The sequence below is a fragment of the Bacillus sp. JJ1773 genome (assembly GCF_036962035.1).
Classification (GTDB): Bacteria; Bacillota; Bacilli; order Bacillales; family Cytobacillaceae; genus Cytobacillus.
Genome location: NZ_JBALNX010000039.1, coordinates 1 through 57,671 on the forward strand (window position 1 = coordinate 1; position 57,671 = coordinate 57,671).

51 protein-coding genes and 4 pseudogenes are annotated in these 57,671 nt (G+C 38.4%); 11 read left to right on the forward strand and 44 right to left on the reverse strand.

Features of this window, described 5'->3' with window-relative positions:
- Window positions 1–784: 784 nt before the first annotated feature.
- A pseudogene (locus V7127_RS25865) lies at window positions 785–994 on the forward strand (HAMP domain-containing protein); the annotation flags it as partial.
- A gap of 84 nt (window positions 995–1,078) precedes the next feature.
- Complete coding sequence (locus V7127_RS25870) at window positions 1,079–1,936, forward strand: methyl-accepting chemotaxis protein (protein ID WP_438823995.1); 858 nt, start codon at window positions 1,079–1,081, stop codon at window positions 1,934–1,936.
- A gap of 151 nt (window positions 1,937–2,087) precedes the next feature.
- Here the strand turns inward: V7127_RS25870 and V7127_RS10255 are convergent, their stop codons facing one another.
- The 4 genes from V7127_RS10255 to V7127_RS10270 form a co-directional block, all read right to left on the reverse strand.
- Entirely contained in the window at window positions 2,088–2,729 is a 642-nt protein-coding gene (locus V7127_RS10255) for an NAD(P)-dependent oxidoreductase (protein WP_335485536.1), read from the reverse strand.
- A gap of 138 nt (window positions 2,730–2,867) precedes the next feature.
- On the reverse strand, window positions 2,868–3,296 hold the full coding sequence (locus tag V7127_RS10260) for an Rrf2 family transcriptional regulator (RefSeq protein WP_335485539.1): 429 nt from the start codon (window positions 3,294–3,296) through the stop codon (window positions 2,868–2,870).
- Window positions 3,297–3,381: 85 nt separating this feature from the next.
- Window positions 3,382–5,331: an FUSC family protein gene (locus tag V7127_RS10265; protein ID WP_335485541.1), complete on the reverse strand. Its 1,950-nt coding sequence runs from the start codon at window positions 5,329–5,331 to the stop codon at window positions 3,382–3,384.
- Window positions 5,332–5,512: 181 nt separating this feature from the next.
- Window positions 5,513–6,874 carry an FAD-binding oxidoreductase gene (locus tag V7127_RS10270; RefSeq protein WP_335485544.1) on the reverse strand — a complete coding sequence of 454 codons (1,362 nt, stop codon included), beginning with the start codon at window positions 6,872–6,874 and terminating at the stop codon, window positions 5,513–5,515.
- Window positions 6,875–7,208: 334 nt separating this feature from the next.
- Between V7127_RS10270 and V7127_RS10275 the strand changes: the two genes are divergently transcribed.
- Window positions 7,209–8,849: a M20/M25/M40 family metallo-hydrolase gene (locus tag V7127_RS10275; RefSeq protein WP_335485548.1), complete on the forward strand. Its 1,641-nt coding sequence runs from the start codon at window positions 7,209–7,211 to the stop codon at window positions 8,847–8,849.
- 68 nt (window positions 8,850–8,917) lie between these two features.
- Here the strand turns inward: V7127_RS10275 and V7127_RS10280 are convergent, their stop codons facing one another.
- From V7127_RS10280 to V7127_RS10290, 3 genes are all read right to left on the reverse strand, one after another.
- On the reverse strand, window positions 8,918–10,582 hold the full coding sequence (locus tag V7127_RS10280) for a peptide ABC transporter substrate-binding protein (protein WP_335344944.1): 1,665 nt from the start codon (window positions 10,580–10,582) through the stop codon (window positions 8,918–8,920).
- Between the two features lie 391 nt (window positions 10,583–10,973).
- Window positions 10,974–12,005: a S66 family peptidase gene (locus tag V7127_RS10285; protein WP_335485551.1), complete on the reverse strand. Its 1,032-nt coding sequence runs from the start codon at window positions 12,003–12,005 to the stop codon at window positions 10,974–10,976.
- Between the two features lie 23 nt (window positions 12,006–12,028).
- On the reverse strand, window positions 12,029–12,538 hold the full coding sequence (locus V7127_RS10290) for a DUF1648 domain-containing protein (protein ID WP_335344946.1): 510 nt from the start codon (window positions 12,536–12,538) through the stop codon (window positions 12,029–12,031).
- A gap of 168 nt (window positions 12,539–12,706) precedes the next feature.
- On the opposite strand from V7127_RS10290, the gene guaD reads away from it, so the two are divergent.
- On the forward strand, window positions 12,707–14,077 hold the full coding sequence (gene guaD / locus V7127_RS10295) for a guanine deaminase (RefSeq protein ID WP_335485554.1): 1,371 nt from the start codon (window positions 12,707–12,709) through the stop codon (window positions 14,075–14,077).
- A gap of 131 nt (window positions 14,078–14,208) precedes the next feature.
- On the opposite strand, the gene V7127_RS10300 is transcribed toward guaD, so the two are convergent.
- From V7127_RS10300 to V7127_RS10335, 8 genes are all read right to left on the reverse strand, one after another.
- Window positions 14,209–15,366, reverse strand: a complete 1,158-nt coding sequence (locus V7127_RS10300; protein ID WP_335485557.1) for an FAD-dependent monooxygenase — start codon at window positions 15,364–15,366, stop codon at window positions 14,209–14,211.
- Window positions 15,345–15,566, reverse strand: coding sequence for a hypothetical protein (locus V7127_RS10305; RefSeq protein ID WP_335485560.1), 222 nt, complete (start codon window positions 15,564–15,566; stop codon window positions 15,345–15,347). The genes V7127_RS10300 and V7127_RS10305 overlap by 22 nt, the downstream gene beginning before the upstream one ends.
- A gap of 81 nt (window positions 15,567–15,647) precedes the next feature.
- Window positions 15,648–17,399 carry an ABC transporter ATP-binding protein gene (locus V7127_RS10310; protein ID WP_335485564.1) on the reverse strand — a complete coding sequence of 584 codons (1,752 nt, stop codon included), beginning with the start codon at window positions 17,397–17,399 and terminating at the stop codon, window positions 15,648–15,650.
- Window positions 17,396–19,138: an ABC transporter ATP-binding protein gene (locus V7127_RS10315; protein ID WP_335485568.1), complete on the reverse strand. Its 1,743-nt coding sequence runs from the start codon at window positions 19,136–19,138 to the stop codon at window positions 17,396–17,398. Before V7127_RS10315 ends, V7127_RS10310 begins: the two co-directional genes overlap by 4 nt.
- A 404-nt stretch (window positions 19,139–19,542) precedes the next feature.
- Window positions 19,543–20,883 carry a DUF4179 domain-containing protein gene (locus V7127_RS10320; RefSeq protein ID WP_335485571.1) on the reverse strand — a complete coding sequence of 447 codons (1,341 nt, stop codon included), beginning with the start codon at window positions 20,881–20,883 and terminating at the stop codon, window positions 19,543–19,545.
- Window positions 20,858–21,385 carry a sigma-70 family RNA polymerase sigma factor gene (locus V7127_RS10325; RefSeq protein WP_335344953.1) on the reverse strand — a complete coding sequence of 176 codons (528 nt, stop codon included), beginning with the start codon at window positions 21,383–21,385 and terminating at the stop codon, window positions 20,858–20,860. The genes V7127_RS10320 and V7127_RS10325 overlap by 26 nt, the downstream gene beginning before the upstream one ends.
- Window positions 21,386–21,610: 225 nt before the next feature.
- Window positions 21,611–22,486: a DMT family transporter gene (locus V7127_RS10330; protein WP_335485574.1), complete on the reverse strand. Its 876-nt coding sequence runs from the start codon at window positions 22,484–22,486 to the stop codon at window positions 21,611–21,613.
- Window positions 22,487–22,644: 158 nt separating this feature from the next.
- Window positions 22,645–23,172 carry a CBO0543 family protein gene (locus V7127_RS10335; RefSeq protein WP_335485577.1) on the reverse strand — a complete coding sequence of 176 codons (528 nt, stop codon included), beginning with the start codon at window positions 23,170–23,172 and terminating at the stop codon, window positions 22,645–22,647.
- Window positions 23,173–23,565: 393 nt separating this feature from the next.
- Between V7127_RS10335 and V7127_RS10340 the strand changes: the two genes are divergently transcribed.
- Together V7127_RS10340 and V7127_RS10345 are read left to right on the forward strand one after the other, a co-directional pair.
- A complete protein-coding gene (locus V7127_RS10340) occupies window positions 23,566–25,008 on the forward strand; it encodes a spore germination protein (RefSeq protein ID WP_335485772.1) in 1,443 nt (480 codons plus the stop codon).
- A gap of 81 nt (window positions 25,009–25,089) precedes the next feature.
- Entirely contained in the window at window positions 25,090–26,187 is a 1,098-nt protein-coding gene (locus V7127_RS10345; RefSeq protein ID WP_335485580.1) for a GerAB/ArcD/ProY family transporter, read from the forward strand.
- 78 nt (window positions 26,188–26,265) lie between these two features.
- Here V7127_RS10345 and V7127_RS10350 read toward each other — a convergent pair whose 3' ends face one another.
- On the reverse strand, window positions 26,266–27,360 hold the full coding sequence (locus tag V7127_RS10350; RefSeq protein WP_335485583.1) for a Ger(x)C family spore germination protein: 1,095 nt from the start codon (window positions 27,358–27,360) through the stop codon (window positions 26,266–26,268).
- A gap of 203 nt (window positions 27,361–27,563) precedes the next feature.
- Between V7127_RS10350 and V7127_RS10355 the strand changes: the two genes are divergently transcribed.
- A complete protein-coding gene (locus V7127_RS10355; protein WP_335485586.1) occupies window positions 27,564–28,598 on the forward strand; it encodes a DUF3231 family protein in 1,035 nt (344 codons plus the stop codon).
- A gap of 41 nt (window positions 28,599–28,639) precedes the next feature.
- Here the strand turns inward: V7127_RS10355 and V7127_RS10360 are convergent.
- The 13 genes and pseudogenes from V7127_RS10360 to V7127_RS10420 all read right to left on the reverse strand — a co-directional run.
- Window positions 28,640–28,719 (reverse strand): annotated as a pseudogene (locus tag V7127_RS10360) (MGMT family protein); the annotation flags it as partial.
- 36 nt (window positions 28,720–28,755) lie between these two features.
- Window positions 28,756–29,142: pseudogene (locus tag V7127_RS10365) on the reverse strand (FMN-binding negative transcriptional regulator); the annotation flags it as partial.
- Between the two features lie 16 nt (window positions 29,143–29,158).
- Window positions 29,159–30,880 (reverse strand): assimilatory sulfite reductase (NADPH) hemoprotein subunit, encoded by a 1,722-nt coding sequence (gene cysI / locus V7127_RS10370; protein WP_335485589.1) that lies wholly within the window; start codon window positions 30,878–30,880, stop codon window positions 29,159–29,161.
- A gap of 142 nt (window positions 30,881–31,022) precedes the next feature.
- Window positions 31,023–32,831, reverse strand: coding sequence for an assimilatory sulfite reductase (NADPH) flavoprotein subunit (locus tag V7127_RS10375; RefSeq protein ID WP_335485593.1), 1,809 nt, complete (start codon window positions 32,829–32,831; stop codon window positions 31,023–31,025).
- A 79-nt stretch (window positions 32,832–32,910) separates the two neighbouring features.
- Window positions 32,911–33,654 (reverse strand): sirohydrochlorin chelatase, encoded by a 744-nt coding sequence (locus V7127_RS10380; RefSeq protein WP_335485596.1) that lies wholly within the window; start codon window positions 33,652–33,654, stop codon window positions 32,911–32,913.
- Window positions 33,655–33,669: 15 nt separating this feature from the next.
- A complete protein-coding gene (cobA, locus tag V7127_RS10385; RefSeq protein WP_335485599.1) occupies window positions 33,670–34,446 on the reverse strand; it encodes a uroporphyrinogen-III C-methyltransferase in 777 nt (258 codons plus the stop codon).
- Between the two features lie 50 nt (window positions 34,447–34,496).
- The gene (cysC, locus tag V7127_RS10390) at window positions 34,497–35,096 is read right to left on the reverse strand and encodes an adenylyl-sulfate kinase (RefSeq protein ID WP_335485602.1); all 600 of its coding nucleotides are present in this window, start codon (window positions 35,094–35,096) and stop codon (window positions 34,497–34,499) included.
- A gap of 13 nt (window positions 35,097–35,109) precedes the next feature.
- Complete coding sequence (gene sat / locus V7127_RS10395) at window positions 35,110–36,258, reverse strand: sulfate adenylyltransferase (RefSeq protein WP_335485775.1); 1,149 nt, start codon at window positions 36,256–36,258, stop codon at window positions 35,110–35,112.
- Between the two features lie 64 nt (window positions 36,259–36,322).
- Window positions 36,323–37,384 (reverse strand): inorganic phosphate transporter, encoded by a 1,062-nt coding sequence (locus V7127_RS10400; protein ID WP_335485605.1) that lies wholly within the window; start codon window positions 37,382–37,384, stop codon window positions 36,323–36,325.
- 14 nt (window positions 37,385–37,398) lie between these two features.
- The gene (locus V7127_RS10405; protein ID WP_335485608.1) at window positions 37,399–38,115 is read right to left on the reverse strand and encodes a phosphoadenylyl-sulfate reductase; all 717 of its coding nucleotides are present in this window, start codon (window positions 38,113–38,115) and stop codon (window positions 37,399–37,401) included.
- A gap of 178 nt (window positions 38,116–38,293) precedes the next feature.
- Window positions 38,294–38,410, reverse strand: a complete 117-nt coding sequence (locus tag V7127_RS10410) for a YezD family protein (protein ID WP_335485778.1) — start codon at window positions 38,408–38,410, stop codon at window positions 38,294–38,296.
- A 293-nt stretch (window positions 38,411–38,703) separates the two neighbouring features.
- Window positions 38,704–39,324: an NAD(P)-dependent oxidoreductase gene (locus V7127_RS10415; protein WP_335485611.1), complete on the reverse strand. Its 621-nt coding sequence runs from the start codon at window positions 39,322–39,324 to the stop codon at window positions 38,704–38,706.
- Window positions 39,325–39,519: 195 nt separating this feature from the next.
- Complete coding sequence (locus tag V7127_RS10420; protein ID WP_335485794.1) at window positions 39,520–39,624, reverse strand: FAD-dependent oxidoreductase; 105 nt, start codon at window positions 39,622–39,624, stop codon at window positions 39,520–39,522.
- Between V7127_RS10420 and V7127_RS10425 the strand changes: the two are divergent.
- Window positions 39,620–39,864 (forward strand): annotated as a pseudogene (locus tag V7127_RS10425) (PLP-dependent aminotransferase family protein); the annotation flags it as partial. The gene V7127_RS10420 and the pseudogene V7127_RS10425 sit on opposite strands and share 5 nt — an antisense overlap.
- A 97-nt stretch (window positions 39,865–39,961) precedes the next feature.
- Here V7127_RS10425 and V7127_RS10430 read toward each other — a convergent pair.
- A complete protein-coding gene (locus V7127_RS10430; RefSeq protein WP_335485613.1) occupies window positions 39,962–40,618 on the reverse strand; it encodes a nitroreductase family protein in 657 nt (218 codons plus the stop codon).
- Between the two features lie 182 nt (window positions 40,619–40,800).
- Entirely contained in the window at window positions 40,801–41,010 is a 210-nt protein-coding gene (locus V7127_RS10435; RefSeq protein ID WP_335344959.1) for a hypothetical protein, read from the reverse strand.
- Window positions 41,011–41,302: 292 nt separating this feature from the next.
- Between V7127_RS10435 and V7127_RS10440 the strand changes: the two genes are divergently transcribed.
- Complete coding sequence (locus V7127_RS10440; RefSeq protein ID WP_335485616.1) at window positions 41,303–42,061, forward strand: SDR family NAD(P)-dependent oxidoreductase; 759 nt, start codon at window positions 41,303–41,305, stop codon at window positions 42,059–42,061.
- A gap of 195 nt (window positions 42,062–42,256) precedes the next feature.
- Here V7127_RS10440 and V7127_RS10445 read toward each other — a convergent pair whose 3' ends face one another.
- The 5 genes from V7127_RS10445 to V7127_RS10465 form a co-directional block, all read right to left on the reverse strand.
- A complete protein-coding gene (locus tag V7127_RS10445; RefSeq protein ID WP_335485619.1) occupies window positions 42,257–42,901 on the reverse strand; it encodes a DUF2238 domain-containing protein in 645 nt (214 codons plus the stop codon).
- A 241-nt stretch (window positions 42,902–43,142) separates the two neighbouring features.
- A complete protein-coding gene (locus tag V7127_RS10450; protein WP_335485622.1) occupies window positions 43,143–44,708 on the reverse strand; it encodes a Vga family ABC-F type ribosomal protection protein in 1,566 nt (521 codons plus the stop codon).
- A 503-nt stretch (window positions 44,709–45,211) separates the two neighbouring features.
- Window positions 45,212–45,760 (reverse strand): PadR family transcriptional regulator, encoded by a 549-nt coding sequence (locus V7127_RS10455; RefSeq protein ID WP_335344963.1) that lies wholly within the window; start codon window positions 45,758–45,760, stop codon window positions 45,212–45,214.
- Between the two features lie 88 nt (window positions 45,761–45,848).
- On the reverse strand, window positions 45,849–46,454 hold the full coding sequence (locus tag V7127_RS10460; RefSeq protein ID WP_335344964.1) for an L-2-amino-thiazoline-4-carboxylic acid hydrolase: 606 nt from the start codon (window positions 46,452–46,454) through the stop codon (window positions 45,849–45,851).
- Between the two features lie 86 nt (window positions 46,455–46,540).
- Window positions 46,541–47,407 (reverse strand): LysR family transcriptional regulator, encoded by an 867-nt coding sequence (locus tag V7127_RS10465; RefSeq protein WP_335485625.1) that lies wholly within the window; start codon window positions 47,405–47,407, stop codon window positions 46,541–46,543.
- A gap of 120 nt (window positions 47,408–47,527) precedes the next feature.
- On the opposite strand from V7127_RS10465, the gene V7127_RS10470 reads away from it, so the two are divergent.
- Window positions 47,528–48,409 carry a DMT family transporter gene (locus tag V7127_RS10470; RefSeq protein WP_335485628.1) on the forward strand — a complete coding sequence of 294 codons (882 nt, stop codon included), beginning with the start codon at window positions 47,528–47,530 and terminating at the stop codon, window positions 48,407–48,409.
- Between the two features lie 115 nt (window positions 48,410–48,524).
- On the opposite strand, the gene V7127_RS10475 is transcribed toward V7127_RS10470, so the two are convergent.
- Window positions 48,525–49,730, reverse strand: coding sequence for a DUF418 domain-containing protein (locus V7127_RS10475; protein WP_335485631.1), 1,206 nt, complete (start codon window positions 49,728–49,730; stop codon window positions 48,525–48,527).
- 269 nt (window positions 49,731–49,999) lie between these two features.
- On the opposite strand from V7127_RS10475, the gene V7127_RS10480 reads away from it, so the two are divergent.
- Window positions 50,000–50,125, forward strand: coding sequence for an anti-repressor SinI family protein (locus V7127_RS10480; RefSeq protein WP_335485634.1), 126 nt, complete (start codon window positions 50,000–50,002; stop codon window positions 50,123–50,125).
- A gap of 337 nt (window positions 50,126–50,462) precedes the next feature.
- Here V7127_RS10480 and V7127_RS10485 read toward each other — a convergent pair whose 3' ends face one another.
- From V7127_RS10485 to V7127_RS10515, 7 genes are all read right to left on the reverse strand, one after another.
- Window positions 50,463–51,887: a M20 family metallopeptidase gene (locus tag V7127_RS10485; RefSeq protein ID WP_335485637.1), complete on the reverse strand. Its 1,425-nt coding sequence runs from the start codon at window positions 51,885–51,887 to the stop codon at window positions 50,463–50,465.
- Between the two features lie 28 nt (window positions 51,888–51,915).
- Window positions 51,916–53,145: an MFS transporter gene (locus V7127_RS10490; protein ID WP_335485640.1), complete on the reverse strand. Its 1,230-nt coding sequence runs from the start codon at window positions 53,143–53,145 to the stop codon at window positions 51,916–51,918.
- 202 nt (window positions 53,146–53,347) lie between these two features.
- On the reverse strand, window positions 53,348–54,628 hold the full coding sequence (locus tag V7127_RS10495) for a sensor domain-containing diguanylate cyclase (RefSeq protein WP_335485643.1): 1,281 nt from the start codon (window positions 54,626–54,628) through the stop codon (window positions 53,348–53,350).
- A gap of 106 nt (window positions 54,629–54,734) precedes the next feature.
- Window positions 54,735–55,337, reverse strand: a complete 603-nt coding sequence (locus tag V7127_RS10500; protein WP_335344971.1) for an alpha/beta hydrolase — start codon at window positions 55,335–55,337, stop codon at window positions 54,735–54,737.
- Window positions 55,338–55,351: 14 nt separating this feature from the next.
- Window positions 55,352–55,960 (reverse strand): flavin reductase family protein, encoded by a 609-nt coding sequence (locus tag V7127_RS10505; protein ID WP_335485781.1) that lies wholly within the window; start codon window positions 55,958–55,960, stop codon window positions 55,352–55,354.
- Window positions 55,961–55,981: 21 nt separating this feature from the next.
- Complete coding sequence (locus V7127_RS10510; RefSeq protein ID WP_335485646.1) at window positions 55,982–56,920, reverse strand: ring-cleaving dioxygenase; 939 nt, start codon at window positions 56,918–56,920, stop codon at window positions 55,982–55,984.
- A gap of 85 nt (window positions 56,921–57,005) precedes the next feature.
- Complete coding sequence (locus V7127_RS10515) at window positions 57,006–57,428, reverse strand: MarR family winged helix-turn-helix transcriptional regulator (RefSeq protein ID WP_335485649.1); 423 nt, start codon at window positions 57,426–57,428, stop codon at window positions 57,006–57,008.
- Window positions 57,429–57,671 lie beyond the last annotated feature (243 nt).

Below are 57,671 nucleotides of genomic sequence, written 5' to 3' on the forward strand. Positions count from 1 at the left end.
GACTTTTCAAACCTTTTTCATGGTGAAATGTCCGTCCAGACTCTCTCCTTAATAGATTAATAACAAAACAATCCCCTCCCCCCATTTATATCCTATTTTTGCAAACCACATTTTTCACCAATTCTCCATAATTTGTATTAAAAATCACTGCCGAATTCAGAAAACTTGGTGTAAGATAAAACATGGGTATTTTTTCCTATATGGTCATAAAAAGTTAAATGAAATGGGGAATATTGTGAAAAAATCTATTCTTACAAGATTAATCTCGCTAGTTTCCGTTGTTGTACTTATTAGCCTAGTGATCATTTCCTTTACTACGTATCAAATGACATATTTTAAGGTTAAAGAAGCGGCCGGTATTGAGTTAATTGGTTGTGCTAATATCACAACTGGTCTGCTATCGAATGAGGATATTAATAGTCTGCATGAATTAAGTGATTCCGAGGTGAACGAACTTAATCAGAAAATTAGTTGGACGGTTGCTCATAAGCCAATTTTTCAGAACCAATCACTTCTATCACTTGACGGCACAGTACTTGTTGCTGATCAAAATCTCCAAACTCAAGGTGTTAACGTTGGCGATACAATTCCGATTGATCCCCGTATTCTTACACAATTAAAAGAGAAGGGAGATCCAATCTACTCTGATGTTTATGAATTTGCCGGAATGAAGCGCTTGACTGGATATGCTCCTATTTTTAAAAACCATGACCCTACTAATGAGTTAATTGCCATTAGTGCAATTGACTTTAATGCTGAGATTCTAACAGATAGAACCTGGAGTATGGTGGCAACTACGATTATTGTCGGCGTCATTTCCCTTTTAATTGCAGGATTAATCATTATCCTATTTGTCAGAAAAACGATTCTCCCATTGAAAAAGCTAACTTCATACACAAAAAGGATTTCTGAAGGGGATTTGACCCTCGATATGCAAGACTTGAATGCCACAGGTGAAATACATGAACTATCTGAGAATTTTAATCAAATGGTAGAGAGCTTGAAGGCGAGCTTGCATCTTTCTTCGAACAGTTCTAAAGAAATCGCTGCGTCTTCTGAAGAGTTGACTGTCAATGTAATGGGAGTAACCCAAATTGTAGATGATGTTTCGAATACCCTGCAGAACGTTGCAGATTCAGTTAAGAATCAAGCTGCTAATCTTACAAGAGTGAAGAATACCTTTGGAAATATCACTCAAAACACAGGTTCAATGACCGAAAAAATTAGCAGCACTGCATCTCATTCTCAGCAAGTATTGCAAAAAGCAGCTGAAGGGAACAAACTTATTAAAGACTCTGTTCATCATATGAAAAACATTCAAGAGAAAACGAACAATCTTACTATTGTAATGGAAGAGCTCAACTATATGTCCGCAAGAGTCAGGGAAATTCTTAAAATGATTACGAATATATCCAAGCAGACGAATCTTCTTGCCTTAAATGCATCGATCGAATCAGCAAGGGCCGGGGAACAAGGAAAGGGTTTTGCGGTTGTCGCGAATGAAATTAGAAGCTTAGCAGAAGAAACCTCTAATAGCATATCAAATATAGCGAATATCATAGTTGAAATCGAAGGAAAAACAAATGAAGCCGTTTCTTTAACGAATGATGGGAATGAAACAGTGAAAGACGGCATGATAAAGGTGGAAAATGCCGGGCAAACATTCTTGCAAATCCACGACTCTATCAAAACGAATACAAACCAGTTTGAACAAATTTTCCAGGGGATTGTTAGAATTAATGATGATATTCAAAACGCCAATTTAGATGTAAAGAGCATAGAGAAAATTACCACGGAAGTTTCCGATTGCATGCAGACAGTCTCTACTTCATCACAGCAACAGACTGCATCCATGGAAGAAATCAACTCAGCGATCCAAATATTAGCTTCCATGGCTACAGAAATGGAAGCTATTGCAAACAAGTTTAAATTATAAGTATTTTAATCTTCCGTAGAGGCTTTCCTATAAGATGCCTGGCTCCACAATAGTACAATATCTAGAATCTATTTTGACTCAAGATATTGCATCGTGGTGCCTGGCAACTTTGTTTATTTTCTATTAGAAAACTCTTTATTCATATTTTCTTTTACTCTGCCTCAGATACAACCGTAAAACGCTCATTGATATGGGCTGGATTTTCAATTTCATCTACAATCGCAATTGCATAATCTGCATAGCTCACATAGCTATCCCCTTTTGAATTAACAATGAGATTGTCTTTTCCTTTTTGGTAAGTACCTGTTCTTTTACCTTCCGGGTTAAAAAATGCGGCTGGGCTAAGGAAAGTCCATTTAATGCCTGCTGCGTTTTGCAGATCTTCTAGGTTTTTGCCTTGATTAAAGGCTGTTGCGTAATATTCTTTCGGGAATTCGGGAGTATCGATCAATCTGATTTTTTGATCTTCATCTACAAATAGACTTCCTGCTCCGCCTACTACAATTAATCTTGTTTCTGGAGCTCCCTTCATCGCTTCTATTAATGCTTTTCCTGCCTCAACATGAAGATGCTCTTGTCCTGGTACCGCACCAAACGCATTCACGACTGCATTAAACTGACTTACATCTCCTGCCGTCAAATCAAATACATCTTTTTCAAGAACTGCTGCATTTGTATTTGTTAACTTTGAAGCATTTCTTACTATCGCTGTAACTTCATGCCCTCTATCCAATGCTTCTTGTAAAATAAGACTTCCTGCTTTTCCTGTAGCTCCAATTACACCAATTTTCATCTGAAAAAACCTCCTAAAAATATGTTTATTATTTTCACCATTAGGTAGATCTGCTATGCATCCATACCAATAGATGATTTCGTACGCGTTGTAACCAGGGTAGTTACAACGTGAGTAAAAATAAAAAAATTAGATGTTTCACCCAATTTTTTTATTTAAAAACGTTACAATATCCATCATCGTTACTTCTTTTAATACTAATTCCATTGCCTCTTGAGCCTTCAATAAAATCAATTCAAGAACCGATTGAATGTTGGCCCCAACAGGACAACTCGGATTTGGACTGTCGTGAAATTGGAATAGCTCGCCTTCTTCAACAACTTCGACAGCATGATACACATCAAGGAGGGTAATATCTTGTAAAGGTTTTTGAAGCTCAGCACCACCTGTACCTCGGCGAACTTGAATGAAGCCTGCTCGTTTAAGTTTCCCCATTACTCTTCGTATGACTACTGGGTTTGTATTCACACTTTCAGCAATCCATTCAGACGTACAAAGTGTACTCTTTTCAATAGATACGAGAGACAAAATATGAACAGCTACAGTAAATCGGCTGCTAATTTTCATTTCCTTCAACCTCCTGATGTAACCATTATAGTTACATCAAATATTTAATGTCAAGATATTTTTGAAAAACTGCCTCGTGTAAGGCTTATTCGGTGATTTTCGAAGGAACAGACCCTTCTGCGGAAACGCGAGAACCGTCCTTATGCTTCAAAAGCTCCAGTGATTCCTGCAAAGAAATAATTTCTTTTTGTATTTTAGAATCCCCCTCGATCCATGGGACATGTTTTCTTTCTGCTTTTACATCATGTTCAAGCGTATTTGCCATTGTTTCAAACACGAAAAGAAATTGAGCAAGGGTTTCATCTGATAGTATCGGACGTTGTGCTTTTTTTGAACATATATCAAGTAATTGTCCTAACTGTTCCATTGAAAAAATGGCAGGTGATAGATACTCTAACCACTTTTTATTAGCTGGAATTTCACCTAATGCTGTGGAATAGACGGTCCTTAAATTGACCAAATTAGTTCGCATTTTATTTTGTTCTTTGCTCTCCACATAAATAACTTCATTGTTTTCAGAAAACAAGCTAAATAATAATTGAGACTGGCTGCGAATGGTTTTGGCCATTAAATGAAGAAGTCGACTTGAGGCAGATTGTCTGCCAATTAATAATACTCCTATCAAACCAATGGCGCATCCGATCAGAATATCAATGATTCTCACTGTAGCAAAATAGGAAAGATTATGTATATGAGACGTACTCTCAGCCATCAACAATGCGTTTGGAGTAATGAAAGTAACAGCAAACGCATAATTTCGCACTATTAATAGCTCTGTACAAAAATTTAATAGTGCAATGAACAAAGCAACGGTCATCGGTGTTGGCTTCAATGAGAGGATGATTACTGCTGCTAAGATACCTAAAGTAGTCCCAATTGATCTTTGAATGGCTCGATGGAATGTACTTATAATTGTAGACCCTAACATGACTGCTCCACACGATACTGGTATCCAATAGGATCGTTCAAATTCAAATGAGAAAGCAATCATTGCTGCGGCCATTAAGACAAATCCATACTTTAAAGAAGAAAGAAACACAATGGAATGTTTATCAAATGCATCTATAAGAATTCTTTTGAAGGTAGGCTTTATTATTTTTAGTTCCTGATTAATCTTTGAAATAGGTTCTTTCATAATGGCATTAGCTTCACAGATTCTTGAGATTAGTTGCTCTACAGCTTGATCACTTTCTTCTGGCTGCAAAATTTCCAAAGGGTTGAGTTTCTTTTTACGATCTAATGAATCAGCTAGTGTTTTCACAGATTCCCCTAATTCTGGCAGGTATTTTGTTTTTCCTTCTGCATACATTTCAAGAATATCTGACCACATCACATTCGCTAATTCTTTTAATAAATACAATCTTTTAAAGAAATTGGAGCTCCTCCATGATACATATCCTTTTAGAAGAGTTGCATCTGCGTCTTTCAATGCGGACAAGGTTCTCTCTCTCGCTTCGTTAAATGTTTCTGTATCGATAGAATGAAGAAGTGCTGCTAGTTCGAAATAAATCCGTTTAACTGCTTTTGTTTCTGGTCCATGTGGGTCGAAAAACCAGCCTATCATGGCTACTACCCATGATACGGATCCTCCTAGTAAAACAAGACCGGCCCGTAAGGCAGCATTAGATGGATCAATGGGCATAACTGATGTCATTGCGAATACAATCACAAAAAATATGGAGGCAGGACCAGGGATTTTAAGCGCACCAAAAATAAAGGTTCCAACCGCCCCAATTCCGCCAAGCAAGATAGCAAATGCAAGTGGCGAAGATGCCGTAAGTGTACCCAATCCAATAGAAGCTGAAAGTCCTAGCAGAACAAAAAATACTTTTTTTGCTCTTTGCGGATACGGTTCATTGAGGACATAAAGATAAGAAAAACCTCCTACTCCAGCCAGTAAACCAAACTGAAAATTCCCCAATAATATTCCAATGACGACAGGCAAAGATGCACTTAGCCCAGCAGAAATAGCCCTCGTCCAAGGAAAAGGACTCTTCTTAATTGTAAACGCACCTTTTATCATGTCTTTTTTCATTCGGTTTCCTTCTTTCCACCCATCAGTTATTGCGGATTGAAAATGAATTACAGTCTTACCTAATATGCGATGAATCCTCGTCTCTCATACTCAACAAAAAACGAACCCAATACAAACTTGGATTCGTTTCTCCTAACATTCTTTTTTATTTTTAAGAAAGCAGGTTTTAGCTCTACTACATTCAATCTAAAAGAAATATCTTACCAGGATTTAATAAACATTCTGGATCAAGCATTTTCTTCATCTGTTTCATAATAATAATGGCATTCCCGTGCTCAGCCTCTTGAAATTTCATCTTACCAAGCCCTACACCGTGTTCCCCCGTACAAGTTCCGCCAACTTCAATAGCTTTTAAAGCAAGTGCTTCATTCGTATATTCAGCCTTTTCCTTTTCACCAGGCACCTTCGGATCATAAATAACCATTGTATGGAAGTTTCCATCCCCCACATGTCCCAATACACCTCCCGTTAATCCACTTTCATCGATTAGCTGTCTAGCATACAAGACAAGCTCTGGCAGCCGTGAAATGGGTACACAGACATCCGCTCCCGTATTGGCCATACCCTTAATATGCTGGTATGCATAGGCCATTTCATGCCGAGCCTTCCAAAGCTCCATCCGTTCCTTCGATCCGCTTGCCGCCTCCCAATTTGCACAGCCGAGCTCACGCATTAATTGTTCCGTTACCTTCGCCTCTTCCTCCACCGCTCCCTTGGTGCCGGCGAATTCAAAAAACAAATAATGGCTAACTGGGAATTGATAGCCTCCATATGCATTGACCTGAGAAATACTTTCAGCATCCACCAGCTCCATACGCATGACCGGAATCCCGCTGAGTAAAACTGTTTTTGCCGCTTCCGCACATTCCTCAGGTGTATCAAAAATACAACGAGCGGCTAATGTGTGTTCTTGAATTCCATGGAGCCTTAATGTGATTTCCGTGATGATGCCTAAGGTTCCCTCAGACCCCGCAAAGAGTCCTGTCAAATGATAGCCAGAAGATGACTTTTTCGCATGAGATCCAGTGTGAATGACCGTTCCATCAGCCAAGACAACCTCTAGATCTAGCAGCTGATCACGCATTGAACCATAACGGACGGCCGTTGTCCCACTCGCATTATTTGCGACCATTCCGCCAATGGACGCATCTGCGCCTGGATCAATGGGAAACATTAATCCATGCCGGTTTACTATTTTATTTAATTCCAAACGCGTGATTCCCGGCTGAACAGTAATTAATAAATCCTCTGGTGAAAAATGAGTGACCTTATTCATATTCCTAAAGTTAATTGAAATCCCCTTTTTGATAGGGATCGCTTGACCTTCAAGTCCCGATCCAGCTCCATAAGGGGTTACAGGGATTTTATGCTCGCGGGCTATCCCTATAATGGCCTCAACATCTTCACGGCTCTCCGGAAAACAAACTACATCAGGCTCTACTGGTGTATGAAATGATTCATCATGGCTATGACGGAACAACTCTGTTTCACTTTGGCTTACTTTGTCTTTGCCTAGACATTCAATGAGTTTTTGGATAAACATAATTAAACTCCCTCTAATAATTATTTTTTCTGAAACTTTTTACTTTTCTATCAATCTATTATATGCGTAATCCTACCTGATTTGTATTTTTTTAAGAATCATTACCTTAATTTTTGCCCTCGTTATAATGGGTTTTAACATGGCTGCAACAAAAACAAATCCCATTTTTATTGAACTATCCATCAAACCCATTCCGCGTTACAATGAAGCTAGGGCTAATAGATAATTCAGGATTAGTCTATAAGAGCTCGAGGAATTTTTGGCCAAATTAGAGTGTGAACCCGCTGTCACAAAATCTTGCTAGTTTCATTATAGAACAAAAGGAGCAATTAAAATGAGTCATGTAAAATGGGGTACACCTGAATCATTACGTGCATTACTTTGCGAGCTTGTTAGCTGGCAAAGTCGAACACTTACTGAAGGAGAATGCAAATTTGCCTACAATCTAAATGCGAAGTTAATGGAGCTAGATTACTTTAAATTAAACCCTTCCTACATTGGCCTACATGATGCAGGACTAGGACGTAATGCCGTTACTGCTTTATATAAAAACCCTGAAGTATCGGAAACTATCGTTCTCATCAGTCATTTTGATACGGTCCACACGGAAGAATACGGTGATTTAGAACCATTAGCTTTCCAGCCTGAGCAACTAACAAGAAGATTAATGGATCGACTAGATGAGCTGCCGGAAGAAGCCCGTACTGATCTTGAGTCAGGAGATTACTTATTCGGACGTGGCACAATGGACATGAAAACAGGACTTGCTCTTCATATGGCCCTAATTGAAAAAGCCAACCTCGAAAAATGGCCAATCAATCTGTTGCTCGTGACAGTTCCGGATGAAGAGGTAAACTCAGCTGGAATGCGCGCTGCCGTTCCGGAGCTAGTACGTTTACGGGATGAACACCAATTAAACTACAAATTATTCTTGAACAGTGAGCCGTCCTTTTCCCAAGAGCCGGGAGATCCAAACTATTATATTTATTCTGGATCAATTGGGAAAATTATGCCTGCTGCTCTATTCTACGGGAAAGAAACCCATGTCGGGGAGCCAATGAGCGGGATGACCGCGAACTTTATGGCATCCTTCCTAACACAGCAGATGGAATGGAACCCAATTTTTCGTGAATCTGACCTAAATGAAAATACACCTTTGCCTGTTTCACTTCAACAAAAGGATTTGAAGATGGAGTATTCGACTCAAACCCCTTACCGTGCTGCAGCTCTATATAATGTTTTTCTTATGAAGCGCTCGGCAGCTGAAGTAATGGATATTTTTACAGAGGTTGCTGAGAAGGCTGCTCAAGCCTGTACTGCTGCTTACACTGAAATATGCGAGCGCGAAGGTGTAAAGCCTGTCGGAAAAGTGAAGGTAATGCGCTATGAGGAGCTGCTCCAATATGCAGAGAAAAAATTGGGGTCTGAGTTAATATCGAAGATTAAATCTAATGCCCTAACGAACGCAAATTGGGATGACCGCGAAAAGTCGATTCGCATTGTCGATTCACTTATGATTCAGTGTCAAGAGCTTGGGCCAACTATCGTTCTTTTATATGCGCCGCCTTATTACCCAGCTGTTAATACTTCCCATGATCCGCTCGTCATTAAAGCCGTTAATTTAATGAAAAAGACAGGCATCGAAAAGTTCAATTTAGAAGTGAATCAAATCCATTACTTTAATGGAATTTGCGACCTAAGCTATGTATCCTATCAGGATAATGCTGAGGGCTGGACTTCTTTCGAACGGAATACACCAGTATGGGGAGACACTTATAGCATTCCGTTTATTGAAATGGAGCAATTGCATGCCCCAGTTTTAAATGTGGGCCCTTTTGGAAAAGACGCCCACAAACGAACAGAGAGACTCCATATCGAAAGTGCTTTTGTACAGCTTCCAATTATGCTAGAAACACTTGTCCGCAGCCTGTTTCCAGAAGCGGTAACAGATTCTACTGAAAGACAAATAGTTTAAACTTATATAGAAAAGGATTACTTCGCCAAATATTTTTGACAAAGTAATCCTTTTTCGATTAAACAAACTTATTCAAAATAAGCCCACTTGTATTGAACATCACCAAGTCCCGAAATATGAACACCTTTTAAGTTTTCAACTTGTACCCAGTTTTGAGTGTAGAAGTAGATAGGTGCGACTGCCATTTCTTCCATAAAGACTGCTTCTGCATCTTTTAATAATTGTTGACGTTTCGCAGGATCGCCTTCAAGAGCAGATTTAGCAAGTAAATCTTGGAATTCTTTATTTTCCCAACCAGTATTATTATTACCGCCATCTGCATCACGATACATTTCTAAGAAATTGATCGCATCGTTAAAGTCACCTAACCAGCCTAAACGTCCAACTTGGAAATCAAGTGAATGTAATTTATCTAAGTATACTGCCCACTCTGCATTATCAAGTGTAACTTCAACACCTAGATTTTGTTTCCACATATCTTGGACCGCCTGTGCAATCTTTTGATGTGCTTCAGATGTATTGTAAGAAAGCGTTATAGCTGGTAGTTCAGAAGCATCTTTGTATCCAAGCTCTTCTAAGCCTTTTTGTAAAAACTCTTTTGCTTTTTCAACATCATTGTCTGGGAAGTAACCCTTTTCATTTTCAGGGAACATGGATGGAGGTACAATCGCCATCGCTGGAAGCTGTTCACCTTGAGTAATGTTGTCAATGATTTCTTGACGGTTGATTGCATGAGTAAATGCTTTACGGATATTTACATTATTAAATGGTTCAACTGTTGTATTGAACTTGTAGTTGTATACACCAGCAATAGCTTGAGTCGTTAAACGCCCCTGATCTTTTAGAGCCTGCATGGCATCTGTAGGCAGATTACCTGTAGGCGATCCCGCCCAGTCAAGCTCCCCATTATCAAACATAGATAATTCCGTATTAGGATCATTAACCATGATCATTTCAATTGTTTCTAATTTTCCAGCGCCGGCATCCCAATAATTTTCATTCTTTTTCAGGATGATTTTATCACTATGAGCCCATTCAGTCATAACGAAAGGTCCGTTAGATGTATAGTTTTCACCAGCATCGTTAGCCCAATTTGGGTTCGCTTCAGCTACTTTGCTGTTAATTGGATAATAAGTATAAAACGCTGTTAGCTCTGTGAAATATGGAGTCGGATTTTCCAATGTGACTTCAAGCGTTTTCTCATCTAATGCTTTAACACCAACTTCATCTAGTGATCCGCCAGCAGTATTTGCAGCTTCTGCACCTTTAACATAATAAAGCTGGTATGCATATTCAGATTGATTATTCGGGTCTAGCGCCCATTTCCAAGCATATTCAAAGTCATTTGCTGTTACAGGATCACCATTTGTCCACTGTGCATCACGAATAGTAAAAGTATAAACCTTTTGGTCTTCTGAAACTTCAATTTTTTCTGCTGCCGCTTCTACAGGCTTTCCTTCTTGGTTAATACGTGTTAAACCTTCGAATGTTTGATTCAATACTGCACCAGAAGTCGTGTCCTTCGCTAAAGCAGGATGTAAAGAAGGTGGTTCCGTATTAATATTTATTCTTAAATTCTGCGGTACTTCAGCCTTTTCTTCTTGCTTTTCTCCACCATTTTCGTTGTTTTTTGGTGTTTCTGTGGTGGTTGTTTTCTTGTCACCGCCGCAAGCTGCTAAAAACATGCTGAGAACTAGCAGCATGCTAATAAAGATTAAATTCTTCTTATTCACTGTATGACCCCCTTATGAATGTTCCACCATCACTTTTCTATAACCCCATTCTATTTTTAATCTATACTAGCTTTTTTGTTTCTTAATCGGGGTAATATATCGAAAAGTCTGCGTGTTAAGATAATTATAAATTTTATAGAATAATAGAGCAAGTTATATTTTTCTGTATAATCTTCTTTTTCATTTTTAACGGACAAAAAAGCAAGCTAGTGGATTCTCACACAAACATGGGAATAATCCTGAAAGACTTCACCTAGCCTTATCATTTCTTACTCCCGAATAGATTTTCTATACTAAGGGTATATAGGACAAGTCTAGTCCCTTGTCCCGCTTTTTGATAAAAAAATAACCCCCTGAGAATGAATGAATCTCAAGGAGGTCATTTATCTTTTTACTCTGCTCCACTATCCAAAATAGCAAAAGTCCCCATCTCACAATGAATCTCCGCCATCGCACCATAAGGCAAAATAAACTTTGGTTCCGTATGCCCAAAATTCATGTTGTAGAGAATCGGCACATGCTCTAATTTAGTTTCTTTCATGACCTTAAGAATCTCAACTTTATATTCCTCGTAATATGTTTCATCTTGTGGCTTCCCAAAAATAATTCCATTTGCCCTTTGCAAAATGCCTTGTGCTGCGTAGTTACGCAGCCAGTACCTTACCAAATCTGGTTTTGGCTTATCCTCTGATGTTTCGAAAAATAGAATACTATTATCCCAATATTTCTGATCCGGCCAAATGGCAGTTCCTTTCGCAAACTCCAATACTTCCATACAGCCGCCAATTAGACGCCCCTGTACCACACCTGTCCCCTGCAGGACTTCATAACCAGAATTCGGCTGCATTTTCCGCCGCTTGTTTTTATTTGATTCCAACCACTCCAAACGCTCACTAGTCCAATTTTCCGCTGGCTGAATGTTTCCAATTACTTCATTTGAAAAGAGGATTCGTTTGACCATTTCAATGGTATATGGATCCATTTCTACATTCTCAGCAAAGTCCGTTAATATCGCAGGACCGTAATAGGAGGAAACCCCCGCCTTATGGCAGATCAAATGTGAAATCGTCACATCTGAATAACCAACAAAAATCTTTGGATTCTCCTTAATCACATCAAAGTCTATGTAAGGAAGAAGGCGAATGCTGTCTTCCCCGCCAATATTCGCGAATATCCCTTTAATGTTCTTATCCTTAAAAGCAGTCATTAAATCTTCTGCACGTGCCTGCGGATGATGGTATAAATAATCTGAACCTTTTAAACTATTAGGCATAGGAACTACCTTTAAACCAAACACTTCCTCTAATCTTTTCACACCCTGCTCATAGCGCCATTTAAGCTCGGGATCTCCTGCCCCTCCCCATGAAGGGCTGATTGTTGCTACAAGATCTCCGGGCTGTAATTTTTTTGGTTTGTTCAACATGTAAATACCTACTTTCCAAACTGTTATTTAATCTTTCTCATCCTCATAATCCCCATCACAATGGGAATACCTATCCCGAATAGCGTTATCGGTAAAATCCATTTCCCAAATCCTCCGCTTCCCCAGCCAATCGCTATTGAAATTGATTCGAATAAGATGATGGCAAAGAGCACAAGGCAAATGTTTTTTATTTGATTCACAATTTTTCGGCTTTGCAGGTAAAACTGTTCTGCATTGGATTCATTCAATCGTTCCGGATAATTATGAGATTCTGGAAATCGCTCCAAAACCTGCATCAAAACGATAATGAATACACCTATAATAGGTAACAAAAACAGTTCCCATTTTGATCCCCAACGGTCTATTTCACCAAGACCATTAAAGTGGGCAGGCACTTTTTCCGGAAGCTCACTCCAAATGGAAATAAGTAGAATAATCGAACCCAAATAGCATAAATATCCAACAACATCCCAAACCCATTCGCCCGCTGTCTTCGGAATCTTTAATTTTGGCCGTTTCCATGAATTTATCATACTCCCACCACCTAACATATAGAATAAAAGATTCTACACAAATACTCATGATACTTCTTCATACGTTTTATAAAGCGCCTTAGTTTCATCATAAATGCGAATTAGACTTTACAAATGATATCCCTTATAATAATCGAATATTAAATCTAAACAATAGGATGTATATGAATGAATAAATATTTGCAGGTTTTCAAAGGAACTGCTTTTTCCAGCCAATCACCTAAAGAAGTCCAAATTCTAAAAGACTATCTTTTCTGTATTAATTCGGACGGAATGATTGAAAAAATGGCTTCTCCAGATGATGGCGATTATCAATCCTTACTGGATGAGTATCAAGGCAAGGAAAACTTCCTTTGCTTAGCTGACGGTCAGTATTTCTTGCCCGGTTTCGTTGATTTGCATGTTCACGCACCGCAATGGGCACAGTCTGGAACAGCTTTAGACATTCCACTTTATGATTGGCTTAACACTTATACCTTCCCGGTTGAATCCAAATTTGCAGATTTAGATTTTGCAAATGAAGTGTACCAGGATGTGGTCAGTACCCTACTAGCAAACGGGACAACAACTGCACTTTATTTTGCCACTGTTCATAAAGAAGCCAGTTTCTTATTAGCGAAAATATGTGCTGAAAAAGGACAGCGCGGTTTAGTTGGGAAAGTAGTCATGGATGACCCTGAACAAAATCCTGAATATTACCGTGATGCTGATACGAAGACCGCCCTAGCTAATACGGAGGAATTTATTTTAGCAGTCAAGGAATTAGCAAAATCAACAAAACAAGGTGTTTATCCAGTTGTAACACCGCGCTTTATTCCTAGCTGTACAGATGAAGCATTAAAAGGTTTAGGGGAATTAGCTGCGAAGTATGATACTTACGTCCAATCTCATTGCAGCGAAAGTGATTGGGAGCATGGTTATGTGAAGGAACGTTTTAATAAGAACGATGCGTTTGCCTTATACGACTTTGGTCTGCTGCGTGAAAAGTCTGTTATGGCGCATTGCAATTTCTTAGATAATAACGATGCCGAGTTATTTGCTAAAACAGGCACAGCTATTGGTCATTGTCCAATCTCCAATGCTTACTTTGCCAACAGTGTCATTCCTATCGCCCATTTTCATTCAAAAGGCATTGATATTGGTTTAGGGTCCGACATTTCTGGCGGTTTCTCACCAAGTCTTTTTGATAATGCCAGACAAGCTGTCATGTCCTCAAGAATGTTAGAGGATGGCGTTAATCCGAATCTTCCTGCTAAAGAACGAGGTGTGCCAAATTCACGTATTACGATTAATGAAGCATTCTATCTTGCAACGGCAGGCGGCGGTGAGAGCTTAAGCTTACCAATTGGCCGCTTGGAAGAAAACTATACTTGGGATGTACAAATGATTGATACGACATTAGCATCGGCAAAATTACCGATTTTCGATGCGAATGAAGATCTTATGGATGTCTTCCAGAAGGTCATTTACCTGACTCGACCAGAAAACATTCGAGAAGTGTGGGTTCAAGGAGAGAAGGTTCATTCACGCAGCGAATAATGTATATCGTACAAATCTTGAGAAGTCCCTCGTAAATTCAGTGCACGATATAAATCATTTCAAATTAAAAATGACCTCAAAGAAAATATGATTTTCTAGAGGTCATTTTATTTTATAACAGTGTTTGTTTTTTAAACTTTATACCCAACGACCCAATTCAGGCGCTCTAAAAAAAGTCCAGGTGGTATGGCTTTAAGCATTCTATTGCGAATGTTGATTATCAACGGATTTTCCAACTGCACGAGCTTTCCCATTCGTCTTGAATGATGGACGACTTTTGAGGTTCGAGTTATCCGTTTTTGTTCATAATCTATTAATGCAATTGAAATACCTGCATTTTTCTTAAGACAACGTGCCAACACAATCGCATCCTCCATCGCTTGAGCACCACCTTGCCCAAGATTTGGCAGCATAGGATGAGCAGCATCTCCAAGGAGAGTAACTCGTCCTTTACTCCAACATGGAAGTGGCTTTTGATCAAAAATATCGTGATGAAGGATTGCTGACTCCTCCGTTGCTTCTATTACTGCTTCAACCGGCTTATACCATCCTCGAAAATGCCTTAGGGCAACTTGCTTCCTTTCTCCTATTGGGATCTGGATCTCTTGAGGAGAATTGATAGCTGCGAACCAAAATACTCGCCCTTCTCCAATTTGAGAGAACCCAAACCTTTTTCCTGATCCCCATGCTTCAAACCCTCCGCCCTGTTCGAATAAATATCGTTCATCCTCGAAGCTGCAAATCCCCCTCAGAGCTGTATATCCTGAATATCGAGGTTTTTCAGAGCCAAAAAGCTGAGCTCGAACAGTAGAGTGAATTCCGTCCGCCCCTATAAGTAAGTCTCCTTCTTCTTCAGTACCATCGGCAAATATGGCCGTCACTTTTTCATCACTTTGTTTAATTTCTAGCAACTTTTTGTTAAGCAATACATTTGTGCCTATAAGCAGACCTTTAAGCAGAATAGATTGCAGCACCGCTCGATGAATAAGATAACTGTACGTTCCATATCGCTTTGCTTGCTCATGAGTGGGCAAATTAAGTAAAAGCTTCCCGTCCCAATTACGTATTTCCGCTTTTCCCACGGGAGCTCCTAACGAACGAACCTCTTTAACTATTTCTAATTGCTCTAGTACATTCAAAGCATTGGGGGCTAAAACAATCCCCGCTCCGGCTTCCGACAACTCGCTCGCCTTATCAAATATCTTTACGTGCCAGCCAACTTTTTGTAATGCAATTGCAGAACATAATCCACCAATACCGGCACCAATTATGATTGCTTTCTTCCCCATGTATCTTCACCCCAATCGGCGGACACCAGTTCCTTTATTTGTACAAAATGGGTTAATTCCTTATGTTTACGGACACAGGTACCTTTATATTGTAAAAAAGCAGTGATTACCTCGTGGTTTTTCGTAAATAGTGCACACTGTGTCCGCTTAGCTCTTAAATTAGGCTCATTAAATGAAAATAACGGATTTATTGTCCTCATTATTAAAATTAACGCTCAAGGTTGAGCGTTAATTTTTTTGCGTTAAAGCGCCATTTGATGTTTTTTCTACCTTAACGGAACCTAGCCAACACTCACTTTATTATGCAGTGACTTAGCCTGCATTTGATACATTTGGTCATAGATGCCGCCCTGTGCAAGCAGTTCATCGTGGGTACCTTGTTCTTTAATTACGCCCCGTTCTAACACAAGAATCCGATCAGCATTTTTAATAGTTGAAAGACGGTGGGCAATAATAAATGTAGTTCGTCCTTTTTTCAGAACATCCATCGCATGTTGGATAATTTCTTCTGTTTCTGTATCGATATTCGATGTAGCTTCATCCAATATTAAAATCGCAGGGTCAAATGCGAGGGCCCGTGCAAAGGAAATGAGCTGACGCTGTCCAGAGGAAAGGGTGCTGCCTTTTTCAATAACAGGCTCATCAATTCCTTTTTCCAAATGACCTAGTACACGTTCGGCACCAACTGCTTTCAAGGCTTCTTCTACTTTTTTCCGTGTGATTTTTGGATCATTCAAGCTCACGTTTGAAGCAATTGTTCCTGTGAATAAATATGGATCCTGTAATACAATACCCATATGTTCACGGATGGTCTGTCTAGGTACAGCTGTTATGTCTACACCATCGATATAAATCTTCCCTTTTGAGGGATCATAGAAGCGGAACAGCAAGTTCATAATAGAGCTTTTTCCAGATCCTGTATGACCTACAAGTGCCACCGTTTCGCCTCGCTTCGCTTCAAAAGATAATTCCTTCAGTACGTAATCTTGATCTTTATAAGCAAATGTCACATCCTCGAATACGACATGCCCTTCATATCTTGGCATCATTTCCTGAGATACTTTTTCACCCTTTATATCCAAAACTTCAAAGACCCGATTTCCTGCAACAAGCGAACGTTCTAGCTGCGAAAACTGATTCACCACATTTGTAATAGGGTTAAATAATCTCGTTAAATAATCAACGAATGCATATAAAGTTCCCGCAGACACCATTTCTGCTGCCGTAATGGATCTGGTGCCAAAATATACAATGAAAATGGTAAACATGATAAGCCGTATGACATTCACTAGGTTAAAGGAAGTTGCTGAATCCAAAAACAATAATTTTCGCTGATAAGCATAATGCTCTTCATTCATTTCATCGAATTCCTTCGTCATTTGCTGCTCACGGCGAAAAGCTTGAATAATCGTCATCCCTTGAATGGATTCATTAATCATCGCATTAATGTCAGCAATCTTCGTCCGAATAACACCATTGTATTGCTTCGCATATTTTCTGTACAAAATCATCCACATATAAATAAATGGAATAATGATTATAGCAATCATCGCCATTTTCCAATTTAAGATAAACAACGCAATATAGACACCTGCAATTGAAATAAAGCTGGTCGCGAAATTAGAAAGTACTTGCACATATAAATTTCTTACTGCCTCTGTATCATTTGTGACACGTGCGACAATTTTCCCAGCTGGCAAATTGTCAAAATACTGTATTGGCAATGTTTGTATATGCCCAAACACATCCTTGCGCAATTTTTGGACAACCCGGTTTGCGCCCATTTGCAAATAAATATACATAAAATAGCGTAATATCGCTGTGGCGATCGCTAAACTAAGATATAAGCAAAGCAGCCAGGCAATTGGCTTTATTTCTATAATTCCCATTGTCATATGCTCATCGATAATTTTCTTAGCAATGAACGGGCCCGCAAGATCAGCAAAGACCGCAGCCGATAAGAAAAATAACCCGATGAAAATGGTCCGCTTAAAATGCATCGCATATTTCGTTAATCGTTTACTCGTACTCATGCCCCGCCTCCTTCTAGCTGTTGACGGTCAAATTGTTCCTTATACCAGCCATTTTGTCCAAGAAGCTCTTCATGTGTTCCCTGCTCAATAATTTGCCCTTCTTCTAGAACAATAATCTGATCTGCATGCTGCACGCTGGATAGACGATGTGTTGTAATAATGGTAGTCTTGCCATTTCGTTCATTTTGAATGTTTTTAATAATACTAGCTTCTGTTTTAGCATCGACTGCTGACAGAGAATCATCAAGGATTAAGATTTCAGGATCTTTAATGAGCGCACGCGCAATGGACACACGCTGCTTCTGTCCGCCAGATAAGGAAACCCCTTTTTCGCCAACTAATGTTTCAAGCCCGCTTGGCAGGTTTTCTAAGTCTTTTTTAAAGTATGCAAGGTGAATGGCCTTTTCCAAATCAGCCTCTGTTGCATCCTCTTTCCCAAATAAAATATTTTCCCGAATCGTCCGTGAAAATAAGACATGATCCTGCGGGACATACCCGATCCAATCAAGAATCTGATCTTTTGTTTGGGACGCGATGTCGATTCCGCCAATTTGTAATTGCCCTTCATCAAGTGGATATTCACGCAGTAATTGTCTTAGGAATGTTGTTTTTCCCGCCCCTGTTTTTCCCACAATTCCAAGCGTTTCTCCCTTTTTAAGAGACAACGAGATTTTCTGTAAGTTTTTCACCTGGCTCGTTGGATATTGAAACATAAGATCATCAAATCCAATTGCACTTGGAGCCGCAACAGCAACCGGGTCCTTCGTGTCTTGAACATCCGCCTCATAGTTAAGTGTTTCTTGCACACGATCAAGTGAAGCATTCCCCTGCTGCATCACATTGATTAGCTCGCCAATCGCGAAAATCGGCCAAACCGCGAGACCTAAATAAACGTTAAACGTGACGAGCTGACCGACCGTCATTTCGCCATTTGATACAAGAACGGCGCCGTAGCCAAGTGCGACAACATAGCTAATACCTGTTCCAATTTTCGTGATTGGACCAAATAATGCGTTTATTTTCGCAGTATGCATATTTTTTTCGTATACTTCTTCACTCTTGTCGGCAAAGTAGACTTCATCTTTTGTCTCCTGCACATAGGCACGAATGACACGCACTCCAGCAACAGACTCTAGGACATTATCATTCAGTTCCCCAAATGCATCCTGTGCTTTCATATATCGTTCATGAACAAGCTTCCCAAAATACTGAATGAGCACAGCCATAATCGGCACTGGCAGCATGGCGAAAAGTGTTAATTTCCATGAAATCATGAAACCCATTGCCAAAATAATAGCACCTAAATATAGAGTAGAATCAATGAGTGTCATTATTCCGAAGCCAGCCGTTTGTGCCACGGAATTTAAATCATTTGTCGCACGCGCCATCAAGTCACCTGTACGATTTTTTTCATAAAAGGTTGGCGTCATTTTGAGAAATTGCAGCATTAACTTACGGCGCATAACTCTTTCGAGATTAATCGCCCCTTCAAATAAGCGGTACTGCCAAAAAAAGTTCAAGAAATAGCCACCAATAATAATCGCAATGAATATGAGAATATATTGTCCCAATATTGCTTTTGTCATATCACCAGCAGTCAAAATATCAATAATGGAGCCAAGTAAATATGGCGGCACCACCTCAAGGACACTAGCAATAATTAATAAGATAACGGCAATTGTATATTGTCTCCAATACTTACCGAAAAACCAACTTAACTTCCCTAAAACATCAAACATCGATCAAACCCTCTTTCTCTTTCAGGTTATGAACATGGCTACCCACTATCTAGAGATTCCTTTCTGAAAATCAGTCTTTTTTGTTTGCTTCTCATTGTCATCTACTCCTCTTTAATAGGTCACTAAAAAATTCCAACAAAAAAGATGCATACCCTAAAAAGAGCATGCATCTCCAAAAAGGTATAGAAGTTCCTCCATACCCTTCTATGCTTCAGGAATTCACAATTACACAGAGAATAGGCGTGGACAATATATGAAATTTTTCATCTTGAAGCTCACTTTAACCATTCTCATTGTCCTTACCTCCTTTGCTAAATTGTTTAGTGTTCTTGAAGATTACCATCTTTTTCATATAATTGTCAACTGTCAGACAAGGTAATTTTTGTTATTTCATCAAACAAGGTTTATTCTTTTAAATCAATATTAATTTCTAAATCTGAAAATACTTTATAAGCAGAATCAATCATATTGAATTCAAGTGGTTCTTCTTGACTAACTTTTGGATAGGTTACTTCTATATGGTTAGGCAGTTGTTTAAAGCTAATAGCCTCGTACAGTTGATCGGTCTTTTGATTTATGATTCTCGGGAAAACAGGCTGTAATGGGTCCATCTCATAATGGACAACGGTCCCTGCGGTATTCTCTATGATGTTTAATACTTTTATTTTTGAATCTAAGTTTAAAATGGCTCCCTTCATAAAAGGTGCTGTAACACTTTCCCACATATAGGCTTTTCCATTGCTGGATGGTATCTCTTTTCCTTTATACGTTGAGATATAGGGAACAATTTTATAAGAATGGACATTAATACTTCTAGGCACTTCAACTTTCTCGTTTAAGATTCTTTCTGAAACAATTTGGTCATAAGCATTTTTATTGCTGCTTGTGCTTCTAACCGCCTTTTCTAGATACATAACCCCGTCAGGTCCAATCGCAACTAATGACAAATCAAGATAACTGTTGTCGGGCATCACTTCCTGCAACTTCATTTCTATTTTAGTGTTTAAAAGCAAAAAGGATGGAGTTAGTTGAACCTCTTTGACAGCAAATGAATTTCCAAGCTCATCCTCTTTTACAATTGGACTAGTCTTTTCAATGTATTCACTATCTTTCTGCAAGGTGAAAGCAAAGGACCAATCTCCCTCTACATCGTTAATCTTTTTAATACGAATTTCAAGCTCTGAAGTGATAGGGAATTCCTTCGAATTATAAAACTTTAAAATATCTCCCTTTTCTATCAGATCCTTCGTATTCATTCCGCTAAAATAAGAATTCCCATCTGAACGGTCATTCACAAATAGTTCTAATTCAATGTCAGATGTATCATATTTCTTCCTCATTTGATCACTAAACTCTACGTGGTAGGATATGGCTAATTGATGATTGTCCAAATACGCCTCTTCCAGCATGACCTTTATATTTTGATCTTCCGCTGCTAATGATAGTTTTTTTACCTTCCCCTCCTTAACCATCAGTTTTAATCCTTCATCCCCGTTGTTATATAAAATGTTTTCCGCATGTTGGCCAGTTGAAGTTCCTGTCATGTATGAATTTAATAATATACCTCCAATAGCTATAATGAGAACGGAGGCAATACTAGCTAGTATCCTCTGGCTTTTTAAAAATGACTGTTTTTTACCTATTCTTCCTATTTTTAACCCATCTTGGACTGTTTTGTTTAGCTGATCTGATGGAACAGGCACATTATTTACCATCTTCCTAATATCTTCTTGAAGCTTCTCCATACGTGACTCCTCCTTTTTCAAGCATTCCTTTTACCTGATAAAGTGTCCTATGTAATTGAGACTTGATGGTTCCTTCTGGTTTATCCAGTATTTCTGAAATATCCGAAATAGAATATCCGTAGTAAAAGCGAAGAAGCAACAATGTTTTTTGCTGTGGCTTTAGCATCTCAAAAACTTGTTCAATATCCATCGCCATAATGGCAGCATTCTCCTCATTTAGACCAGTTTCAACCCAGTCTGGTTCAAGCAAAATAACATCCTTAGATTTTCTAATAAAATCAATTGCCGTATTTATTAGTATCCTAGTCATCCATGTTGAAAAATAATGAATATCCTGCAATTTATGAAAGGATTTATATCCCTTAATAATGGCTTCCTGCACAATATCAAGGGCATCCTGTTCATTTTTTACATATGAATAGGCAACTTTATAAAGTTTTTCCTGCTCATGCTTAATTAATTTTTCAAAGGAATGGCTAGAGAATGATTTAAAAATGGACACAATCTCCCTCCTTTTTGTTTCATTATCAATATGACAACAGCGCGCTCGGTTTTAATAAGACGTCCTACCTATTAGACATTGACTTAAACAGAATCGTTCCATTTATTTGTAAAATAATAAAAAGAGCATGTCATAAAGAAACACGCTCTTCTCTTTAAAGTGTATTATAAAATTTTTTTATTGAGCAGCAGATATACAGCTCTTAATCCTATTCTGAATAACAGATTATTTCACCAAAGCCCGCTTTTTACGGAACACTGGCTTCACTTCAGCAAATAATATAGCGAGCATGATTAACACAGCACCGATGATCATACGGCCTGTCAGTATTTCATGTAAAAAGATAACCGATAAGACCATTCCGAAAAAGGATTCAGTCGATAGAATAATAGCCGCCTTTGTCGCCGTTGTATATTGATGGGCGATATTTTGAAAAAGGTAAGCAATCGTTGTTGAGAATATCGCTAAATACACAATTGAATATATAGCTTCATTTTCTAGCGTTGTCGGTATATCCCCATGAATGAACACTGCCACAACACTTAACAAAGATGCTGTTATGAACTGTACAATCGTTAGTGATATAGCATCTTCCTTTTGAACAAAAAGATTCGTATAAAATATATCAAAAGCAAATGCAACTGCACATGCGAGAGATAATGTATCACCAATATTAATGGTCATAGTACCTTGCAATGACAAAAATCCAATACCAACGATGGCTATACAAGAGCCGACCATTTCATAACGATCAATTCTGCGTTTATATAAGAGATAAGCAATAATTGGAACTATGACAACATTAACGGCTGTTAAAAAGGCATTTTTGGATGGGGTGGTATATTCTAAACCAACCGTTTGCAAGGCAAAGCCGATAAATAAAAAAGTTCCTAAAAGGACGCCTTTCCATATGATAGACTTCGTAAACCCTTTGAATTTATATCCAAATAAGATCATTAGAATGAGGGTTGCGATCACAAATCTGCCTGCCATCACCTGATAAGCTGTTAAATATTCTAGTGCAATCGCAGTTACAACAAACCCGCTGCCCCAGACAATCGCTGTAAAGAGCAGCATTCCATCCCCAATATATCGTTTCATCTTCTTTCTCCTCCTGACTAAAAACAATAATACCATGAGAAGAAATATATGAAGCTGATTAATTTTCTAAACTTACGAAATTATTTTTGTACGGGCTCTAAACTACCTATTGAGTCAAAATCATTTTATATATTAAACATTGCTTGAGGAGCTTTGTTTTACCTAAACACTTTACTAGGAACATCAAATACTTGCCATAGAAGGAAAATAAAAAGAAATGAAAAGAACCATGCCAATAGTGGACGGGTATGATGGATTCTAAGTATTAAAAACATAACAATAGTGAACATGGTTGACCAATATAAATTCCAGCCATTAAAGTATGTAAACTGGTTAAGCTTAACATCGATTAATTCATTTATAAAATAAATCAACACCCAGCCTATCACATATAGGAATTGTTTTATCTTATTTCTATCTGGGAATTTAGATAGGTAAATAAGGATCGTGGCTGGATATTTAATTAAAATTGCGGCTAAAGTTATATGGGTACTGGTTAAGCCGAAATATTTATCCAAACCCTGAGGAACATATTTCCACATTGGATAAAAGTCTGATAATAGATAAAGATAAAGAAAGTCACCTAAAGCATAAAATAATATGGTCGGATAATACTTCTTCCAATTCTTCATATCACCCCATTTAACCAATGCCAGAATCCACAATAAGCCATAAAACGCATTCAACTCTACACACCCTCTGTACATTCAATTCCCTTTTTTTGTATAAAAAAAAGACTGCCCCTGATTTTAGCCACACCCAGATGGAATGTTGCCTTTCTTTTCCTAATAATATGGACAATTTCACTTTTTCTATCCTGCTTGGCTTCGTTTAAGAGGGTTTATTTTATTTAATAATGAGAAGCCTTTTTGGATATCCTTAAACATAGTAAATATTACAAATCATGCAGAAAATTGAAGAAGACTGTCGATATCTTGATAGAAAACCTGATGATAGCATAAGCAAAATGATGATCTTCTATAATGCGGTTTCATGGGGAGGAGCTTCATAAATTGTTTAATTGGCTAAAATGGTCAAAAAAGAAATCGCCTGATAAGCAGAACGTTAACAGATTTACTATGGAAGATTTAATTAACACCTTAAAACCATCAAAGGATTTCCAAAGGTTTGAGTTTGAAACAAAAGGCGGACGATGCTGGATAAGTTATATTAAGACAATGGTGAATCCGGATTTCATTCATCGTGACGTGTTTCCATATTTAACGGAGAATTCCTTTAATAGCCTGGATGAAATTAAAAAGCTGCTGCCGATCGAACAAATTCTCATAACGGATGATGTAAAAGAAATTCAATCGAAAATCATGAATGGCTCCATCATCATTCAGATGAATGAACATGATGCGCGCTGTCTATCGATTTCTGCTGTTACAGTGGAAAGAAGACAAGTAACAATGCCAGAGGTAGAGTTTACGGTCGTTGGGCCCAAAGAAGCCTTTGTGGAATCTCTTGATACGAATATTAACCTAATAAGAAAAAGGCTTCTGCTCCCGCAATTACAAATACGCGAAATCGAAGTCGGGAAAGTTTCAAAAACAAGAGTAGCGATCATATATATTGACGGAATCGCGAATCAGGAAAATATCAATACGATGTTACAGCGTATTTCTGATATTGAATATGACCATATTATTGACAGTTCATATATTACTCAAATGATTTCAGATAATAAAAATTCGCCTTTTCCGCAAATGCTTGATACAGAACGTCCTGATCGTGTGAGTGCAGTCCTGACTGAAGGGAAAATTGCTATTTTGGTTGATGGATCCCCGCATGCCCTTTATTCACCCATTACGATCGTTGAATTTTTTTCTGCATTCGAAGATTATTTTCAAGTTTGGTATATTGCATCGAGCTTTCGTTTAATTCGTTTGTTTGCTGTTACATTTTCGGTATTTTCAACCCCATTTTATGTTGCCATTTGTACGTATCATTATGAAATGATTCCGTTGGATTTATTAGCTACTTTAATTACATCCAGGGCAGACGTTCCTTTTCCGCCTTTTCTCGAAGTGATTATTTTGGAATTAGTCATCGAACTATTGCGTGAAGCAGGAGCAAGGCTGCCGAGCAAGGTCGGTCAAACGATCGGTATCGTTGGTGGTATTGTTATTGGAACCGCCTCCGTTGATGCTGGATTAACTAGCAGTGTATTACTGATTATTATCGCACTGGCTGCACTAGCCTCATTTACTACACCTGTTTATCAAATGAGCAACACAATCCGTTTGATCCGCTTTCCATTTCTAGTGTTTGCGCAAATCTGGGGTTTAATCGGAATCGCGGTTTTCTTTGCCTTTATGGTAGGTCACCTGCTCAATTTGACATCTTTAGGAAGGCCTTTTATTGAGCCTATTTTTCCGCCTCGACTTTCAGATTTAAAAGATGCTTTTTTCAGAATGCCTTTCAATCGCCAGGCTAAGCGGCCTATATATCAGCGGCCGGAAGATCCTATGCGCGCAAATCCAACTCGTCTTAATGAAATAAATGATAATGAAAATTAACAATTTAAGAGTGGGCCGCTGACTTGTTTTATTTGATCGAAAAAATGGATAAGGCCCGCTCCTACAGAAACTGGTGACGTGATGCGAAATCTAATAAAAGAAAATCTTCTAATTTCCCCCTTTCTTGTCTTCTATACCATTAATGCAATGCAATTGGGTGTAGGGGTTCTTGACCTAGCCAAAATTAGCCGCCATGCTGAACAAGATATGTGGATTTCCATTATTCTGTCAGGGATGAGCATCCATGTCCTAGTTTGGATCTTATATAGAATCTTGAATAAGGGGAAAGGCGATATCATCGCTATCCACCGGGAGCTGTTTGGAAGATGGGTTGGTGGAATACTTAGTTTGATATTTACATTGTATATATTAATGCTAGGATTAACCGTCTTACGTGTTTATGTCGAAATCATCCAATTGTGGGTGTTCCCAGAAATATCAGTATGGTTTTTTTGCCTAGTTGTTCTTTTGGTTGTAGGCTATTTTGTCATTAATGGGTTCCGAGTTATAATAGGTATTTGCTTTTTAAGTACGCTTTACATGCTCCCTCTGCTATTGTCCTTTCTTTTTCCGCTGAAATTTGCCCATTTCAGCAATTTATTTCCGATTATGGATCATAGTATTTCAGATATTTTGGTTTCAGCAAAAACGGGGACACTCAGCATGACCGGGTTTGAATTGTTACTAATATTCTATCCCTTTATAAAGCATCCTGAAAAATCACAAAAATGGGCTCATTTTGCTGTCATATTAACTACTTTTATTTTTGTTTACATCGCCATCATCACTATCGTTTATTATCATCAAGATCAGCTGAAGCATATAGTTTGGAGTACCATTATGTTTTGGAAAATCATTGAATTGCCAGGTATTGAACGGTTTGAACATTTTGGAATAGCAGCTTGGTTATTTATCGTTTTGCCAATTATTTGTTTGACAATATGGAGTGCACACCGAGGCCTTATTCAGATATTTCCAGTCAACAAAAGGTTCCTTTTAGTTGTCATTTTGTTCGTTTTAGTAGTAGCTGCGGGGATGATTGAAAAACGGACAAGCATTGAAAAATTAAGAAGCATAGCTGGTGACGCTGGTTTTTACTTTATTTATGGTTACATTCCTTTCCTATTTATCGCACAGAAAATTATTTATAAGCTGAAAGGGGCTAAACAAAAACAATAATATTATCCCAAGATAAACAAAAAAACAAAAGAATTACAGTTCTATCGTGCGGTTCTTTTGTTTTTTTACAATATTTTATTAATGATGATCAGATATACCTGTTTCCAGAAAATCAATTTTAATATTTAATTCAACAGGGGCATCAGAAAATAATTCCTGCCACTTTTTTAATTCCCATCCCCTTGTTTGACTTCTAGCTCTATCTGCTATTCCTAAAGGATCAATCCCCTTTTCCCTGAACTGGTTAATTAATTCTAATCCTTTCTCCTCTAAATCCTTTCCTAACAACCTCTCAAATTTTCCCACGTCCATTACTGTCAATAACTTAATGTTCGAGTTCACTTCATCTATTAGAGCATTCATTTTTACATTAATCTTAATTTTGGGGTGTGTCATTCCACTTGTAATCGTATAATCCACCTTGGATTTTAAGGTTTCCATCGAAATATACATATCCTTATCTGGAAAGGAGGCAGCATAAGTTCCTCTATTCATATTCTCGTATAACATTTTAAAAACGAACAGTTTTTCGGCGCCAATTTTATCAACATATTTATCTTTTTGGAAGAAAGCAAGCCCCGATAGCTGGACATTTTCTCCATGTTTTTTTAGCATTGGCATAAAAGCATCTTGCCCTTTTGAATAATAGGCATACATAAATTCATGAAAATTCGATGTTGGTAAATTTCCTTTTTTACTATGTGTAATAAGGTCTTTGATATAACGTGAAGTCGTCTGATCCATTATTTCATATTTTCCGTCTAACAACTTTTTCGCTTCCCCTTCAACTATACAAAAGTCAACCTGCCTCCCGATGGATGGATGTCTTTTTATTCCATCCAAAGACGTGCCAATCCCTCTCTTTGCCAAACCCTCTCCGAATAAACCAATTAGGATTTTTCCGCTTGCGACAGCTTTCGGCAATTCTCTTTCGGCATTCCAAACAGCACCATACCCAGTAAAATTTGCAGCGCTGATAGTTTTACCTGTAAAAGAGCCTTTCTCTTGCGGACTAAACATGATAACGCCTAATGTTAATTCGTATTTTTTGTCTTCAGCCGCATCATATCCAATACTTTCAATGATTTGAATTTTTTCAATCGTTTTAGTCTGTATGCATCCTCCGAGAATGAAAACAAAACAGAAAATAGGGATGAAAACTTTTTTTACCATTATGTATCTCCTTATCTTAAGAGAGTAATTTTACAAGAGGATGGGTACAAGAATATCTTTACTATATTTGGAAAGAACAACCTTACATTATATTTTGCCAAATAAGTATGAAATTATTTTTATTTCAAGATCAAGTCCTCAAAATAGAATAAGGATTTAAAGCGAGAGGGAATGCTAAATAAAAAAATGGATGTGATTATGCGATGGAACCGGTCAAACAATATAAAACAACCGAAACACCAGCAAATCAAAATGAAAAATTAACATCAGCAGAAATGGGGAAACTATGGGCAGTATATATGGGGAATAGTATGTCAAAATGTGTGATTAGCTACTTTCTTCAACATGTTGAGGATAATGAAATTAAAAATTTATTGGACAACGCTCTGAACTTAGTTAAAGAATTTTTAAAAACGATAGAGGACATTTTTGAAAAGGATAACTTTCCGATTCCGGCTGGGTTTACTGATAAGGATGTAAACCTTGATGCACCGAGGCTTTTCGAAGATGAATTCTACGTACATTATTTAAATTATGTAGGGAAAGCTGGAATGAGCATATATAATGTCGCCATTCCTTTAGTGTTCAGAAAGGATGTAAATGACTTTTTCCTCTATTGCATGAATTCTACGATTGAGTTACTCGAACAAGTCAAAAGCATATTATTGAATAAAGGCTTCATTAGGAAACCGCCCTATATTCCAATACCTGAGGAAGTGAAATTTATCGACAAAGATTTTCTAAATGGCTTTTTTGGAGATATCAGGACTCTGCACGCATTAGAAATTGCCCATCTTTACGATAATATCGAGAATAACGTGACTAGCAAAGCGATACTCTTAAGCTTTTGTCAAACGGCAAAATCAAAAAAAGTTCGTGAATTGTTTAAGAAAGGGGAAGATATTACAAATAAGGTAATTGAACACTATATGGAAAAATTGCATAAGGAAAACCTGCCAGCACCAGCCTATTTGGACCATTTAGTCACTACATCAATCGTTGCTCCTTTTTCAGATAAATTAATGTTATTTCATAAAGTAGATATGTTTTCCATGAAAATTCGAGCAGTAGGAAATTCCTTAGCTGTCAATGGCAGACATGATATCGCACTGGTGTACACTAAATCATTAGCAAATATCTCCTTATTTGTAGAATCAGCCGCCAAACTTATGATTGAAAATGGATGGATGGAGCAGCCTCCAGAAGCAGCAAACAGAGAAGATTTGACCTCTAAATAAGAGCGCAGGGACAAGTTTTCTGTCCCTGCTATTCCTTTGAATTAATGTCCATTCTTTCCCACTACTCGATGACACGGTACCGTAATTAATACCGGATTAGCTCAATCGCCGCCCCTACAGCAACATATTAACTTAGCTTTTCGTACATTTTCTGGTTTCACTGTACATCAATTTTTCTTTCTTTTTTCATCACGTTTGCCATCTGCTGTGAGTTTAGATCATCTTCCCCATACAGTTTTTCAACGATGTTAAAATAATCCTTCTCATTTCGATTCTGACTTAATTTGTAGGCCGCTTGAATTTCTTGTACTTTAATTATAAATCCAACAATACCTTTTAGTTCTTTTTCTAATACTTCCAGAGAAAGCTTCTCCCAAAATGCTGGATTCTCACGATGCTTTTCATATTTTTGCAGCATCAGTATAAGTTCATGTTGTAACTCATCTTTATTTAATATGCTGGCTGTCCCATAGATGTGTACAGCCTGATAATTCCATGTTGGGACATTTTCATGCTCGTACCATGAAGATGAAATATAAGCATGTGATTTTCACCATCAATTAGTCATGAAAATTCGTCCCATCGGTCACTGCTTTTATGATGCCAGCACGAATAACAAAGTCACCAAAGCGCTCCTTCACTTTCCGTTCTTTGGCGTAGCGTGAAAGCAGCACACGCAATTCAGTTAAGATGTCTTTCTCACCAATATTTTCACGGTACATTTTGTTTAGGCGACTTCCGTCAAAGGCTGCACCGAGGTACATATTATATTTTCCTGGCGCTTTACCCATAAAAGCAATTTCTCCAAGTGCAGGACGGGCACATCCGTTAGGACAGCCGGTCATGCGAATGGTTATTTCTTCATTTCTCAAACCGTTTTCATCAATAATTTCTTCTATTTTATCGATTAAAACTGGTAGATATCTTTCACCTTCTGCCATTGCTAATCCACAAGTCGGAAGTGCCACACAGGCCATCGAACTGAGACGAAGAGCTGTATAAAAATCACTATTCATCAATCCATATTTATCGATAAGTTCACTGATCTGTTCCTTCTTTTCAGTTGAAACATTAGCGATAATCAAATTTTGATTGGCAGTTAGCCGGAAATCTCCTGAATGAACTTTTGCGATTTCATGCAGGCCAGTCTTCAGTTTGTAATTTGGATAATCCGTCACGCGGCCATTTTGAACAAAAAGGGTAAAATGCCAATTCCCATCAATCCCTTTCACCCAGCCGTATCGGTCGCCGTTATGATCAAAATGATATGAACTTGCTTCTTCCAAGCTCCAGCCAAGTCGGTTTTCAAGTTCGTTTTTAACCACTTCCAGTCCAAGCCTGTCAATTGTATATTTGAATCGGGCATATTTACGGATAGAACGATTTCCGTAATCCCGCTGAATGGTAATGATCTTTTCTGCCACTTCCGTTATTTTGTCTGGTGTACAGAAGCCGATCACTTTGCCCACTTGAGGATAAGTTGCTTTGTCACCATGTGTAAAGCCCATTCCTCCTCCAATTACGATGTTAAAGCCTTGAAGAATGCCTTCCTCCGCAATCGCGATAAATCCAAGGTCTTGAGAGAAGACATCAATATCATTTGAAGGCGGTACTGCAATGCCAATCTTGAACTTACGCGGCAAATAATGCTTGCCGTAAATAGGTTCAACTTCATCCACTTCCGGCGTGCCAGCAACTTTTTCTTCATCGAGCCAAATTTCATGATATGCCCTTGTTCGCGGCATTAAATGATCACTTAAGGCTTTTGCATATTCATATACTTCGGAATGAATGTCAGATTGATATGGATTAGGGTTACACATCACATTCCGATTGACATCACCGCAAGCGGCAAGCGTATTTAATAGAATGCCATTAATTTCTTGAATCGTCTTTTTCATATTCCATTTTAATACGCCATGCATTTGAAAGGATTGCCGTGTTGTCAGCTTTAAAGCTCTATTAGCATAATTATCAGCTAGCTCCTCAAGGACACGCCATTGCTCCGAACTTACGACACCTCCCGGGGCGCGTACGCGCAGCATAAATCCATAGGACGGTTCAAGCTTCTGCTTTTGCCTCTCATTCCGAAGATCACGGTCATCCTGCAAATAGCTGCCGTGAAATTTCATTAAGCGATTATCATCATCGTTTATTCCTGCACTTAGAGGATCCTGGATCGATGCTTCTAGTGACCCTCGCAAATAATGGCTATCCTCTTTAATCCGTTCAACATCACTAGGTGGACCGTCTGGCGCTTTTAGTACTTGCTTCAAGACCATAACGAGCAACTCCCTTTCTGCATTTAATTTATCTCACCACTTATTTTGGATTCCTCTACTTTTTGTTGTTACACTTTATCAATTTCACAATATATTAGTGACCTTCCTGATATATTAGCGATTTAACACATCGCTGAATAATTCAATATACATCCCGCTGGTAACGCTTTTGCTGTTTAAGGTTGGCCATATATTCTTCCGCCAGTTCACGGCTCATGCCGCCCTCTTTTTGGATAATTTCAATTAACGTGTTATGGACATCGCGAGCCATGTTTTTCTCGTCACCGCATACGTAAAAATACGCTCCATCTTCTAGCCATTCAAATAATTCTCTGCTATGTTCAAGCATCCGATGCTGAACATAAACCTTGTTATCGCCATCCCGCGAAAAAGCAACATCCATTTTCGACAAGACCCCACTCTTCAGCCAATTTTGCCATTCAAGCTGGTAAAGAAAATCTGTGACGAAATGCTGATCCCCGAAAAACAGCCATGATTTCCCTTCAGCCCCTACTTCCTCACGTTCTTGCAAAAAGGAGCGAAACGGCGCAATCCCTGTTCCGGGACCAACCATGATGATTGGCGTTTCCGGGTTATTTGGGAGCTTAAAGTTTTCATTTTGCTGAATAAAAACAGGCAGGGTGTCCCCAGCTTTAAGGCGCTCGGCGGCTTGAATGGAGCAAACGCCGTTCCGTTCCCGCCCATGGGCCTCATAGCGGACGGCACCAATTGTTAAATGAACTTCATCAGGATTTGCGGATAAGCTGCTTGCAATTGAATAAAGTCTAACTGGTATTTTCCGAAGAACAGAAACAAACTCTTGCGCTGACCCGCCCCATGCCCCAAAATCTCGTAGCAAATCAAGCAAATCGCTGCCTTCTAAAAATTCCTTTACTTTTTCTTCTTTTCCCGGTGTTAAAAGTTCTTGGAATTCATTATTGGATAAAAGCGGCTTTACCTTCTCAAGAAGCGGCTTTGTTAGAACAGTAATTTCGTAGAATGAGAGAAGGGCATCTTTAAGTGTTCGAACATCCCCTTGCTTTACTGTCACTGTCGTTTCGGGATCCCACTTTAGTTCATTAAGAATCCGCTCGACAAGCGCTGGGTCATTTTCTGGATAGACACCAAGACTGTCACCTGGCTCAAATGAAAAGCCTGAGCCCTCCAACGATAATTCAAGATGGCGGGTTTCTTTATTCGAGCCTCGTCCATTCAAATTGATATTTTCCAATACTTCTGCTTGAAAAGGATTAGTTCTTGAATACACAGCTTCGACTGTCTGCAATGCTGCAGCCGCATCAAAAGCACCTTCCTGATCCTCAGTAGCTTTTAAACTGCTAATAATGCCTTGAATCCATTCTGATGCATTTTCATCAAAATCAACATCACAGTCAATACGAGGGAAAAGCCTTGTGCCGCCAAGCTCTTCCAAGCGTTGATCAAAATCTTTACCTGTCTTGCAAAAGAATTCATATGAACTGTCACCAAGCGCTAAAACAGAAAAGTGCAGATTATTTAGTTTTGATGCTCTTTTGCTATGAAGGTATTCAAAGAAGGTCAATGCATTATCAGGCGGATCCCCTTCTCCGTGTGTACTGACAACAATTAATAGGTTATGAATTTTTTTTAATTGATTTGGTTTAAAATCACTCATAGATAATATGGTTATGTTAAAACCGTTGCTTTCCAGCTTTTTTGCCGTTTCCTTTGCTAGCCCTTGGGAATTTCCCGTTTGTGAACCGTAAAGAATCGTTACATCTTTAGATGCAACCCCTCCAGCGCCTTGCGGGGAATGAATTACTGCTTGTGTGGAAGCGGAATCTAACTGAATTGCGGCAGCCAAATAACCGCTCAACCATACTTTTTGTGCTCCTGTTAGTGTTGGCAGAAGTTGACTAAGAAGGTTTGCCTGCTCCTGATTAAACGGACTATTTATAACCTGAAGTTGCAACGAAAACACCTCACTATCATTTTTTTCATATTTTTTTGGACGATATGAATCTATTACACAATAATTAGACTCAAAAAGATCAGACATTAAGGGAGCCTATTTTCCCAGTTGCCCGTTCAATCACAATCTCTTCAAAAATTTGATGTTGGCTTAATGGGCCTATGTTTATCAACTGCTTTCCTGCTTTTATCCGCTTCATCACTTCGCGTTCTATTTCTGAACTAAGAAGGCCGGAAAATAATAAATAAGGAAGAACAATCACTCTGCCGTCCGCTTTTTCTAAAATGGTATCCATCCCGCGCTTCAGTCTTGGCTCGACCGCTGCCAAATAACAAATAGATACATACTGAATTCCAAGTCTATTCTTAATCCCTTGTGCAATCATTGAAAAATCAGTCTGAATTTGCGGATCACTGCTTCCCCTTCCGACAATTAACAGGCAATCGTTTCTCAGAAGGTCACCGGCAGTTCCTCTAATAAGCTCTGCTGCCGCATCAAGAATCTTCGACTGCACACCAAATGGATCCTCTACCTTTATCTGAATCTGAGGGAATCTGGCATGCAAAGAGGACAAGGTCTGGGGAATATCCCGCTTAATATGCCCCGCTGCAAGCAGGAAAAGAGGAACAACGGTAATGATTGTCGCCCCCTTTTCCACACATCGTTTAAAGCCTTCTTCCAGTAGTGGTTCTGACAGCTCAAGGAAACTAATTTCTTGAATGGGGATATCAACCCGGTTCATTACTTGTGCAATAAATTTCCGTGCTTCATCAGCCCCCTTTTTGGAACGTGTGCCATGGGCAATATAAAGAATCGCTTTCATCTCATTCCCCTGCCTTTATCCATGGATAACAGGGAGTTCTGACATCATTTCTTCCTGGAACCAATTTAATTTTTGATGCAAACGGACGACTTCACCGATCACAATCATGCTAGGGTTTGATATTGCTGCTTTCTTAACTAGCTCTTCGATGGTTTCAAGGGTTCCAACGACAGTCCTCTGTTCACTCAGTGTCCCCCAATGAATCAATGCAATAGGCGTTTGCTTCGATTTGCCGTTCTCGATTAAATTTTTTATGATGATTGGAAGCTGCGCTACTCCCATATACACACAAATGGTATCTACTCCATTGGCAAGATGTGCCCATTGGTGTTCTGCTGCTTGGTCACCAGCCTGATGACCAGTAATAAAAGCAAAGCTTTTGCTTAATGTTCGGTGGGTGACAGGAATGCCTGCATAGGCTGAAGCAGCAATCCCCGCAGTGATGCCAGGAACAATTTCAAAAGGAATGGCGTGCTTTGCACATGCTTCCGCTTCCTCTCCTCCGCGTCCAAAAACGAAAGGATCGCCCCCTTTTAATCGGACAACGTGATGGCCTTTTTTTGCATATTTCACTATGAAATGATTAATCGTTTCCTGCTTCATCGTATGGTAATGGGGGAGTTTACCGCAGTAAACAAGCTGTGCCCCATCCTTTGCATGCTGTAAGAGCTCCGGATTCACGAGCCGATCATAAAGAATGACATCTGCTTCTTTCAAGCACCTTAATCCCTTTACTGTAATCAGGTCTGGATCGCCAGGACCTGCTCCTACTAAATAAACCTTGCCGATCATTGCATTACCAGCCTTTCTTTATTCACATGAATTTTTTTGAAAATAAAACCTTAAATTGTGAAATGTTCTCGAAGATAGGCAAAGATTTTCTGTACCGCTTCGTCAACCGTTAAAAGGTTGGACTGGATAATGATCTCAGGATGTTTTGGAATCTCATATGGAGAATTAATCCCTGTAAAATCCTTAATTTCTCCTCTTCGTGCTTTGGCATAAAGCTGTTTTGGGTCACGATCTTCACATGTTTCAATTGGACAATCAACAAAAATCTCAATAAATTCTCCTTCTTCAAAAAGAGAGCGGACATCATCGCGATCATTTCGGAATGGAGAAATGAAGGCAGTTGTCACGATCTTGCCGCTATCGACAAAAAGCTTAGCTACTTCGCCAATCCGTCTAATGTTCTCCATTCTGTCTTCTTCTGAAAAGCCAAGATCTCGATTAAGACCGTGGCGAATATTATCGCCGTCTAACACATATTCATTAATTCCTTGTTCGAATAATTCACTTGAAACAGCATTCGCAATCGTTGATTTTCCCGATCCCGAAAGGCCTGTAAACCATAATACACAGCTTCCGTGACCGCTCTGAGCTCGCCGGTCATTTTTTGTAACAGCTGCATCGTGCCATGTAATATTTGTTGCTTTGGACATGTTTTTCCTCTCCTTATGCCTTTACGTGTTCTTTCAATCCATCAATGAGCACTTCCACAACTTCTTTACGGCTAAATGTGGAAGGCGGAATCACACCAGCGCGAAGCATTTCCCTTACTTTTGTTCCCGAAAGGATGACCCTGTCCTCTATACTGTGAGGGCAAGTTTTATCTGAGGCCATTCCCTCACATTGATTGCAATAAAAGCTATGTTCAAAGAATAATGGCTTAATCCCTAATTCATCTACCGGAAAATCGCCAAATATTTTCTGTGCATCATATGTTCCATAGTAATTGCCTACACCCGCATGGTCTCGACCGACAATAAAGTGAGTGCAGCCAAAGTTTTTGCGTGCAATGGCATGAAAAATAGCTTCTCTTGGTCCGGCATATCTCATCGCCGCAGGATATACCCCCAGCTGTACACGGTCTTTTGGATAGTAATTTTCAAGCAAGACACGGTAGCTTTTTAAACGGACATCTGCTGGAATGTCATCAGACTTTGTTTCTCCTACAAGAGGGTGCACGAACAGCCCATCAACAGTTTCTAGTGCCGCCTTTTGGATATACTCATGCGCTCGGTGAATCGGATTGCGTGTTTGAAACCCTACTACTGATCTCCAGCCATTTTTTTCAAAAAGCGCTCGAGTTTCCTTTGGTTCGAACCAAACATCGCTAAATATTCTTTTTTCCGGCTTTTTAATAAGCGTGATATCTCCAGCGACATAAACTGGCCCTCTTTCAAATAGTCGCTTCACTCCTGGATGGGCAAGCTCCTGTGTCCGATAAACGAAGAGTGCCTCTTTGTTTAAATCAGGTTCATACCATTCGGTAACTTTTATCACTCCATAAACCTCTTGATTAAATACAAGCTTAACTTCCTCGCCTTTTTTAAGTGATTCTGCAATTTCATACGATACAGGGAGTGTGACTGGTATGGACCATATCGTGTTGTCCGCAAGGCGCAAATTCGCTACAACAGATTCATAGTCTTCTTTTCCAAGAAACCCCGTTAAAGGACTGAATACACCAACACCGATAAGCTCTAGGTCACTTAATGCAACTTCATCGATTTCAATTTCTTTATCGATATGGGAAAAATCAAAGTCCGGATGAAATGCTTGAATTAAAGTTCCTCCATGAGGTTTTGGCAGAAATGACATTCGTATCATACCTTTCATTCATTTTTTGTTTTCTAAATTACTAAGTTAAAAAACAGACATATCTCTATTCTTTGAGAGGCGAATGATGAATCACTGCCTTTTGCCTTTTCATCAATGACAGAACTCCGAATACAGAAATCAGAACGCCAATCATTGCAATGACGGGGTAGAAATTTTGTTCAATGATCAGTTGAATAAGTGTGTAAGTTAAAACCATGGAAAGGACAGGTGACACAATCCAAACGGTGAGCAATTGAACAACGATGCCCTTTTTCAACACCGCTTTTCCTTGTTTTGCATAACCAATTCCGATAATGGAAGACGTTGTTATTTGTGTGAGAGGTACAGGAATACCGAATAATGACGCGATTGTTACGATGCTTGCACCTGTTCCTGAAATAACACAGCCTTCTTCAAGCTTTAAGGTAGTGATCTTTTTGCCGTTTGTTTCTAGTACTCGCCGGCCTAAAAAGATGACTCCGAATGCAACAAATAGCCCGCCCCAGAATATCCCGCTTCCTGTAGAAAGAATTCCCGCGCCGACAAGCGGTCCAACCGCATTTGCTACATTGTTCATTCCAGCTGAAAAAGCTTCAAATAAGCCCATAAATACAACTAGAATCGTAAGGATTGGAACAGCCTTTGGAGCTTTCACCATCCGTTTAATAAATGTACTTTTTAATAGATAGCTAGCTAGAACAGCAATGATAAATGCGGCTAATGGTGTAAGTAGCCAGAAACTCATTATCCAGAGAAGATTCCACACATATACAGACTGATATACAATTCCTGCACCGATGATCGATCCCACAGCGACTTCACTCGTTGAAAGCGGAATGCCAAAGATATTGGCCAAAAACAACGACAAAGCCGCAGAAGCTAAAACGATCAAGGCAATTGGAATTGTAAACGTGGATGATGGGACAATTCCGCTCCCAATTGTCTTTACGACCTCCCCGCCGCCAAGCCAAGCACCTAGAAATACCGCGATACTGCAAAGCATTAGTGCCAGACCTTTTTTAATGACCCCTGAGCCGTAAGCAATTCCCATAGAAGCGGCCGCCCCGCTTCCGCCTATATTCATGGCAAAAAATAATCCAATAATAACTGCCAATATGGTTACCACTTGTCATGTCCTCCTTATCGGGTATGAAGACCGCACTCAGTCTTGCCACTTCCCGCCCAACGTCCTGCACGCGAATCGCCATCAATATCAACAGGCCGAGTACAAGGAATACAACCAATACTTGGGTACTGCTGGTCATGCAATTGGTTGTACGGAAGACCTCTTTTTCGGATATGTTCCCAAATATCGCTCCATGACCAATGAATAAGCGGGCAAATTTTCACATTCTTAAATTTTTCATCTTTATTAATGAATTCAGTATTTGCTCTAGTGGGCGATTGTTCGCAGCGAAGGCCGGATATCCAAGCTTGTTTTGTCGAAAGTGCTTCTTTTAATGGAATGACCTTTCGAATATGGCAGCACTCGTTGGGTTCTCTTTTCCATAATGCGGATCCATATTGAGCTGCTTGGTCGTCTAAGCTTAAGTGCGGCTGATTTCGCTCGATTCTTAAGCTAGGAAAACGGGCTTCGATTTTATCAATCACTTCATAAGTCTCTGAAAAGTGCAAACCCGTATCTAAGAAAACAATATGGGCATTTGACTGACACTGTTGAATCAGATCGATTAACACAATCGCTTCTGCCCCGAAGCTTGAGGCATAGACAATCTGCTCTTCCGAATAGGAACTGTAGGCCCACTCGAGAACCTCCTTTGCCCCTTTTGTTTCATCGCTTATGTTAAAACGATTTGAAACTTGAGCCCAGTTTCGATACGTGATGGGAATATTCATGGTTGGTAAACCTCCTAACAAATCAAATTCGCCTTGGCGTATTTGCGCCCAGATTTCTCGGGCTCACTTGCTAACTTCCTCTCAAAGTAAAGCGGTATTATGGAAAAATACGATATGCGGAAAAGTCAATAAAAAAAGGCAGTCTCCCACTTTTAATAAAATGGAGACCGCCTCTAGTTTATCTAGTCAGCGAGTTTTTTGATTGAAGACGAATCTTTTCATTTTTCTCTATTTGCACGACCTTGCCATCTTGAACAACGATCGTGATGGATCCGAATTTTAAAGAGTCCAGCATTTTTTCAAGCTGTGTGTACAGCTCTTCCCTTCCCCCAATATTCAGCTGATTCGTCCCCCTTTCAAAATATTTTATATGTGGGAGAGGGATTATAATCACCTGCCCCAAATGTATAATAAATGACTAGAATAACCGCTATACCGCAGCTAATTGCAAAGATACTGTCTATTTTCCATAAACCTCTTTAATAATAATGTTAATTATTTACATAAACACTACCATACCGATAGGATTAATGTAAATAAGATAATTAAACTTTTTTACAAATAGTTATTAGGTCCTTCATTCAACTTTTATGCATTCAAATTCCCCATTTTGTGAAGATGTTCTAGTATTTCCTTTTGTGCAGATTCATCTATACGGTAACGTTCATCAAGGATTTCTTCTAAGAATTTATTTCTTTCTTCAAGGGGAATGTTCATCTTTTTCAGCTTTCTTCGGCATTGAAGCAAAAATTCCGAATAAGTTTCCCAAGAGTGATCAAATTGTTTTTCTAACTCTTTTTTCAGCTTCCTTGTCAGCTTTGGACTCGAACCATTTGTTGTTACCGCTACTTGGAGGTACCCTCTTTGAATTGTTGCAGGAAAGGAGACATTTCCCTCTTCGGATTCATCAACCACACAAACTAATTGATTAGGAGAGAGAAAATTCACCAAGGCTTTATTAGCTTTTCTGTCGTTTGTTGCCAAGATAGCAAGAAATGCATTCTCAAAATCATTTGGAAAGGCCTTTCGATGAATGAAGGTGTAATCCTTTTCTCGAGATAACTCCAGAATTTCTTCGCAAAAATGAGGAGCAATAAAAGTAATATCCGCCTTTTGTTCCGCTAAAGCCTTTGCTTTTCTAGCGGCTATCCTTCCACCACCGGCAATGACGACCTTCTTACCTGTTAAATTAATTATTAACGGCTGCATAGCCCCTCCTATTTTTAAGTATTATCATATTTTAAACTATTCCTATAAGTCAAGTATGATTTAATATATTTATTGAAAAATAAGAATATTCTTCTCGTTTTGCCTCTTCAAACTTAATGGACTTTGCTTTATCCATTTTTCCAATCCAATCAACAAACTAATGTATATTTATACTTTACCTTACTTTTCCAAAAGTTACTTAACTACTCTTCTTCCTGTCATAATCCCGCTTTCAATTGCACCTTCGATGAAACCTGCCCATCCATTTGCATTATCTGAACCTGCGAGAAATAAGTTCACTCAAAATATATCCTTTATTGGCGAGCAATCTGGACTGTACTTATTAATAAAATTACATCTAGAGTGTTCAGAAGAATGGCTGATCGCGCGCGCTGCCTTTTATGGTGTTAAAGTGTATCCCACTTCACTTTACTTCATAAAAAATAATTCTGATACGCCCTTATTAAACTTGGCCATAGTCATCTTTCTTGCGATGAAATCCAGTTAGGGGTACAGCTCTTGAAAATGGCTTGGATATAAAAAATACCCATAATCGTTAGTTGTGTCTAACAATTACGGGTATTTTTTAGGACAAAGGGTCAGGTTACTGTCCCCACGTCACGTGATAATGCCTTGCTTATTCCGATGGCATTTCGTTAAAGAACGTTACATCCTCAATAGGAAGACGTGTTGTTGGATGTCCAGGTTTCGCTGCTTTTCCGATCGCAATCAGCATGACCGGCACATACTGTTTGGAAATTCCGAACGCTTCAACGAACTTCGCTTTATCGTATCCACCCATCGGAACCGTATCGTACCCTTTAGATCGGGCGACAAGCATGAGCTGCATCGAGATGAGGCCGCCATCCGTATATACGATTTGACGCGCCACTTCAGGGGGCAAGGTAGAGTACATTCCGGTCGTACGCTCGATGAATGATTTAGCCGTATCCTCCGGCATATAACCTGCTTCAACAGCCTGTCCATAAATTTTTTCGGATTTCTTGTAGCTTTCCACATCTCCAAGCACAGCAATAACGGCAGAAGCCTCGACTACCTGTTGTTGGTTAAACGCGATTGGCAGAAGCTTTTCCTTTAACTCCGGCTTATCAATGACTAGAAAACGCCATGGCTGCAGGTTTGATGATGATGGAGCCAATGTTGCCAGCTCCAATATTTCCGTCATTTCTTCGCGTGAGATTCGCACTGTTGGATCATATGAACGAACAGAACGGCGTCCCTGAATAACATCGAGGAACATTTGCTGTTCGGGTACATAGATAGTTTGTGACATAATAATTCCTCCTAGTAATGATCAATTACTTCATCTCTACTACGAACGCTTCAAGAAAACTCTTATATCTTAAAGGTTTTTAACCCTTTTATGAACGTGATAAAAGATCGTTCTATTTCTATTGTTCGCATCTTACCAGTTTACATTACTAAAAAGTGAAACGAATTGTCAAAAAAAAGGTTTTAGCCATTTGCATAATCTGAACCTGCGATAAACACCCCTTCTTCTTCCCTCTGAAGTTCAGCCAGATACTCCGTTAATTGCTTCTTTTTCAACATGGCCCATGTTCGTGAGAGTGGATCGGCCATCCAGTCATGGCCTGTGCTCTCCATCACCTCGATGTCCGGAATGAATTTGCGAAGCTCTTTCTCTACCTCTGTTTGATTTTCCATATCCAGTTTCGTTGAGTCGCAGCCGAAACCAACAATGAAGGATGCTCCTTATGGCTGTAATTAATTCATAGAGTGAGGCAGGCGGGCAGATTCTTTTCTACTAAGCTGAAAAAGGGAAAATCAAAAAGACAAATAATTTATCATTTAATGAATGATTGATGACTAGAATAGAATGAAGTTATTGAAATTCTTAAAGATTTTATACGAAATAATTGAACCCAGTATAAAAAGGTTTAATGAGTAGTGAAATATCAGCATTATTATAAAGAATAGTATTATAGGGGGTGAAAGTATGAAGACATTATTCATAACAGGCGGAAATAATGGCATTGGCTATTTCATGGCTAAACAATGGCTTGAGAATGGAAACTGTGTTGCAGTGCTTGATATTAATTGCGATAACATTGATAAACTTAAAGATACCTTTCCCAAAACCCTGTTAAGTTTTAAATGTGATGTACATGACATTGAGTCAGTAAAAATGGCGGTTTATCAAACAAAATCCCAATTTGGCAGCATAAATTATGCTGTCCATAATGCATGCTTATGTTTATTCAAAAGTTTTGAAGAGCACAATAGAGAAAATTTCGATAGAGTTATGAATGTGAATTTTCATGGTGCTATAAATTTGACAGAGGCGTTATTACCTATTATGAAAGAGCAAAGATGCGGCAGGATATGCTTTACAAGTTCAGTTGTAGGCGTTACCGGATTTTATAATATAAGTTCATACGCATGCAGTAAAGGGGCAATAGAATCCTTAGCTAAATGCTTGAGAATGGAATATGCTGATAGCGGTGTGACATTTCATATCATGCATCCGCCATTAACAAATACAAAATCATCCTCACCACTTCCAATTCCAACAGATTTTAAAGCATCACCTGAAAAAGTTGGAAAAGGTTTTATTAAACACATAGACAGTAAGAAATTCTTCATTACCCCCTCCTTGGCCGATGCTGTGTCAGTAAAATTCAGTTACCTTTTTTCATTGTCAATGGGAAGAATGCTTGTAAAATTGACTAAAAAAGCCATAAAAAATGTGAGTTAATGGTATTATTAGTTATAAGAAACAGCATCTAATAAAAATACAACGCTAACAGTTATATTTTGCTTTATCATCTTCACCGTTGACCACCACTTTTCGTAAAGAGCAACTAATTAGTTTTATAGCATATAAAATTAGGATGTATTAAAATCGAGTGGAAAAGCTCGATGACCCCATTTCCACTTGTAAAGAGCACAGTCATCTTTTATTTCCGAAATTCCTTTTTTCTAACAACTTGTTATGGAGTTTTGAAAAAATAAGTAGTGCGAGTATTGAACCAACAAAGGCTAATGACATATCCCACTGCGCGTCCCAAATATCGCCCTGCATTCCCAAAAATTCCTTAGGTTCATTTCCTCTTGTTTTTATTTTTGTAGATAACCATTCGACAATTTCATATAAGGCACCGATTGCAAGTGAGAAACTTAGTATAATAGCAACTAACCACGGCCCTCTCGTTAATGGAGTCTTTCTTATTAAAACTTCTCTGATCACAATAGCAAATAAACCCTTTAAGAAATGTCCCAACCGATCATAGTTATTCCGTTTTAAATCAAAGTGATCCTTTATCCAATTAAAAAGAGGAACCTCTGCGTAAGTATAATGACCTCCAATGAACGTCAAAATCGAAAGTATAGCAATAATGATATAGGATAGTGTAGTGAGACGAAACTTATTATAGGCTGCAATTACAACGATTAATACGACAAGTGCAGGTAATACTTCCATTATCCATATCAAATACCCAGCAGGCCGGATAACTGACCAAATAAAAACAGCCGTAACAATCAGCAGCAATATTATATGAATAATTGTACTTTTATCTCTTACCACTTTTACCATTCCTTACTGTCATGTAATATTAAGGCGAAAAACCCTTTCCTCCAACCACTTATGGATAGTTTTTGCTCTTTTTAACCTTAGTATTAATAACATTTCGATATTAATGCAAAAAACTACTTCCCTATCTCCCTTTTAAAGCGTTCTTCATACTGAAGAAATTCCATAATAGCTCCACTATAGGAAAGATGGGCAGGCTTCTTGTCCCGATACTATTAGCAGGACGAAACCTAACCCCTTTTTCCTAGTTTAAATTCTGTTTTTCTTTTAAAAGTTTTTGAAACTCCATTTCTAATTCTTCCGATGGCTCGATGCTTAAACGACTTAATACTTCAGATATTTTCGTTTCGAGCACGAGCCGCTGATCTTCTTCGGCATTTCGAAATTTTTGAGGTTCATCATGTAGATACTGTTGATAGGTTCCTTCAAACAATTCAACCTTTTCATCTCGGATCGCTAATATTCGTGTAGCGAGGTTTTCGATAAATCGCCGGTCATGGGAGACGAAAATGATCGTCCCTTCATACTCTTTTAGGAGAGATTCCAATGCTTCTACGGCTTCTGTATCTAGAAAATTAGTTGGTTCATCTAAAATTAACGTATTAATATCACTTAAAAACAACTTAGCCAGCGCAACTTTTACCCGCTCACCGCCACTTAAAACACCTACCAGTTTATACACATCGTCTCTAAAGAAATGCATTCTTGCAAGGACCGTTCGAATGAGTGTTTCATCCTGTTTTGAAGTAGACTGGACATTCTCTAAGATTGACCTTTCTGCGTCTATAATATTTAAATTTTGGCTAAAGTACCCTATTTTCACAGATGGAGAAAGAGTAATGCCATTATCTAGATTGATAAGTTTTTTAACTAAGGTTGTTTTTCCGCACCCGTTTGGACCAATGATTGCTACTTTTTCGCCTCCACGAACATAAAAACTTGTTTGATCCCAAAGAACACGTTCACCGATAACGCCTGACACATCTTGTGCTCGTAAGATAATCCGGTCTTTGATCGTTTCTGCATTAGGCAGGTTCATTTTGAGTGGTGGGCGTTCTCTCACTTTTTCTACCTTTTCTAGTTTTTCTAATCTTGTTTCAATGGCTTTCGCTGTTTTTTGCAGCTTCTTTTGTTTTTTCGCAAAGTATGGCTTTGCACCTGTAATTCTTGCTTCTGATTTACTTACCTTTTTCGGAGCCTTTGTTGCTTTATCAGCCTTTTTCTCTTTTAAGAGTAGGGCCTCTTTTAATTGTTTCTTCTTATTTTCATATTTTTCGTATGCTAATTTCTCCTGTTGTTGCTCTAATTCTTTTTCCGCCACATAATCGCTATAATTACCGCTATATTCTTTTATCTTTCCTTCATTGACTTCCCAAATCTTTGTGCAAAGAGCATCCAGAAATGCGCGGTCATGCGAAACAATGATAAATGCACCTCGCCATTGAATTAGTTTCTTTTCCACCCATTCAATATGTTCTGTATCCAAATTTGTCGTTGGTTCATCCGCAATTAAAAGATCTGGGTCTTTAAGAAAGGCTTCCTTAATATATGCTTGAGTTACTTCCCCGCCGCTTTTCGTTGTATCTGTTCGTTTTAACTGTGGGATCAGTTCACATTGCGAATAATGATGGACAGTCCCTTCCTCCGAAGATATCTTTCCAGCTAGAATTTTCAGTAAGGTCGTTTTACCACTTCCATTCCGGCCAACTAATCCGATTCGATCGTTCTGATGAATTTGCAATTGCTCAATATCTATTAATAAACGATCCTGTACAAAGTACTTTAAATTAAGAGCTTCTAATAAAAGCATATTAACATCTCCTTATGAACAAAGTCTGGAGACACAAAATGCCTCCTATTTCATTCAGAATAGGAGGCATTGGCAAACTTATAGATGCACGTCAAAAAGAGTATACAGAAGCCATTACTCTTCCGGGTCCACTATAGAAATCCAATCCTATTCTGAAAAACGACAATTGAGGGGAACAGAAATAAGCAGATAAGATCCGCTAAAAAAATACCCTTCAATTGTTTGCTTTCGTAAATAGGATTAGAACTTCATTGAGTTGGTTCACCCTTCCGTTGCTTGTAATTTAATTCCACTTTAAATGGTATTTTATGAATTGTCAACCGCTTAGATGTTTGAGTGCCAACTTTACTTGAAATGTCAGATCCTGCATTTCTGCTGGTCAAAGATAAAAAGATTGACGGGATTACCGAATTGCGTGATGAATCCGACCGTAAGGGTTAAGAGCAGGAAACTCTGTTCTTGGCGTACCCTTTTCCCAGATTATTGGACAGAGCTCCTTCCTCCTAATCCTTGCTGTTCCTCATTGCCTTCAATATTTTATTTAAAAAGTCTATTTGGAGTTTGTAATGATCTAGCATATTTTGAAAAGTGATCTTCGTTAATTCACTCACTTCAATAAACTGAGACTTTGTCGTTTGCCCTGCTTCAAGTTTATCCATCTTTGAGGAGAGCTCTTCAATTTGTGCTGCTATTGCTTCAGCAATCAAATCTGGTTCTGCTTGGTGATTCGGCAAATTTAGCATAGATAGTCCCGTATATAAATGGACCGGCAGAAAAACGGAAGTCTCACGAAAAGATTCCACTAAAAGCTTCTTATATTCTTGTTCTCCATCATCCGTTATTTCATAAATAGCTTTCGAACGATGACCTGTTGTTTCAACTTTAGTTACTTTGACGAGTCCTTCCTTATCCATTTTCTTTAAGGCGTGATAAATTGAACCTGGGAGAATTCCAGCCCATTCGTCCACTGCACTCACTTGTAAAAGTTGTTGCATCTCATAGCCTGACATAGGTTTAATCCTTAGTAATCCAAGTACCATTAGTCGTGTCATAACCACCACTCCAACATTAAATATTCAACGTTAAGTATTGTGGTAAAAATATAACACTATTCAATAGTGATGTAAAGAGAAGCGCAATTTATTCATCTATTTGATCAAATTTGAAAAAGCAGTACGAATCTCCCTTAGACAGTAGCTTCGGTCGCGAAAACGTCACACCATGCTTTTTAGAATGGAGAAGGTCTCCCCAAATATCATCCATACTGCAAAAAATAGGCATTACCTCAATGGCATTATTTGAGCGGAAAAAGTCAAAGTAGAAGCATTTCTTTATATGCAAATGATAGGACTGTTCTGTATCTTTTTCGATATGGTGAGTAAAATGATGATCTCCATAATGCTTTATTTGTTTAAGTTTAGATATTTTCACAATTCGTTTAAAAGGCTTACGATCCAAAAGCAAATACAATTTCATAAAAAATTGCTGCTTACTTTTTGTTCTTTCTATTAAACAATAGCGGATAATTTCTTCCCAATTCTCAAAATGATACTTCTTCAATACTCTATACGAAGCAAGTACCGTTGAGGTAAAAATTAAGTTGAGTTCAGTAGGTTTATCCGTTGCCCAACTCTTATTTTCTTCAAGAACAGTTAGATACAAATCGTGCGCTTCCTTTGACTTCTCTTTTCCAATCTTTTCTTGTAACCCCTTAAAATATCCCTTTTCAATAATTTTATTAATCATGTTATTACCTCCTTGTTAATTAATGCTGAATAGTCAACGTTGAATATAAAATAACATGTTAGTTCTAGTTTGTAAAGCCTAATTAATTACTGCGTAGTGTATTTTCCAATAATAAAGTCAATAAAATATCTGCTTGCTATTGGCAGTACCCTTTTGTCCTTGTATGCCAGACTAATGGTACGAGCAAAAGTGGGGGAGATTGATTTCGTAATAATATTATACGGGCATCTCTCTAAGACAAGCTTCGGTAAAATGGAGATACCTAGGCCTTGTTCAACCATGGACATAATGGAATAATCATCATGTACACGGTATTGTATATTAGGTTCAAAGTTGTTTTGTTTAAAAACAGTTAATGGCTCACTTATTTCTCCCTCATCTAAAAGGATATAAGGTCCATTCGTTAATTCTTTCAATGTTACATTATTGTGAGCAGCTAAAGGGTGTTCTGTTGGCAATACAGCAAGCATTTCATCTTCTTGCAAATCAATAGTAGTTAAATTCGATACTGCCTTCGGATTCACAAAGCCAAAGTCTGCACTTCCATCTTTGATCCAATTAGCGATATCCGTATAATCACCTTGAAGTAATTCGAAATAAACAGCTGGATATTGTTTCTTGAAATCCTTTATCAATCCAGGCAGCCAATGACATGAAACACTAGAAAATGTGCCAATTCGAATAAGCCCGCTTTCCAGCCCTTCCATTTCTTTTTGCTTTTCCTGCAGCTCCCTGTGCGAATTATAAATATTCCTAATATACGGCAAAAACTCCTCACCATCAGGCGTCAGAGTTATACCTGACCGAGAACGTAAAATAAGAGTAGTAGAAAGTTCTTCCTCCAATGAATGTACCATTTGGCTAATGGCGGATTGGGTATAGCCCAGCTCTTCAGCCGCTTTTGTAAAACTGCCAGTTTCTATAGCTTTGATAAAAGCATAATACGTATTCATACTCACTACTCCTTACATTAGAATTACTAATACTTGTATTATAAATATTCGTTTTACTAATGTAAATGCAGGTGATACGATATAGCCAATCTTAAAATAAATACTTGAAAGGTACTTACGATGATGACACAAAAACAAGCTAACTGGATTTTAGCTACTGTATCAATGGCGTGGGGAACATCTTATATTTTTATGAAAATTAGTGTAGATTCCATATCTGCATTTTCAATTATTGCATTACGTTTTGGCATTGCATTTATCGTTATGATGGCGATATTTTATAAAAAAGTAATTCTTGCAAATACTAAAGTGCTGACATACAGTGCAATTGTCGGAGCTCTGCTATGTGGTATTTTCGTAGCTCTTTTGTATGGCATGAAGAGTACGACCGCTTCTTCAGCGGGTTTTTTAACAAGTACAACCGTTATTTTAGTGCCCATTTTACAAACCTTCATCACACGAAATTTGCCTCAAAAAAAAATTGTCTATGGAGTTATGATCGTTTCTATTGGCCTAGCTCTAGTTACGATTGAAGATGGTTTTACTTTTGCGCTGGGCTCGCTTTATTGTTTGATTGCCGCCTTCCTGTATGCAGTCCACATTATTTTAACAAACCTCTTTGCTCGAGAGGTGGACACCCTTCAGCTCGGCATTTATCAGCTCGGATTTACTTGCCTTTATGCAACCATTGGAATTTTTATATTCGAAACGCCTATTTTACCGAGTGGAATGATCGATTGGTTAGCAATACTTGGCCTGGCGCTCATTTGCTCTGCTTTTGGCTTTGTCATGCAATCCATTGCTCAAAAATACACGACTCCTGAAAGCACTGGTTTTCTCTTTTCACTTGAACCGATTTTTGCAGCCATATTTGCATTCATCTTCCTGCATGAAAATATGGGGATGCAAGGTTATTTTGGTGCTTTGCTCATATTGGCTGGAGTTTTGATTGCAAACTCTACATCTAAAAAACAACTTTTGCTAGAGGAGATGAAAGTATAAAATAACTAGAACACTACTAATCAAACAACTTGCAAATAGCCATATGCGCACATGTTCTCGAAAAAAACGTTCACATGCACACATATGGCTAAATCAACAATAATCACTGTTTCAGCTAATTACTTACATCCCTCTTAAATTGTTGTGCTTTTCCATACGTCATAACTCGCCACAACCATTCGAAAGGACCAAACTGGAACTTTTTTAACCAAAGATGGCTAAAGATGATTTGTACACAATAAAAGATAAGTGAATATAGGAGTCCCATCGCTAACGATATTTGTCCGAACAAACCAAATCCATAAAATACAATGACACCAAAAAAAGTCTGGAATAAATAATTTGTTAATGCCATTTGGCCGACATAGCGAAACGGATTTAATAGACGCTGCCAGTTTTGCTTTTCCAACAGAAGTGCAATCGTTACAATATAGAAGATGGATAAAGTAAATCCGCTAAAATGAAGATAAAAATAGTTTCCTAGACTGTGCATAAATACTACTTCTTCTAGCTTGGAGTAACTGAAAATAATGGCAGCCAGCGGAGGAATACTGAGCAAAAGCGTAATTAACTGTATAATACGGAGTCTACGCTTCAATTCAGTAACCCTGCGGAACAAGTTGATTTTGCCTGCATACAGACCAAGTAAAAACATCCCAAGTACATCAGGAATAACAAAAGGTTCATTCATTATTATTTCTTTTAATTCATTAGGAACACGCCATTGCAACAACTCAGGATACGATAGACTTGTATAGGCCTCAATCTTCTTTTCTCCCTCTTCCATTCTTTCCATTTGCAGCTGTCCCGAAATATTTAATGATTCGTCAAATTGTTCGCCAATATACGCGAATAATGCTGATGCCCCTGTTATAAATTGGAATAGAGAAATAAGGATGAGTCCCCAAATAAGTACTGTTTTTGCCTTCCGACGATAGAACAATAATAGAAAGAATCCTATTAACGCATAAGAATGCAGAATATCGCCTTCCCAAAGAAATACTAGATGCAAAATACCGAATAATAGCAAAGCAAGCAGCCTTTTAGAAAATAGACGAAATACTTTTTCCCCTCTTGCTTCCGCTCGTTTCATAAAAATATAAAATCCAAGTCCAAATAAAAAAGAAAAGATGGTATAGAATTTCGTTTGGATAAACATATCAAGCAGCATTCGAATGGTTTTATCTACGCCTGTATAGACCATAAATTCGCTTCCTGTAAAAGACGGCATATTCACTAAAAATATGCCAAGTATGGCAAACCCTCTTATAACATCTAAAGTGACAATTCGATCTTTTCCTAATGCTGATTCGCTAGACATTGTTTCCCTGCCTCTCTTTATGTACCCTGGCACTCCTCTAAATCGCTGAATCTTCATGATGGCCTAAAGAGTGACAAGAGCCGTTTTTTCTACTTTTATATACGTCCCATGCGAATCAATGGTTCCCAAAATTTCATTTTCCTCACATTATTGCATCTCGTTGCGTCTTGAAGTGTCTTTTCCTATTACTCAGGTGGTGCCACCTTCTCTGTAAAATGACAATTGTAACTTCCTCATGTGACATCACCTGAATTATGATTTGACTAAGCATGAAAAGCGAATTAGATAAAGTATGGAAGGCACTCATTCTTGAAGCTAAGAAGATTGGTATTACAATAGAAGAGGTTCGTCATTATCTACAACAATTAAAAAAGATTATGAAAACTGGTAAGTAGGAATTTTCTTTAATGCGCTAATAAGGAAGTTCTTTTTTTGGCATAAGAGGACTCATGTTCCGTTATTTAGCTGAAAAGATTGTTTTTCTAGAGGTTAAAGGACACTGATTCCGTTATTGCATGAAAAGACAGCTAATTTCTTATGTTTTTTCACAATTAACGGATCCTGTGTCCTATTCAAACGATGAAGGCGCAAATTTTTGGAATTAAAGGATTCACTGTCTGCTAAGTAATTCAAACGCTTAGGGATCGGCGCCTCCCCCTTCGACACTATTGCCAGACCTTCATCATGGTGCTTGGCACCTCTGCTTTGGACAGTCAATTTTATAAATCTATTTTATTTGGCTGCCTTTCGAGGCGGCACCATATTTTCAGGAATTAATGAGACATATGATTCACCTTCCAAACGTTCTTTCCATTCTGACTTCGCTTTTTCAATGATTTCTGGATTTTGAATGGCATCGATTGCCGTGCAAGCGATAACTTTTCCCGCTTGCAGCATGCCTTTGTAGCCAATAGGCATGGCACCTTGTGATACGACTTGCCAAGTATGAAAAGGTGTTCCGAGCGCCCAACATGCTGTCATACATTGCATCGTTGGCACTGCCCAACTAACATCGCCAACATCGGTGGACCCAGATAATGCCCCCTCTTTTCCGAGAGGCGGAATAACATCTGCAATATTTTTATCTTTCAATATCTTAAGGGTTTCTTTATTCAAACCTGCAAGGTCAGCATCAAGTTCTTCTTGAGAAAAAGTAGCTCGGATTTCTTGAGCAAGCTGCTGGTCAAATTCATCATAAGAAGGAACACCAACTGCAGTTAAATGTTTATACATCACATTTGCTAATGTAGTATTCGGTATTAAATTCGATGCAGTACCTTCAAACTCGACTTCCATCGTTGTTTCAGTCATCAGGGCTGCACCTTTAGCAATATTGTAAACACGTTCGTATAAATCCTTTACTTGCTGCTTTTTCGGTGCGCGGATTAAATAGATAACTTCCGCATGAGGCTGTACGACATTCGGGGAAGCTCCACCTGTATCCGTAATCGCATAATGAACTCTCGCTTCCGAAACCATATGCTCCCTTAAATAATTAACACCAACGTTCATCAATTCTACTGCGTCTAATGCACTTCTGCCTAAGTGAGGAGCAGCCGCAGCATGCGCACTCTTTCCATTAAATTTAAAAGTCACAGAGTAATTGGCAAGGCTGCTGACATTCATAATGCTCGGTTTTGTGAATGGATGCCAGGAAAGCGCCAGATCAACGCCATCAAACAATCCAGCACGAGTCATAAACGCTTTTCCAGATCCGCTTTCTTCAGCAGGACAACCATAATACCGAACCGTTCCCTGTAAGCCTGTTTGCTCCATATAATCTTTAATGGCAACTGCGGCAGCAAAAGCCCCGGATCCTAGCAGGTTATGACCGCATCCATGCCCATGACCGCCTGCAATAACAGGTTCATGTTTAGTAAGTCCCCTTTTCTGGCTCAAGCCTGATAAAGCATCAAATTCTCCTAAAATTGCTACGATTGGTTTACCCTCTCCATAGCTTCCAATAAACCCTGTCTGCAGTCCGGCAACCTCTCTCTCCACCTGAAACCCTTCATCTTCCAACGCCTTACATATGTATTCAGATGATTGATGTTCTTCGAAGTAGATTTCCGGGCAATTCCAAATTTTATCGCTTAACTCAATAATTTTCTCACTTTTTTGTTCGATAAGATCAGAAATGAGTGTATGTAATTCCATGGGAAAGACCTCCTTATTGATCACACCTCTATTGCTCGGCCTCGTTTTGTTTGAGCAGTTCCCCTTTTTTATCACTTATCGTTAAAAGTGATACGATACAGACTATGGAGAATCCAATTAACATCCAAAATGCAGCATGAAAGGAACCATTAAATGCATCAACGATAAACCCTATAGCCATTGGTGTGACAAAACCAGCTAGTTGACCGCCTGTATTTGCAATTCCCATAGCTGTACCAGTAACTAAAGACGGCAATTGTTTCAGTATAATTGCTGGCAATAGGATAATCACAAAGGCAATAAATAAATTAACAATCGTTTGATACGTAATAAATGATGCAACACTTGAGGCTGTGAACATTAAATACAGCAGTATTCCAATAAAGGCACATGAAAGACTTCCTGCTAATCTTTCTCGGCCTTTTGGGAGCTTATCGATGATATAACCGCCTATATAAATCCCTCCTAACAATGTTACTCCTGGTATCGTCTGAACCCAGCCAAGAGAAATTAAATCAAGACCGCGCGTTTTCACTAAATAAGTCGGGATCCATGCTGCAAGCCCCCAGTTAACTGCATAAATACAAAAATAGGCGATAATCAAATTCCATATCATAGGTGTTTTAAACAGCGATCTGAAAATACCCTTTTGATTCGAGACTGCGGTTTGATTCATTTTATCTTCTGTATTGCTTTCAGGAAGTTTTATATAGTACCAATAAAGAGCTGCAATAATAGCACCTACGATTCCAAATATGATAAACGTTGTGCGCCAGCCTATCGTTGTAAGCAGCCCGGCAGATGCGATCGGGATAATAAGCGCAATAATTCCGCTCGAAGACAGCATTACTGACATCGCCCGAGCACGTTCTGCTTTCGGAAACGTAAGGGATATGATTTTTGAGCTAGCAGGCTGGAAGCCACCCTCTCCAATACCAAATAGAAAACGGATTACAACCATAGAGGCTAAGGACCAAGCTGCACCCGTCAATCCAGTAAAGATCGACCACAAAACAACTGCGGCAATGAGAACTTTTCTAGGCCCATATCGGTCTGCTAGCCACCCACCAGGCATTTGCATAATGGCATATCCAGCAAAAAAACTGCTGAGTAAGAGTCCGGTAGAAGATGCGCTCAAATTCAGGTCTTCCGTAATGGACAACACAGCATAATTCATAATATAACGATCCAGGTTGCCTAAAGACCAACCGATAAAAAGTAAAGCTAGAATCCAATTTCTTGTGCGTTTAGAAATCAAATTATTCAACTCCCTTATATGGAAAAACAAATTTTTTAATAAGACACATTTTTGGATTCGATAACCTTTTGTTGAAAAGACTATATATTTTATTTAATAATGTATTTACACAAGTTAACATTCCCATTTTTACATGAATCAATTTATAACGAAAAAAAAGCGGACACAAATTGTGACCGCCCTAAAAACAAAACAACACCCATTAATTGGATGTTGTTTTATTGAGAATTCCGAAAAAAATCCCATCAAACATATACTGATTTCTTTTTTCCTTAGAACGATACAAGGCTTTATCTGCACGATAAATTAGTGTCTGGCAATCCCTTCCGTTCTCTGGAAAAACAGCGATGCCTATGCTAGATGTTATATGAAGCTTTGAACCATTAATTTTGTAAGGTTCTTGAAAAACTGAAATCATATTCTCTGCAACATTGACAATCTCTATTGCCTCTTTGATGCCCTTCAGTAAAACAAGAAATTCATCTCCGCCCACACGACAAAGAACATCAAATTCTCGCACACAAGACTTTATTCTTTCAGCAAATTCTTGTAGTAATTGATCTCCAACGTCATGGCCATAGGTATCGTTAATTAATTTAAACTTATCAATGTCGATATACATAATAGCGATTTTTTCCTCAGCTATTTTTGCTGATTCAATGGATTCTGTCACTATTTCTGTGAAAATCCTTCTGTTTTTTAATCCAGTTAACGGGTCATGATAGGCTAGATATTCTAATTGTGATTCATATCTTTTCTTTTCGGTGACATCCCGAAACACAATTTGAATATCTGGCTGGTCCCTTCTTCCGATTGGTATTACCTTAACTTCTGCCCAAAACTCTTTACCATCTTGTCGTACAAAATGATCGACAATCGCCTTTGGACTGTTCCGAATATTGTTATTATAAACGTCATCAAATAATTTTTGGATTTTTTCTTTTCCTTCGCTTCTCACAAAATCCCAAATGGAATAGCCTAAAATATCTTCTAACCTGTTTACACCGAAAAATTCCATCCCCGATGAATTTACAAATCTTATTTTATTATTACATTGTTTTACGATTGCATCGGGTAAATATTCGACAAGCGTTCGATAACAATATTCACTTTCTTCAAGCTTTTTTTGTATTTCCATTTGCTCCGTAAAATTTTTATACATCCCAATTGCAAGAATCCTCTTATTATTAACAGACCAATAGGATGCTAAAATATCCAACATTGCACCATCTTTATCTCTTCTTTTCACAATCATATAAGGGAAGTTCTGACCATCTTTTAATTGGCTTATAAGTGCTTGGTGCTCCTCTTTTGTCATATTGGCTATGAACGGAGGAAACGGATTACCGTTTAGTTCCTCCGTATTCCAGCCAAGCATGTTTTGAAAGGCTGGATTGGCGTCAATTACTGATCCATCATAATTAAGAGCAAAAATAGCATCTGTTGAATTACTCCAAATAAGATCCAATATATTATTAGTCATTAAAGGTTGATATACCGAGTTCATCATGACCACCCAAATTCTAATGCATAGGTTGATTTATATTATTAATTGCAATCTTCTTACTTCCCAAAACCATGAACTGCCATTATAAAGTTAGATACCATTTGCCAGCTGCTCTAACTTCCTCAGCTGTCAATTGATGGCCTCTATTTTCCCAATGAAGTTCAACTTTTGCATTTGCCTTTTCTAATAGTGATTGAAGTTCTTGAGATTCGGCTGGTGAACAAATTGGATCATTTGTTCCAGCTGCAATAAACACAGATTTTCCGGATAAATCAGGAAGCTCCACTCCTCTTCTAGGTACCATAGGGTGATGAAGAATGGCAGCCTTCAAAGCATGTTGATAGTGAAATAATAAACTCGCAGCAATATTCGCTCCATTTGAGTAGCCAATGGCAATAATATTGTCTCGGTCAAAACCATATTTTTCTGCTGCTTCATCGAGAAACTCATTTAATTCTTTTGTGCGGAAAATGAGATCTTCTTCATCAAAAACCCCTTCAGCTAATCTTCTGAAAAATCGAGGCATTCCATTTTCTAAAACATTCCCTCTCACACTTAATACAGAGGCTTCATCATCAATCATTTCGGCAAGGGGCAGTAGATCTAATTCATTTCCTCCCGTCCCATGAAGCATTAAAAAAGTTGGTTTATTCGGATCTTTTCCTTTATTAAATATATGTTTCATTCGTTATCCTCCTACTATTTAGGTCTTTCAATTTCAAAAATTTCCCCGATTTTCGCATAATGATTTCCCGCCAAACGGCTTACAGCAGCCAACCCTTTTGAATCGATTCTTCCATTTTCATAAATATCATTTTCTATATGAAACTGAACCACTTTTCCGATGATAAAATCACAGCCAGGCAAATCTTTATCTCCCAATTCCAAGGAGTGCTCGAGTATACATTCCATTCGAATTTTTGCTTGCTTAACACCTGGAACAGAAATTTTCACACTGTCGATTTGTGTAAATTCTGCTAACTCCACTTCACTTTCATAAGGAGGCAGACTGGCAGCCGTTTTATTTACCTTTCCTACATTTTGTTCATCGACAATATGGACGACAAATTCCTTTTTCTCAAGAATGTTTTTGGCAGTATCCTTCTGTCTCCCTGCGGAACGTTGTATCGATAAAGAAATCATTGGGGGATTCGAAGATACAATATTAAAATAACTAAAAGGGGCACCATTTAATATGCCCTCTTCAGACAAAGTTGTAACAAAAGCAATGGGCCTTGGAATAATGCTTCCAATTAGAAATTTATAATTTTCTCTTTCCGTATTTGTATTAGGATCAATGGAAAGCATAGGAATCATTCCTTCACGAAATTAATTTAATTCTCTCACCTTAATCGGTATCAAACTGCGTTCAAGCTGTTCTCTATATTGTTCATACTGTGCAGGCAACATTAACTGCTCTCCCATTGTATCTTGTGATTCATCATGGGCGAAACCTGGAGGATCTGTTGCAATTTCAAATAAGATTTCTCCGTATTCTCTAAAATAAATAGCATTAAAATAATTTCTATCCTGAACTGGAGTGACACCATAACCATTTGCTGCCACATACTTCTGCCATTCTAATTGATCATTGTCATCATTCGCTCTCCATGCGATGTGATGAACGGTTCCAACACCCATTTGGCCCCTTCCAGTAGGAGTTGCCTTCACGTCAATAATATTTCCAATATCAGCTAATGAACGGAAGCGGATAAAGTCTCCTTCTTTCCCGATAAGCTCAAGTCCCATTACTTTCTCTAACAGTTCTGCAGTTTTGTCTGGCTGAGCGGATAATAATATGGCACCTCCGAAGCCTTTGATTGCTACTTCTGGAGTTACCCCTCCAAAGGTCCAAGTATTGACTTCCCCTTCTTCCCGCTCCACAATTTCCAAGCGAAGCCCATGTGGATCATCGAATTCCAGATATTGCTCACCAAACCGTTCTGATTTAGTGAAAGAAATATTAAACTTCTCTAATCTCTCTTCCCAGAAACTCATAGCCCCTTTAGGAACAACATAAGAAGTAACGCCTACTTGACCATCGCCAATCCTTCCTTGATAAGCATTAGCCCATGGAAAAAAAGTAATAATTGTACCCGGCTTCCCGCCTTCATCGCCAAAATATAGATGGTAAGTGCCCGGATCATCAAAGTTAACCGTTTGTTTCACTAAACGCAAGCCCAAAACTCCTGCATAGAAATCTACATTCTCTTGGGGATGCCCTACGATTGCAGTAATATGGTGAATACCCATTGTTTTTTTATTCATTTATTTTCACTCCTATTTTATAAAACTATTTAGGCTAAAATTTAGTATCTCAATATCGAGATATATTATCAAAAAAAATCTTAGTTTATACTCTATTCCTTACCTTTTTCAAAAGATGCACTAATGTCTCTGCCTCTTCAGAATTTAGTGAATCAAAAAAACCATCAACTAACTCTTGATATTTAGGCATGATTTCCTTCATCAATTCATTTCCCTCATCAGTTAATAACACATGTATCGCTCGGCGATCGTCTGGACAGGCCGTTCTGCTCAGTAAACCTTTTTGTTCTAACTTGTCTAAACAATAGGTCATTGAGCTGCTTGAGATTAGAATGCGCTTTCCAATTTGCTGAATGGTTTGTTTCCCTTTTTGGTATAGTACCTCTAAAACGGAAAATTCCGTTATACTTAATTTATTTTGTGCCATTTCTTCTTTTATTTGATCATGAATTTCTTTGGATGTTTGCATTAATATCAGAAAGGGCAAATTCGTGCATGTTCTCTCCATTATTTTACCCCCAATAATCTCAATTTTATTTATCTTGAATTCAAGATAATAGTAATACTTATAAAGCTATTTGTCAATAACTCAATAATAAATATGATAAGAGATGCCCTAGTAGCCTTTATCAATATTTCGCCGCCCTAGATGACTGTAAAAACTCTTTATGTCTCCAAAGATGGACCTTTTACAATTAATTCATACAGCTTAAACCAGTAATTAACAATTATTCGATAAAGTTTATATAGA

What these genes read in the sequence shown, in the direction of transcription:
- V7127_RS25870 (WP_438823995.1), top strand. Translation starts at nt 1,079, where the DNA reads ATGGGAGTAACCCAAATTGTAGATGATGTTTCGAATACCCTGCAGAAC.
- V7127_RS10255 (WP_335485536.1), bottom strand. Translation starts at nt 2,729, where the DNA reads ATGAAAATTGGTGTAATTGGAGCTACAGGAAAAGCAGGAAGTCTTATT.
- V7127_RS10260 (WP_335485539.1), bottom strand. Translation starts at nt 3,296, where the DNA reads ATGAAAATTAGCAGCCGATTTACTGTAGCTGTTCATATTTTGTCTCTC.
- V7127_RS10265 (WP_335485541.1), bottom strand. Translation starts at nt 5,331, where the DNA reads ATGAAAAAAGACATGATAAAAGGTGCGTTTACAATTAAGAAGAGTCCT.
- V7127_RS10270 (WP_335485544.1), bottom strand. Translation starts at nt 6,874, where the DNA reads ATGTTTATCCAAAAACTCATTGAATGTCTAGGCAAAGACAAAGTAAGC.
- V7127_RS10275 (WP_335485548.1), top strand. Translation starts at nt 7,209, where the DNA reads ATGAGTCATGTAAAATGGGGTACACCTGAATCATTACGTGCATTACTT.
- V7127_RS10285 (WP_335485551.1), bottom strand. Translation starts at nt 12,005, where the DNA reads ATGTTGAACAAACCAAAAAAATTACAGCCCGGAGATCTTGTAGCAACA.
- V7127_RS10290 (WP_335344946.1), bottom strand. Translation starts at nt 12,538, where the DNA reads ATGATAAATTCATGGAAACGGCCAAAATTAAAGATTCCGAAGACAGCG.
- guaD (WP_335485554.1), top strand. Translation starts at nt 12,707, where the DNA reads ATGAATAAATATTTGCAGGTTTTCAAAGGAACTGCTTTTTCCAGCCAA.
- V7127_RS10300 (WP_335485557.1), bottom strand. Translation starts at nt 15,366, where the DNA reads ATGGGGAAGAAAGCAATCATAATTGGTGCCGGTATTGGTGGATTATGT.
- V7127_RS10305 (WP_335485560.1), bottom strand. Translation starts at nt 15,566, where the DNA reads ATGAGGACAATAAATCCGTTATTTTCATTTAATGAGCCTAATTTAAGA.
- V7127_RS10310 (WP_335485564.1), bottom strand. Translation starts at nt 17,399, where the DNA reads ATGAGTACGAGTAAACGATTAACGAAATATGCGATGCATTTTAAGCGG.
- V7127_RS10315 (WP_335485568.1), bottom strand. Translation starts at nt 19,138, where the DNA reads ATGTTTGATGTTTTAGGGAAGTTAAGTTGGTTTTTCGGTAAGTATTGG.
- V7127_RS10320 (WP_335485571.1), bottom strand. Translation starts at nt 20,883, where the DNA reads ATGGAGAAGCTTCAAGAAGATATTAGGAAGATGGTAAATAATGTGCCT.
- V7127_RS10330 (WP_335485574.1), bottom strand. Translation starts at nt 22,486, where the DNA reads ATGAAACGATATATTGGGGATGGAATGCTGCTCTTTACAGCGATTGTC.
- V7127_RS10340 (WP_335485772.1), top strand. Translation starts at nt 23,566, where the DNA reads ATGGAAGATTTAATTAACACCTTAAAACCATCAAAGGATTTCCAAAGG.
- V7127_RS10345 (WP_335485580.1), top strand. Translation starts at nt 25,090, where the DNA reads ATGCGAAATCTAATAAAAGAAAATCTTCTAATTTCCCCCTTTCTTGTC.
- V7127_RS10350 (WP_335485583.1), bottom strand. Translation starts at nt 27,360, where the DNA reads ATGGTAAAAAAAGTTTTCATCCCTATTTTCTGTTTTGTTTTCATTCTC.
- V7127_RS10355 (WP_335485586.1), top strand. Translation starts at nt 27,564, where the DNA reads ATGGAACCGGTCAAACAATATAAAACAACCGAAACACCAGCAAATCAA.
- cysI (WP_335485589.1), bottom strand. Translation starts at nt 30,880, where the DNA reads ATGGTCTTGAAGCAAGTACTAAAAGCGCCAGACGGTCCACCTAGTGAT.
- V7127_RS10380 (WP_335485596.1), bottom strand. Translation starts at nt 33,654, where the DNA reads ATGAAAGCGATTCTTTATATTGCCCATGGCACACGTTCCAAAAAGGGG.
- cobA (WP_335485599.1), bottom strand. Translation starts at nt 34,446, where the DNA reads ATGATCGGCAAGGTTTATTTAGTAGGAGCAGGTCCTGGCGATCCAGAC.
- cysC (WP_335485602.1), bottom strand. Translation starts at nt 35,096, where the DNA reads ATGTCCAAAGCAACAAATATTACATGGCACGATGCAGCTGTTACAAAA.
- sat (WP_335485775.1), bottom strand. Translation starts at nt 36,258, where the DNA reads ATGTCATTTCTGCCAAAACCTCATGGAGGAACTTTAATTCAAGCATTT.
- V7127_RS10405 (WP_335485608.1), bottom strand. Translation starts at nt 38,115, where the DNA reads ATGAATATTCCCATCACGTATCGAAACTGGGCTCAAGTTTCAAATCGT.
- V7127_RS10410 (WP_335485778.1), bottom strand. Translation starts at nt 38,410, where the DNA reads ATGCTGGACTCTTTAAAATTCGGATCCATCACGATCGTTGTTCAAGAT.
- V7127_RS10415 (WP_335485611.1), bottom strand. Translation starts at nt 39,324, where the DNA reads ATGCAGCCGTTAATAATTAATTTAACAGGTAAGAAGGTCGTCATTGCC.
- V7127_RS10430 (WP_335485613.1), bottom strand. Translation starts at nt 40,618, where the DNA reads ATGTCACAAACTATCTATGTACCCGAACAGCAAATGTTCCTCGATGTT.
- V7127_RS10435 (WP_335344959.1), bottom strand. Translation starts at nt 41,010, where the DNA reads ATGGAAAATCAAACAGAGGTAGAGAAAGAGCTTCGCAAATTCATTCCG.
- V7127_RS10440 (WP_335485616.1), top strand. Translation starts at nt 41,303, where the DNA reads ATGAAGACATTATTCATAACAGGCGGAAATAATGGCATTGGCTATTTC.
- V7127_RS10445 (WP_335485619.1), bottom strand. Translation starts at nt 42,901, where the DNA reads ATGGTAAAAGTGGTAAGAGATAAAAGTACAATTATTCATATAATATTG.
- V7127_RS10450 (WP_335485622.1), bottom strand. Translation starts at nt 44,708, where the DNA reads ATGCTTTTATTAGAAGCTCTTAATTTAAAGTACTTTGTACAGGATCGT.
- V7127_RS10455 (WP_335344963.1), bottom strand. Translation starts at nt 45,760, where the DNA reads ATGACACGACTAATGGTACTTGGATTACTAAGGATTAAACCTATGTCA.
- V7127_RS10460 (WP_335344964.1), bottom strand. Translation starts at nt 46,454, where the DNA reads ATGATTAATAAAATTATTGAAAAGGGATATTTTAAGGGGTTACAAGAA.
- V7127_RS10465 (WP_335485625.1), bottom strand. Translation starts at nt 47,407, where the DNA reads ATGAATACGTATTATGCTTTTATCAAAGCTATAGAAACTGGCAGTTTT.
- V7127_RS10470 (WP_335485628.1), top strand. Translation starts at nt 47,528, where the DNA reads ATGATGACACAAAAACAAGCTAACTGGATTTTAGCTACTGTATCAATG.
- V7127_RS10475 (WP_335485631.1), bottom strand. Translation starts at nt 49,730, where the DNA reads ATGTCTAGCGAATCAGCATTAGGAAAAGATCGAATTGTCACTTTAGAT.
- V7127_RS10480 (WP_335485634.1), top strand. Translation starts at nt 50,000, where the DNA reads ATGAAAAGCGAATTAGATAAAGTATGGAAGGCACTCATTCTTGAAGCT.
- V7127_RS10485 (WP_335485637.1), bottom strand. Translation starts at nt 51,887, where the DNA reads ATGGAATTACATACACTCATTTCTGATCTTATCGAACAAAAAAGTGAG.
- V7127_RS10495 (WP_335485643.1), bottom strand. Translation starts at nt 54,628, where the DNA reads ATGACTAATAATATATTGGATCTTATTTGGAGTAATTCAACAGATGCT.
- V7127_RS10500 (WP_335344971.1), bottom strand. Translation starts at nt 55,337, where the DNA reads ATGAAACATATATTTAATAAAGGAAAAGATCCGAATAAACCAACTTTT.
- V7127_RS10505 (WP_335485781.1), bottom strand. Translation starts at nt 55,960, where the DNA reads ATGCTTTCCATTGATCCTAATACAAATACGGAAAGAGAAAATTATAAA.
- V7127_RS10510 (WP_335485646.1), bottom strand. Translation starts at nt 56,920, where the DNA reads ATGAATAAAAAAACAATGGGTATTCACCATATTACTGCAATCGTAGGG.
- V7127_RS10515 (WP_335485649.1), bottom strand. Translation starts at nt 57,428, where the DNA reads ATGGAGAGAACATGCACGAATTTGCCCTTTCTGATATTAATGCAAACA.